This window comes from Leucobacter sp. G161 (assembly GCF_001482305.1).
Classification (GTDB): Bacteria; Actinomycetota; Actinomycetes; order Actinomycetales; family Microbacteriaceae; genus Leucobacter.
Map to the genome: position 1 here is coordinate 1 of NZ_LOHP01000057.1, position 57671 is coordinate 57671.

Here is a 57671-nt window from a genome sequence, read left to right on the forward strand (position 1 = left end):
GGTCGCACCCGGCCAGCAGGTCGGCGCGAACGAGGTGCTCGCTGAAGTGATTCCAGTTGCGGGCGCGGGTGACGGCTCAGAGGATGGCGAACTACAATCGGCGGCAACAGCCACGGAAGGTGCGAAACGATGAGCGGACGTAGATTCGAGCAGCGCGGGCGATACTTCGACGAGCTGGAGGAGGGCGACGTCTACGTGCACGCCCCCGCCCGCACCGTCACCGAGGCGGACAATGTGCTGTTCACCACGATGACGATGAACCCGCAGTCGCTGCACCTCGACGCCGAATGGTCAGCTGGCACCGAGTTCGGCGAGCGGCTCGTGAACAGCATGTTCACGCTGTCCACGCTCGTCGGCCTGTCAGTCGCGCAGCTCACACAGGGCACGATCGTCGCAAACCTCGGGATGACCGACATCCGTTTCCCGTCGCCGATGCGCGCGGGAGACACCATGACCGCCGAGACACTCATTTTCGGCAAGCGGCTCTCGCAGTCGCGCCCCGGTCAGGGCGTTGTCGAGTTCGAGCACACCGCGCGCGACCAGCACGGCAACGTTGTCGCGGTCGCGCGCCGCTCGACCCTCATGCTCTGCCGCCCCGAGGGCGTCCCCGCGCTCGGGGAGCCGGAAGCCACCTCTGGCGGCGACGCATGATCGCCGGACCAGCGCTGCTGTTCTGCCCGGGCGACCGCCCCGACCGCTACGCGAAGGCAGCGGACCGAGCCGACACCGTGATCATCGACCTCGAAGACGCTGTCGCACCAGCAGATAAGCAGGCTGCGCGAGACGCCCTCATCGCGCATCCGCTCGACCCTGCACGGGTGATCGTGCGCGTGAACCCGGCAGGCTCCGAGTTTCACGCCGCAGACCTGCAGGCCCTCACGCAAACCGCCTACCGCAGGATCATGCTGCCGAAGGCCGAAACCCCCGGCAACCTCGACGGCCTCGAAGGCTACGAGGTGATCGCGCTCTGCGAGACACCCATCGGAGTTCGAGACGTCGACGCGCTCGCCGCAGACCCGCGGGTCGCGGCGCTCACCTGGGGAGCCGAGGATCTCGTCGCGGCGATCGGCGGCTTCAAGAGTCGCACCGCCGATGGGCGCTTTGGTGAGCTCGCGCAGTATGCCCGCTCACGGGTGCTGCTCGCCGCGGCGGCCGCGGGGAAGCCAGCGTACGACACCGTACACACCGACCTGCAGGATGACGAGGGTCTGCGCGAGGAGGCCACCGAGGCGGCGGCGTCGGGGTTCCGTGGGGCGATGTGCCTGCACCCGAGGCAGGTGCCGATCCTCCGTGAAGCGTACCGGCCCAGCGACGCCGCGACCCAGTGGGCCGCTGGCGTGCTCGAGACCGCACGCTCGGCACCCGGTGGCGTCTTTGCTTACAATGGGCAGATGATCGACGAACCGCTGCTGCGTCAGGCCCGCCGCATTGCCGAGGCCGCCGCGGCCTCGGACACCCAGGCGCCGGGAGCGGCGGACTGACAGGTGAGCCGCCAGCGTGACGCCGGGCAGCCGCGCACCCCAGTGGTGCCGCGGCGCTCAGCGTCGCTGCTGCTCGTGCGCGACGATCCGCTGCGTGTGCTCATGCTGCGCCGCGGCAGCTCACGCGGAGCATTCCCCTCGGCGCTCGTATTTCCCGGTGGGGTGCTCGAACCCAGTGACGGGCCGCTCGCGCGCGACAACGGATCGGCTCTCGAAGACGAGGCCGCGGCGCTGCGGGTGACCGCGATCCGCGAGACCTGGGAAGAGGTGGGCGTGCTGCTCGCCCGCGGCCCTGGCGAGCGCCTGCTCGGGGGAGCGGAGGTGCCGACGCCCGCCGCCGCGGGCGCCGCTGGTCTCGCCGGCATTCTTGGGGCGACGGCAGCTCGGCTCGCGGTCGAGGATGTTGTGCCGTTCGGGCGGTGGATCACACCCGAGGGCGGGAGACGACGCTTTGACACTGACTTCTTCCTGGCGCGCGCCCCCGACGAGCAGGAGCCGACGGCAGACGGGGTCGAAGCGGTCGCCGTCCGCTGGGTGCAGCCCGGTGAAGCGACGCGTCTGCCCGGCGAACTGCTGCTGCTGCCGACGCTCATGAATCTCAAGCGGCTGGGCGAGCACGCCTCGGTCGACGAGGTGCTCGCTGCGGCCCCGCACTACCCGCGAATTCCGGTCACCTCAACCGTTGGTTTTGGTGCTGATGGGTCGCCGGTGGTGCGGATCCCGGCAGAGGCCGGCTACGGCGTCACCGAGTTCCACCCGAAAGACCCGGGGCACTACGACCTCGAACGCTAGCGTCAGCGTCGAGGCTCAGGCACGCCCAGCCCGAATCGCTCAGGCGCCATGCCCTCAGCGAAGTCAGGAGTGATCGGCAGCAAAAAAGCCATGACCTCGCTGAGGTCATGGCTTGTGAATGCTCCTCATTGTTGGGGTCTGCACCTGCAATTGTGAAGACCCCTCACGTCAATCAGGGCCTGTCAGTAGCTACCGACAAAGGGACCCGGAACACCCACTTCATCTCTGGCCCGGAGCTTCGATAGTCCAAACACCGCTGCTGTGTCGGGCTGGACCAAAGCGGCCTCGGTGCGCAACCGCAGTACTGCTCTACGCCCAGGTACGCAATGACGTCATGGTCGTGCATTACTCTGGCGTACCGCCACACCGGCCAATCGATGCCGGAGCCTGCGCTGCGAACAGGCTGCTGAGCGCCATCTCTGCGAGGATGCTCCGCACGCGGGTGGGCGAGGCGAGCGAGCCGCTGTACGGGGTTGAGTTCAGGAGACCGAATACCGCGTGAAGGCGCACGGTGAGATCGGCGCGACTTGCCTCCGGCATGAGGCGTTCGGTGATGGCAACCCAGCCGTTCACGTAGCGCCGCTGCAGGCTGCGCACCTGCCGCCGCGGCTCCTCGGGAAGATTGCCGAGCTCGCGCTCCTGCGCAAGAATCACGTCGCGCTCGTTTGTCGCGAAGTCGAGGTGGAAATGCACGAGCCTGTGCAGCGTCTCCTCGTCCCCGAGATTCTCGGCGATGATCGCCTCGTAGCCGGCAAGCAGCCGTTCACTCGCGCCAACGAGCAGCTGCGTGAGAATGTCCTCTTTGCTTGAGAAGTGCCGGTAGAGGGCGGGGCCGCTCACGCCGACGGCGGATCCGAGGAGGTCGATCGAGACGCCGCTGAAGCCACGCTCGGCGATGAGGGTCGCGGCGGCCTCAAGATACCGCTCGCGTCGCTGCGCCTTTGCGAGCTCCCGGGGCGATGCTGACATGCATCTCATCGTAGCCCAGCGGCGTGCTTTCGGGGCAGGGCCGCGGGCATCCAGTTATCGGGTGATAACAGCACTCAGGACGGTTGCGCTCATGAAGACACGACGAGCAGCTCGCCGACCTCGCAGTCGAGCGCCCGGCAGATCGCAGTGAGAGTCGAGAAGCGGATCGCGCGTGCGCGGTCATTCTTGAGAACCGACAGATTGACAATGCTCACCCCAACACGCTCGCTGAGTTCGGTGAGCGTCATGCCGCGCTCGGCGAGCAACTCATCGAGCCGGCAGTGGATCGCGTGCCCCTCCTCGGGATCTGCCGGGCTCATACCAGCCCCTCGGTCTCCCGCTGAATGCGCGCGCCAACGGTGTAAGCGGTGGCGATAATGCCGAAGACAAAGATCGCGACGAAGAAGTAGACGGGGTTCGCCGAGACGCCGAAGCTGAAGTAGTCGCCCTCCGAGAGATCGAGGAGCGCCTCCGTCGTTCCCATCTGGCCGAGGATCGGCGGGAGCATCACGCCGAAGATGGCCGCGAACCCCGTGGTGACGACGAGGGCAGTATTGCCGCGACCGAAGAAGACGCCGCGCAGCGCCCGCTTGCCGAGGATAAGGAGGCAGACGATGACCGTGGTGATGGCGACGAAGCTCGTTGCCTGCTCGGCAATGAGGAATCCGGTCGCTGGCGCCACAAGCCCTGGCACGTCGACGGTTGCTGCGGTCACCACCGCGGAGACCTCAGCGCCGCCGGGGCCGAGTGGGAGCTTGGCTGGGAGCTCGAAAAATGTCGGGTTGATTGTGTGCTGGCCGGGGCCCAGAGTGCGAACTGTGCTCGTCACGAAGTCGATTGCGCTTGCGATGATGATGGCCGCGCCGAGCAGCATGAGGATCACGAGGGCGACGCGGTCGGCCTTGGCCGGGCGGTAGTTGGAGGGGGTACTCATACGCGCGGGTCCTTCTGGGGTTGGGGCTGGGGCTGGGGGCTGGGCCTGGGTCGGGGCCTGAGGTCGATGGAGAGTTCTGTCGCGATGCGAGAGTTCACCTCTCGAGGAGTTTATCGATTGTCGATATTAACGCTTATCGATAAGTGTGCGACGTGTGATCCGAGTTGTCAAACCAGGGTTTCGTGAAATCGGTAGCGCTCCGCGACCGCCGATCCCGCGCGTCACGCCTCTGGCGAACACGGCCCCACATGTGTCCCGGGGCGCGTAGCCTGGGTCTATCGGCGGATCCACACTCCGTGCGAACCGTCAAGGAGGGTATAGATGTTTGAGAGATTCACTGACCGCGCTCGTCGCGTGATCGTGCTCGCCCAGGAAGAGGCGAAGCTGCTCAACCACAACTACATTGGTACTGAGCACATCCTGCTCGGCCTCATTCACGAGGGCGAGGGTGTCGCGGCGAAAGCTCTTGAGCAGCTCGACATCTCACTCGACGCTGTGCGCGCACAGGTCACCGAAATCATCGGGACCGGTCAGCAGCCACCGTCGGGCCACATTCCGTTCACGCCGCGTGCGAAGAAGATGCTTGAGCTGAGCCTGCGCGAGTCGCTGCAGCTCGGGCACAACTACATCGGCACCGAGCACATTCTCCTCGGCCTCATCCGTGAGGGCGAGGGCGTTGCCGCTCAGGTGCTCGTGAAGCTCGGCGCCGACCTCAACCGCGTGCGCCAGGCCGTGATCCAGCTCCTCTCCGGCTACCAGGCCGGCAAGGAGAGCGCGACCGTCGGTGCCCCCGAGGCAGGCGAAGCGCCCAAGGGTTCGCAGGTGCTCGACCAGTTCGGTCGCAACCTCACCCAGGCCGCTCGCGAGGGCAAGCTCGATCCCGTGATCGGGCGTGAGAAAGAGGTCGAGCGGGTCATGCAGATCCTCTCGCGCCGCTCGAAGAACAACCCCGTGCTCATCGGCGAACCCGGCGTCGGCAAGACCGCCGTCGTCGAGGGCCTCGCGCAGGCAATCATCAAGGGCGAGGTGCCCGAGACGTTGAAGGACAAGCAGGTCTACGTGCTTGACCTCTCGTCGATGATCGCCGGCAGCCGCTACCGCGGTGACTTCGAGGAACGCCTGAAGAAGGTCACCAAGGAGATCCGCAATCGCGGTGACATCATCATCTTCATCGACGAGATCCACACGCTCGTCGGCGCAGGTGCTGCCGAGGGCGCGATCGATGCCGCGAACATCCTCAAGCCGATGCTCTCGCGCGGCGAACTGCAGACCATCGGTGCGACCACGCTCGACGAGTTCCGCAAGCACTTCGAGAAGGACGCGGCGCTTGAGCGTCGCTTCCCGTCGATCATGGTGAACGAGCCGTCGCTGCCGCACTCGATCAACATCTTGAAGGGCCTCCGCGACCGCTACGAGGCACACCACAAGGTGTCGATCACCGACGGTGCGATCGTCGCCGCCGTGAACCTCGCGGATCGCTACGTGCAGGATCGCTTCCTCCCGGACAAGGCCATCGACCTCATCGACGAAGCCGGCGCACGCCTGCGGCTGTCGATCCTCTCGAGCCCGCCCGAGCTGCGCGAATTCGACGAGAAGATCGCCGTTGTCCGCGCCGACAAGGAGCAGGCAATCGAGGCGCAGGACTTCGAGAAGGCCGCGAACAAGCGCGACGAGGAAAAGAAGCTCATCGCTGAACGCCTCCGCCTTGAAAAGCAGTGGCGCGCAGGCGACGTCGCGACGAACGCCGAGGTCGATGAGGGACTCATCGCCGAGGTGCTCGCGCAGGCGACCGGCATCCCCGTCTTCAAGCTCACCGAGGAAGAGACCAGCCGTCTCCGCTTCATGGAAGATGCCCTGCACCAGCGGGTCATCGGCCAGAACGAGGCGATCTCGGCGCTCGCGAAGACGATCCGCCGCCAGCGTGCTGGCCTGAAGGATCCGAAGCGCCCCTCGGGCTCGTTCATCTTCGCCGGCCCCACGGGCGTCGGTAAGACCGAGCTCGCGAAGGCCCTCGCGGAGTTCCTGTTCGACGACGAAGACGCGCTCATCTCGCTCGACATGTCCGAGTACGGCGAGAAGCACACCGTGTCCCGCCTGTTCGGTGCCCCTCCCGGGTTCGTCGGCTTCGAAGAGGGCGGCCAGCTCACCGAGAAGGTGCGCCGCAAGCCGTTCTCCGTCGTGCTCTTCGACGAGATCGAGAAGGCGCACCCCGACATCTTCAACTCGCTGTTGCAGGTGCTCGAAGAGGGTCGTCTCACCGACGGCCAGGGCCGCGTTGTCGACTTCAAGAACACCGTCATCATCATGACCACGAACCTCGGTTCCTCGGCAATTGCCGGCGGCCCGGTCGGGTTCCAGCTCGAGGGCGACTCGCAGGTCGGCTACGAGACGATGAAGGGCAAGGTCAACGAGGAGCTCAAGAAGCACTTCAAGCCCGAGTTCCTGAACCGTGTCGATGACACGATCGTCTTCCCGCAGCTCTCGAAGCCCGAGCTGCTGCAGATTGTTGACCTGTTCGTGAAGCAGCTCAAGGACCGTCTCCTTGACCGCGACATGTACATCGAGGTTTCGCAGTCGGCGCGTGAGCGTCTCTCCGAGATCGGGTACGACCCGACGCTCGGTGCGCGTCCGCTGCGCCGTGCGATCCAGCGCGAGATCGAGGACAGGCTCTCCGAGCAGATCCTCGGTGCGGAGCTGCTCGCAGGCGACACCGTGATGGTGGATCTCGAAGAGGGCAAGTTCACCTTCGAGACGAAGCGCGACACTGAGAAGTCGCACGGCGAGGCCTCGGCTGCCGCCGCTGCAGCTGCCGCCTCGACCGGGATCACCCCGGGCCAGGGCGAGTAACGTACGCGAACTGAAGGGGCTCGGCATTGCGCCGGGCCCCTTTTCTGTACCCACTGTGTGTGGGTGCGCCAGAGTCTCGGATAATGCGCCGGGGTCTCGCGCCTCGCGCCTCGTGCCGTGCCCCGCGCCCGAAGATACGTAATCGACGCATCGTATGCCGAAAACTCCCACAAACGGCATACGAACGGGCAAAGACAGACCTACCGCAGTAGGGCGCCCTCGTGTGCGAGCAGGTGCTCTTTGAGCCCTCGACCGAACAGGTACTTTCCCAGGCTGCCGTCCGCCCGAATAACCCGGTGGCAGGGAACGATGAGCGCGATCAGGTTCACCGCGCACACCGAAGCCGCTGCCCGCACCGCAGATGGCCGGTCCGCGAGACTGGCAAGCTCCGAGTAGGTGACTGTTCGTCCGGCTGGTACGCCGCGGAGCGCATCCCACACCTCCCGCCGAAACGGGGTCTCTCGCTGCGAGACTGTCAGCGCATCCACCGCGGTCACATCGCCGCCAGCGTAGGCCCTGAGTGCGGTCGGGATAGCTCCGTCCGTGGTTTCCGAGCCCGCTATGCCTCGAGCCGCGTGCCTCTGGTCGCTCGCCTGCAGTCGGCGCCAGAGCAAGTCGCCTGCAACGCCGTTGACCTGGCGAGGCTGGCTCTCTCGCGGTGAGATGGGGCTTGTGAACCCTGCGGCGCGAATGACGTTATCTTCCGAACTCCAGATAGTGAGAAACGGATGGCCGACGATGTCGACGGTGACGTGTGCGAGGGGCTCGCTCATGCTGACTCCTTTGTCCCCGCGTCGGCGAGGAAATCGGCCCAGAGAAACTGGGTGGCGTAGCCGCGGTAGGGACGCCACGGCTCGGCAATATGATCCGCCTCCCTGGGGCTGTCCACACCGAGGGAACGGCGGAGAATAAGGTCGCCGGAAGGATACGCGTCGGGATCTCCCAGCGCTCGCATGGCGATGAGTTCCACGGTCCACGGCCCGATGCCGCGCAGGTCGAGCAGCTCCGCTCTGGCACGCTCGCGGTCGGCCCCGGGGCTGAGGTCGAGCCCCTCAGCGAGCGCAGCGGCCAGGAGGGTGAGCGTCGCAGCGCGCGCCCCCGTGATCCGAAGGGTCGCCCGGAGCGACTCTGGGGTTTCAGCAGCGATGCGTGCTGCGGAGATGCGGCCGGCAAAGCGTTGGTTTGCGCCACTGTCTGGGGGTGCATCCGCAAACGCGGCAACGAGCCTGCCTTGCAGGGTTCGCGCCCCGGCGAGCGTGACCTGCTGACCGAGGACTGTGGCGAGGGCGAACTCGTGTGGATCTCGTGCGCCGGGCAGCCTGAGGCCCGGCCGCGCAGCGACAAGCGGGGCGAGCAGCGGGTGCGGTGATAGCGCTGCGGCAATCTGGTGTGGATCTGCGTCGAGATCGAGCATGCGCCGGACCACCTGGATCGCGGGCATCGTATCGGCGAGGCTGGGGAGGGTGAGCACTACGGGCACGCCGAGTGTCGGGCTGAGCTGCTCGGAGACGTCGGGCACTTCGGCCCAAGCGATCTTCACGCTGGCGGTGCCGCCCGGCACGTCGAGCGCGTGGGCGGTGGTGAACGCGACTGCATCAATCTCATCGCGGCCGGGAATCGCGTGCGCCGAGAGGAACGCCCGTGTCGCGACCCCGTCGAACGGGGCACGCGTTTGCAGCCGCAGGGCGATCCGGGGAAGATCCGCAGCTACCGGCCCGCCGTCTGTTGCTGGATCCGATGCTCCTTCGCGGCGCCCCAGCGCAGAGGGGGCGACTCCGAACTCCTCGCGCATCGTCTCGCCGAACTGGCGAATACTTCCGAAGCCTGACGCGAACGCGACGTCCGTGAGCGGGAGCGTGGTCTGCTCGATCAGCGTGCGGGCAGCGTGGGCGCGTCTGGTGCGTGCAAGCTGTAGTGGGGTCGCCCCAATCTCGTCGAGCAGGATGCGCCTGAGATGGCGCTCGCTCACCGCGAGGTCGCGGGCCAGCCCGGCGACGCCCAGCTCGTCAACAGCCCCGTCCCGAATCCGGCGCACCGCGCGGGCAACGAGATCGCCGCGGTGATCCCAATCCCTGCTGCCCGGCAGAGCGTCCGGTCGACAACGCTTACATGCCCGGAACCCTGCGGCGACGCAGGCCGCTGCCGTCGGAAAGAACCGACAGTTTTCAGGCTTCGGTTTCCGCGCCGGGCAGGACGGTCGACAGTAGATACCCGTGCTCGTAACTCCGAGATAGAACCTGCCGTCCCACCGCTCGTCGCGCCCCGATGCGGCGCGGTAACAGGCGTCGAAGCTGAGGGGGAGTGGGAGCGAGGTGGAGGGCACGGCATCATTCTGCCCGGAGAGCCCCTGTCTCCGCACGCGAGAATCGGCCATCACGGTGAGGCGCTGCGTGAGCACTAGACTTTGGACATGAGTGTGAGCGATACCAGCGCCATCAACGTACGCCCCGCGACCACGCACGACGTTGCGAAGATCGTGGATCTGATGGAACCGCTCGTCGCCAGGCGAATCCTGCTCGGCAAGGACATGGTCGAGCTCTATGGCGCGGGTCCCGGATTCGTAGTTGCCGAGGACGCCGAAGGGCGTGTGATTGGCTACGGTGCGCTGCACGTGATGTGGGAGCACCTGGGCGAAGTACGCACTCTGGGTGTCTCCGAGGAATACCTCGGCCGCGGCGTGGGACGCGCGGTGCTGCTGGCGCTCGAGGAACGTGCACGCGGGCTCGGCCTGCAGCAGCTCTTCTGCTTGACCTTCGAAACGGAGTTCTTCGGCCGTAACGGCTTCTCCGAGGTCGGCGAAGATGCGGAGCTCGTTGCCGCCGATGTCTACGCAGAGCTGCTCCGCTCACACGACGAAGGCATCGCAGAATTTCTCGACCTTGCACGGGTGAAACCGAATACCCTCGGCAACACCCGCATGTTGAAGCACCTGTAGCCGAACCTCGGGGTACGCTGGGCCCATGGCCAGGCGTCCTCCTCAAGATCCGTCGGATCCGCACGGAACAGGCTCGGCTCTGCGCGATCCCGTGGGGCCGAAGGACCGAAGCGTGTACGTGCGGCGAAGAATCGCCGTGCTGCTGGGGCTTGTGGCAGTGATCATCGCGATTGTGCTCATCGTCGTACGACCCGGATCGAACGACGGCGGGACGAACGCGCAGCCAGCTGAGGTGCCGAGCGACGTTGTCGAAACGCCGACAGCTGAGCCGGCCGCTGGTGAGCCGGTCGCGTGCGCGCAGTCTGCGCTCGAGGTCGTTCCGATGACCGATCAGGGCGCGTACGGTGCGGACGAGCTTCCGCAGCTGTCGCTCCAGATCACGAACTCCGGGAAGGACGCGTGCATTGCCGAGCTCGGTACCGCCGGGATGCAGTTCGTGGTCGCGAGTGGCAGCGATGAAGTCTGGCGTTCGACTGACTGCCAGACCGGGGCAGAGAGCCTGCCGGTGAAGCTCGAGGCGGGTGAAGCACTCGAGACCGAAGCAATCCAGTGGGATCGCACACGTTCGAGCACCGAGACCTGTGACATCAGCCGGGACGCCGTCGGTGCAGACGGCGCTTCCTATCACCTGAGTGCGGCTGCCGGCGGGGCCGACAGCACAGAGACCGCGCAGTTCCTCCTGTACTAGCCGACACCGAGGCTTCTCAACGTTCTTGGAGACGCTCGATGCGTAGACTGGCTGCATGACGCAGTTGCCCCCGGAACACGACCCGAGCGAGACGCCGAGCGGCGTCGCGCCCGATTCCAACGCTGGGCAGCAGGCGCCGCAGCAGGACGCACCGTACGTGCCCCCGCAGTACGCGCCGCCCGCACAGGGTTGGGCACAGCCGGGCCAACCCCACCCGGGCCAGCCCCAGCCGGGCCAGCCTCAGCCAGGAGGCCAGCCTCAGCCGGGAGGCCAGCCCCAGCAACCCGGCGGGTACGCGCAGCCCGGATACGACCAGTACGGCTATCCCGCACCGCAGCAATACCCACCGGCAGCTCCGCCGATGAACGTCTTTGCGATTATCGGATTTGTTGGCGTGTTCTTCGCCGGGATCATCGGTGTCGTGTTTGGGCACATCGCCCTGAGCCAGATCAAGCGCTCGAGTGAGGGCGGTCGCGGGTTTGCGCTTGCGGCCGTGATTATCGGATACGTGCGCGTTGCGTTCACGCTGCTCGGCACGATCGCGTTTTTCGCATTCTTCGGGATCTTTGGCGCGTTCTCATCGACAGTGACGGACTCCGGGGACTTTGGGACGGATCGTTACGGCAACAGCGAGCATTCCGAGCGCGATCGAGGTCACGGCGAGGAGTTCTCGGAGCAGTGGAATGAGCGCTTCTCGGAGATGCCCTGGATCGGCACGGCACACGAGGACCTCTGCACCGCGATGTTCGCGCCGGAGGTGTCCATCTTTGAGGACTCCGCCGTGTACTACGAGGGACTGCTCGCAGTCAGCACTGATCCTGAACTCACCGCGCTCGCCGAGAAGATGCTGGCGTTCTCGCTTGCCGAGGGTGCGGAAAGTGCTGAGGACGCGCAGGCCCGCGCAAATGCTGAAGTGGAGTGGGCTGAGGCCAGCTCGGACATGGCGATTGTCTGCATGGGCGACTCCTCGCAGAACTAGCTGAGCAGGTTGTGCCGGTGCTCCCAGAGCGCGGCAACAGGAACAGGCTCGCCGAGAACTCGTGTCGCGGCGCGATGCCCTGATGAGAGCCCCGCCGTCCCGGTCGCCGGATCTTCCTCCCATGTGGCCTCACCCGCAAGATGCAGGGTTGCCGCGGGGCCGTTCGCTGCGACACCGAGCGTCGCCCCAATGCCGCCGAGTGGGGTGGCGTGCGTTTCGTGAGCCTCGGGCCGGGAGCCCACGGTCATGTACGCGTACGATCCGTGCGAGTACTCGTCGTCCTGCCAGCGCGTGATGCTCACGTGTCGTGGCTCGGGAAGGTTGGGGCCGTACAGCTCCCGCAGCCCAGCCATCACTGAGGCAGTGATCTCTGCGTCGCTCCATGTGCGTGTCTCGATGGCGCAGTCTCCCGCGGCGAACGTCAACAGCGTCGGCTCCCCGTGTAGTCGGGTGAGGTCGTACCAGGAGTGCCACCAGCGTGCCCCGTCGCCCTGCCTGCGGATCGCGTAGACATCGTGATCCCAGAACTGCTCATCGAAGTGCAGAAAGACCTTCTCAAACGCATTCATGGTGAGGCCCGCGAGTGCGCCGCTGACGGGCTCAGGAAGTGGTGGATCGAGAACGAACGACGCCGAGTGGAGCACGCCGACCGGCACCGTCACAATCGCCCGATCCGCACGGAATACCCCGGCTGACGTGGTGACCTCCACGCCGGCGCCCCCGCCCGCGGTCTCCCACCCAATGCGACGCACGACGTGCGAGAGACGGATGTCGAGGCCGCGTGCCAAGCCCGTTGCGAGGGCGTCGTAACCGTCGGGGAACACGACCTCGTCGCCATCGACGGAGTCATCGTCGAGCCCGTGCGCGTCGAGCAGTGTGGCATCGGCGCCGTACTGCTCCTCAGAGCGATGGCGGAGGTACTCGGTGACGCGCGCGGCACGTTCACTGTCCCATCCCTGCTCTGCCGCCTGCGCTGTCACGGCGGACGTGGCAGCAGCCCCATATGAGTGGCCTGCGGGCAGTCCGGCAATGACGGTGGCCAGTCGCCGATCCACCGCGTGAACATCGGCGATGAACGCAGCTCGCTCCGCCTCGGTGAGGAGGTCGGCATCGGGTCCGTAGTACGCGATCGGGCGCCCGCCAGCCTGGTACCCGCCGACGGTGAACTCAACCATGCGCATACCGAACGCGGTCGCCACGTCGTGCACCGCGCTGTCGGTGATGCCGTGGATCCACGAGCCGCCGAGGTCGGTGACGCGCTCGTCCGTTCGCTCGGTGTGCAGTCGGCCGCCGATCCGGTCGCGCGCCTCGAGCACCGCGATGCGGTGACCTGCGCGTGCGAGGAGTCGTGCGGCTGTGAGCCCAGAAATGCCGGCGCCAACGATGAGCGTGTCGAAGTGCTCCATCCGCGTTAGAGCCCTGCTACCGAGCGGCCGGCGGCGCGGCCCGAGAACAGGCAACCGCCAAGGAATGTGCCCTCGAGCGCGTTGTAACCGTGCACGCCGCCACCGCCGAAGCCGGCGACCTCGCCGACGGCGTACAGGCCGGGAACGGGGGAGCCGTCAGGCCCGAGCGCGCGCGAGGACAGATCGGTCTGCACACCGCCAAGCGTCTTGCGAGTGAGTACATGGAGCTTGATGCCGACGAGCGGGCCCGCGGATGGATCGAGGAGCTTGTGGGGCTTCGTGGTGCGGGTGAGCCGGTCGCCGAGATAGCGGCGCGAATTGTGGACACTCATCGCCTGCGCGTCCTTCGAGAACGAGTTCTCGAATTCCGCATCCCTCGCTCGCACGACCTCGGCAACCGCGGCCGGGTCGAGGAGAGGTTCGTCGGTGAGGTCGTTCATCTTCGCGACGAGTTCCGCGACGGAATCCGCGGTCACGAAGTCGACGCCGCGATCGATGAACGCCTGCACGGGGCCCGGGGCTCCCTTGCCGAGGCGGGTCTTCATGAGGAGCTTCTTGTCGCGGTGGGTGAGGTCGGGGTTCTGCTCGGACCCGGAGAGCGCAAATTCTTTCGCGGCGATCCGACTGGAAACAATGAACCAGGAGTGGTCGTGCGCTTCAAGCCCGGGGAGGGTGCGCAGCAGCTTCAGCGTGCCGAGCGTATCGTGACCGGGCAGCCCAGGCGCGGGCAGCCTGCGCCCGAGCGCATCGAGCCAGAGTGGTGAGGGTCCGGGGAGCACCCGGATCGCGTGGCCGGGCCAGACCGGGTACCAGTTCTTGATGCCCTCCGTGTAGTGCCACATGCGATCCTGGTTGACGAGCCGCGCGCCTGCGTCCGCGGTGATGTCGATCATTCGGCCGTCGACGTATGCGGGGACGCCCGTGACCATCTCGCGCGGTGCGGATCCGAGACGTTCCGGCCAGTGCTGTCGTACGAGGTCGTGGTTGCCGCCGATGCCGCCGCTCGCGACGATGACCGCGTTCGCCCGCAGCTCGAAGTCGCCCGTCGCCTCGCGGTTCGATGAGGCGCCTCGGTCACCGGTTGCGGGGGCGAGCAGTGTGCCGCGCACCCCAACAACCGCGCCGTTCTCGGTGATGAGTTCGTCGACGCGGTGTCGGTGTTTGATCATGGTCAGGCCGGATTCGACAGCCTCGTGCGCAGCCGCAATGAACGGTGCGACGACGCCGGTGCCGGTGCCCCACGCGACGTGGAAGCGCGGCACGGAATTGCCGTGGCCGGTCGCGGTGAGATCCCCGCGCTCCGCCCAGCCCACCATCGGCGTGAGCTCGATCCCGAGCTCACGGAGCCACTCGCGCTTGCCGCCGGCGGCCCACTCGACGTACGCCCTGCCCCAGCGAGAAGCCCAACCATCGTCCGGTTGATCGCCGTCGAAGCGGTCCCACTGGGCGCTGCCCTGCCAATCCTGCCATGCGAGTTCAAACGAGTCCTTGACCCCGAGCCTGCGTTGCTCGGGGGAGTCGACGAGGAAGAGCCCGCCGAACGACCACCAGGCCTGGCCGCCGAGATCCTGCGGCCCCTCCTGGTCGAGGATGATGGTGCGCAGCCCTGCGCGATAGGCCTCACGAGCCGCAACGAGCCCGGAGAGCCCAGCCCCTACGACAATGACATCAGCGTCCATGCCGCCATGCTACGCGCCGGTGCTGCCTTCTGCGAATGCATTCACGCGCTCCTGGCCGGTGAGCGCCTGAATCGCGACCATCATGCGTTCGGTCGTCTCGCGGCGGGCGCGCCCGGCAGGCAGCGCCGAGAGATCGCCGAGTTCCAGGGGCGCGCCGAAGTGGATCTGGATCCGCTGCCGCTTGCCCGTGGCAGGGTCGCGGAGTCGACGATTCGTGCCGAGGATCCCGACGGGAACGACCGTGGCACCGGTCTCGAGGGCGAGCCATGCGGCTCCGCTCTTGCCGCGGTAGAGTTTCCCGTCGCGCGAGCGGCTTCCCTCGGGGAACACGACGAAGACGCTGCCGTGCGCGAGGACCTCCCGGCCGGCGTCGAGCGCAGCTTGTGCCGCGCTCGACGCGCCGCGGTGCACGGGGACTGCGCCGATGCCCGTGAAAAACCAGCGGCCGATCGCGCCGGAAAACAGTGACGCCTTCGCAAGGAACTGCACCTTGCGCGGCGTGAACGACGGAATGAGTACCGTGTCGAGCATCGAGAAGTGGTTGCTGACGAGCAGCACGGCCCCACTCATCGGGAACGACTCGCGGCCGGTGATCTGCGGGCGGTACAGCAGCCAGAGCACGGGGGTGAGGATCGCCCGCCCGATGGAGAACACGACGCCGGGGCGGGCCGGCTTTGCAGCTGAAGTCACTGCAAAAGCTTAGCCTCAACCGAGGCAACCCAGGGTGCAGCGCCAGGTTAGACCGGCGTGCTCGCGGAGATGTCGTGCGGGTACAGCGGAGCTCGCGACTGGAAGTCGAGAATCGCTGGGTTGACGATAACGCCGTCTCGGATCTCAATCGCGTGCGCGATCGTCGCATCGCGATCCCACGCCTCGGGTCCCGCCATCACGGCGTCGAGGAACGGCAGCAGCGCGGCGCTGTTCTCCCAGCTCGCCGAGTTCCAGAGGTACGACGGGCTGTGATCCACCGCGTAGTAGGTCACCCCGTGGCCGAGCTCGAACGTGGGCTCCGCAAACGATGTCGGGCGGGCCCAGGCGAAGCCCATGCCCTCGTCGCACGACACGTCGACGATGAGACTGCCCTGCCTGAACTCACGCAGATCCTCCTCACAGAGGTAGGTCACCGGTGCGTTTGGATCCTGCAGCACACAGTTCACGACGATATCGCCCTCGCTGAGGAAGGACGCGAGTGGGACCGTGCCCGTCTCGCGGGTGACCTCCCGAATCAGCGGGCCCTCTGAATAGTCGACGTGCACCATCTCGACCGAGTGGATCGGCGACGCGACCGCGGCAACCTCGCGGCTCGTCAACACCCGGACGTCGGAAATGCCGTGGGCGGAGAGCGCGGTCACCGCGCCGCGGGCAGTCGCCCCGAACCCGATCACGGTGGCGCTCAGCCGTCGCCCATAGTTGCCGGTCACCCCCTGGAGCTGCAGCGCGTGGAAGACGGAACAGTAGCCCGCGAGCTCGTTGTTCGTGTGGAACACGTGCAGGTTGAACGATCCGTCCTCGTGCCAGTGATTCATCTGCTCGAACGCGATGAGCGTGAGCCGCTTGTCGATGGCGAGCTGCGTGAGCGCCGCGTCTTGGACGCAGTGCGGCCAGCCCCAGAGCGTCTGGCCGGCGCGCATGGCGCGGAGATCCGCGTGCTGCGGCTTCGGGATCAGCACGACGTCTGGTTCCGAGAGCGTCTGCTCCCGGCTCGCGACCCGCGAGAACTGCGCGCCGAGATCATCGTCGCTGACGCCGAAGCGGAGCCCATACCCGCTCTCGACGGTGATCCGGGCGCGGAGCTCCGGCGGGATCCGCTCGAAGTGATCCGGGTGAATGGGCACACGGTGCTCGTCCGGCTTGAGCGAGCTGCCGATCAAGCCGAGCGTTGCCCCGCTAGCGAGGGGTGGAAGTGGGGACTGAGCGTACTGCGCGTGCATTGCGTCCGTTCGCGGAAAGCCACGGTGGCCACCTTTCCCTCACGATAGCTCGGGGAGATGTGACGCGTTCAGGGAAGGGGCGTCAGTCTGTGTAGCCGGGAGCGGCGGGGAGCCCGAAGAACTCCTCAAGTGTTGTGACCGCTGTCGCGCGCATCTCCAACGCGAGGTCTGTACCCACGAATCGGAAGTGCCAAGGCTCGGGCATGAAGCCCGTCACTGCTTCCTTTCCCTCGGGATACCTGATGATGTAGCCATACTCGGCGGCATGCTCTGCCAGCCAGGCCCCCGCGGCCGTGTCACCGAAGCAGCCATCGAGGTAGCATGCGCCATGGTCATCAAGATCGATGACGAGCCCCGTCTGGTGCTCGGAGTGGCCGGGCCGCGCGGAGTACCGATCTGCAGCCTCGGCGCCGTCGCGCTCGACGTAGCCCGCGTACAGCGCTACCTGAGTTGCGTAGTCACGGTAGGCACTGATGATCCACACATCGTGCCCCGCAGCGGCCGCTGCGCCGATGAGATCCTCCGCGGCTCGGGCAGCAGGCTCCCGGAGTGGCTGCGCGAACTCGTTTCCGACTTCCTCTGGCACCACCAGATCCGTCGGGGCGAAATCGACGGGATCCAGGGGGCGCTGCTTGTTGCTCACGACCCACAGCGACGCCGGATCGTCGATTGAGAGCGCCGCCTTGTCGAATGATGGCTGCGGCGCTGGCTCGCTTGGGGGAGGAGGAGCCGGAGAAGGAGATTCCGAAGCAGTGGGCTGCGCTGCGGGCGGTTCCGCGGCGCAAGCGGTGAGCACCAGGAGCGCCGCCAACCCCGCAACGATCACGGACGGGCGACGAAGGGTCGTGCGGGAACCGAGAAGGTGCATGCCCCCAAGCCTAACGAGGCTTAAGCTGAAGTGGTGACTGACACCGAGCCCACCGGGTCCGCGAAACGCCGACCGAGTACAACCACCGTCATCGCAGTGATCGTGGCGACGGTGCTCGTCATCGCTGCTGCGGTCGCGGCCGCGGTGCTTTTCTTTGGGGGCGACCCCACACCACCGGCGAAGCCGGAGCCCGCAGCGACCGCGCCAGCGCAGACCCCCGAGGAGCCAGCTGAACCCGCTGGGCCCGAGGCGATCCGCGTGATCGCGATGGGCGACATGCTCCCGCACGACTCGGTGAACGAGAACGCGAAGCAGGCCGACGGAAGCTACGACTACGCGCCGTTCTTTGCGGGTCTGCGCAGCCAACTCGACGCGGCAGATGTGACGTTCTGCAACCAGGAGGTCCCGAGCGCCGGCGTGGAGTTCGGGATCAGCGGCTATCCGACGTTCAACGCGCCGACAGAGTTCGCTCGCGATCTGCGCGGGGCCGCCGGGTGTGACCTCGTGAACCTCGCGACGAACCACAACGCAGACAAGGGGGTCGCGGGCATCGCGGCTACGCGGGCCGCATGGGACGGGCTCGGCCCCGCTGTGGTCAACGGCGCGAGCCGCAACGCTGACGAGCAGAGCGCCCTCACCGTCTTTGAACACGACGGGGTGCAGATTGCCCTTGTCTCGTTCGCCGAGTTCTCGAATGCGCCCATCGACAAGACCTCGATGAACTTCATGGACGACGATGCGCTCGTGCAGCGACTCGTGACCCAGGCGCGGGAACAGGCCGACATCGTGCTCGTCTCCGCGCACTGGGGGACCGAAGACTCCCACGAGGTAAACGACGCCCAGCGTGCATTCGCGGCGAAGGTGAGCGCGCTCGGCGCAGACGTCATCATCGGGACCGGCCCACACGTGCTGCAGAGCGTCGAATGGCTTGACTGTGCAGACGGCAAGCAAACGCTCGTGTGGTACTCGATCGGCAACATGCTCAGCACCCAGCTCGAACTCGACCAGCGCACCGGGGTCGTCGCGGGCTTCGACATCGTGAAAGACGACGCGGGGAAGTTCTCCATCGCGAACCCCACCGCCATGCCGACCTATATGCACTACGAGTGGACGGCCGAGCAGGAGGCAGCGGGCGACCTGTTGGCCCGGACCAACCTTTCACTCACGCCACTGGCTGATGCTGCGCCGCTCTTCGCTGGAACCCGCTTCGACACGAGCGCAGCCGAGCAGTTCGCAGCAACCAAGCAGATTCTGGGCGAAGCTGTCGCTGTCCGCGAACGCTGAGACAGGTTCGGCCGGAATGCCACGCAGAGCGCCACAAGTTTGACAGAATAAGGGCATGTCGATCGGAACCGCAGAACTTCCAGACTCCGACGGTCCGGAGGATCGTCCCGCGCCTGCCGGAAACCCGGGCTGGCTGAACGAGGAAGAACTTCTCTTCGTGCGCGGGCGGATCCCCGTACTCTACGTTGAGGCGGTGCCGGTGCGACTCGACGGTCTCGGCAAGGTGATCGAAGTCGGACTGCTGCTGCGCAGCACGCCGGAGGGGCATCTCACCCGGGCGTTCGTATCGGGCAGGGTGCGCTTTGGCGAACCACTTCGAGAAGCGCTCTACCGCCACCTCGAGAACGATCTCGGCCCAATGGCGTTTCCGCAAATGCCGACTACGCTCATGCCAGCGATGGTCGCCGAGTACTTCCCGATGCCGGGTATCTCACAGTACGTCGACGAACGTCAGCACGCGGTGTCGCTCGTGTACGTCGTGCCCGTGACAGGAAGCTGCGACCCGCGACAGGATACCCTCGAGGTCAACTGGATGACGCCGGAGGACGCGCTCGCCGCAGACACGATCGGTGAGCTTCCTGACGGCCGCGGCCTGCTCCTGCGGCAGGTGCTTAGCACCGTCGGCTGCTGAGCCGCCCCGCTGTGGCTGGGCTACGTTAGGCGTCGCTCCCACGCGATGAGGTGTGCGCGAGAGAAGCCGCGGGCACACTTCGCACACGACGCCTCCCTGACGGGCTTGCGGAACCGGAAGTGTTCGTGTCCTCCGGGGCACCTGCCGATCCACGGAGCACGCTCATGCGCAATCTCTCCCTCGTGCGTGCGTCCACCGACGTATCCCAAATCGCGGGCGACCTGCTGCCACTGAGGGCCGTGGGCAGCTGCGGAGCCCGCGAGCGCGTGGGCGACCTCATGCAACAACACCTGGTGGATCTCGTCGTCCTCGAATTTCTCGGCAAGATACTTCGAGACGGTGATCCGGCGCTCCGTGTAATTGCACAAGCCCGCCCGGCGCTTCGCATTGTCGAAGCCAAAGCTCCAAGTTCCCTCGCCGAAGCGCGGGTCGAGGTGGTGCCGGATCAGGGCCTCAGCCCAGCCCCGCACCCGGTGCAGCTCGCTCATGGTTAGGCCCCGAAGATGCCTGGGCTGGGAGCGGGCGAATCCACCGCCGTCGCATCCGTGACTGGCTTGGTGGTGCCGATGAGTTCGGAGAGTTCACGGTCAGCGAGGAGTCTCGCGGGGTGCGGTCCGCCGGCGAGCAGCCGGGGGAGCCAATCGAGCTCGCTGTTGGGTGAACCCTTGGTGCCGTTGGACGCGACAATGACAACGTTGCCGTATCTGCGGCCCTTGAGCACCTGCGGCTCGGCGATCGCCACAACCTCGCTAAACAGAGACTGCAACGTCGCGAGTTGGCCCCGCACGAACGGGAGCCCGGTGCCGTCCGCAGCGTTGATCACGACGAGACCATCGGGAGCGAGGAACGGGCGCACGAGCTCGTAAAACTCCACGCTCGATACATGGGCGGGCGTCTGGGAACCGGCGAAAATGTCGACGACCACGAGATCCATTGCGCCGCGCATACCGTCGGGGAGCTTGCCGAGAACCTCTCGTGCATCGCCATGGCGTACACGGATGCTCGCGCGTTTCGGCAGCGGAGCGGCTTCCCGGACGAGATCAACGAGGACACTTTCGAGCTCAATGACCTGCTGCCGGCTTCCTGGACGGGTCGCCTCGACATACCGGGGGAGGGAGAACGCACCGCCGCCGAGGTGGAGCGCGGAGATAGGCTCTCCGGCTGGGCGAAAGAGGTCGATAACGTGCCCAATGCGGCGCATGTACTCGAAGAACAGATCCGAGGGATCCCGAAGATTCACATGGGACTGCGGAGTCCCGTCGATCACAAGCTCAATTGCGCCGTCGACCCAGCGGTCCGCCTCGATCGAGGCAGTGCGCCCTGAGGCAAGTGTGACGGGACCCGGGAGGCTCACACCAGCCCGAGCTCGGTGAGCTTCGCGCGCATGTCAGCGTCGCTGGGCTCGACCTGGTGGGTGCCATCCGGGTACGTGATGACCGGGATGTTCTTTCGGCCGCTGATGTCTGCGGCGACCTCTGCGGCCTCGGGCGTCTCGATGAGGTCGATCCACTCATAGGCCACCTCGGCCTCGCCGAAGACACGCTTCGCGCGGCGGCAGTCGCCGCACCAATCGGCGCCGAAGATGCGGATGCTGGGGGTCTCAGTCTGCTGCGTCTCGCTCATGCGGCCAATCTTACGGACTTCGGCCGGTTAACGGGCTGGGTGGCCGCGCCCTGTGGAAATCTTTGCTCCCCGACGCTGCCAGAGACGCTGCGCAATCACAGCCGCGGCGATGCCCAGCAGCGCGCCAGCAAGAGTGTCACTGAGCCAGTGGACGCCGAGTGCGGTGCGGCTCCACATCATCGCGAGCGTCCAACAGACGGCTGCGATCCACATCCAGGTCACCGATGACCTGTTGACGAAGGTTGCCCCGCGACGGTAGACGGACGATACCGCGTAGGCGACGGAAACTGCGAGCGCCGCGGCGCCCATGGAATGACCTGAGGGAAAGGAATAGCCGTCCCACGAGTAGAGCGCGTCAAGCGGCCGCGGGCGCACGACGAGGTACTTGGTGACCTCCGAGAGCGTGACGCCGAGCACGAGGGCGGTTGCCAGGGCTGCAGCCTCCCGCACGAAATGCCGGGTCAGGAGGAGCGCGCAGGCGACGACTCCGCACGCCGCGACACCCACGCTCGAGCCAATCTCAGCGAGAAACGCGGCGACCGTGAATGCGATGGATCCGGGGGTGAGTCGTGCTGCTGGCCGCCAGGCTTCGTCGAAGGGGAGGGGGCCGCTCTGCACGAAGTGGATGTAGGCCCCAAGCCCGCCGACCGCAACGATCGCAACGATCGCCCAGGCAATTCCTGAGGCTCCGGGCTTCGACATCATGCACTCACAGTAACGGCCGAGCCTGCCCCGTGCCTGGTAGCGAGCTTTGCCCCAGCTGGCAGTCAGGTCGCAGTTTCGGCTACGGTGTGAGTGTTGATTCACATTGGTGCTTGGCGACCCTTGTCAGGGCGTAACGATGGTGTTACAGTAGAAAGCTGCACTATGGACACGAGTCTGCCTTCATATAGCGGAAGGCCCCGGGAGTTGGCGCGCAGGCGCAAATGAACTCCCGTGTGACCGCAGAGCAATTCTTCGCAAGACCAAGTCAACCGGCCCGACGGGGCCCACGGAGGTACTTCCTTGGCTGCTGCGCCCAACGCATCGTCCACTAATAACCCGAAGAACGGTCGCAATCACTCGCGGCTCTCATTCGCTAAGATTTCCGACACGCTGTCGGTGCCAAATCTGCTGGCACTTCAGCTCGAGAGCTTTGATTGGCTCGTCGGTAACGACGCGTGGGTAACCCGCGTCAAAGAGGCACAGGCTCAGGGGCGCGATGACATCGCGCTGAAGAGTGGCCTCGAGGAGATCTTCGAGGAGATGTCCCCGATCGAGGACAACGCTGGCACCATGCAGCTCTCCTTCGAGAACCCCATCCTCGATGACCAGAAGTTCTCGATCGACGAGTGCAAGGAGCGCGGGAAGACCTACTCGGCTCCCCTCTACGTTGAGGCAGCGTTCTACAACACCGAGACGCAGGTACTCAAGAGCCAGACGGTCTACATGGGCGACTTCCCGCTCATGACCGACAAGGGCACGTTCATCATTAACGGCACCGAGCGCGTCATCGTGTCGCAGCTCGTCCGTAGCCCCGGTGTCTACTTCGAGCGTCAGCAGGAGAAGACCTCGGATAAGGACGTGTTCTCGGCACGCGTGATCCCGAGCCGTGGTGCATGGCTCGAGTTCGAGATCGACAAGCGTGATCAGGTCGGCGTTCGCATCGACCGCAAGCGTAAGCAGTCGGTCACCGTGTTCCTGAAGGCACTCGGTATGACCACCGCTGAGATCCTCGAGGAGTTCGCCGGCTACGAGTCGATCGCGCTCACCCTCGAGAAGGACGGCGTTGTCGAGAAGGAGGGCGTGAACCTCCAGGAGGAAGCGCTCAAGGACATCTACCGCAAGCAGCGCCCGGGCGAGCAGGTTGCGATTGAGGCTGCGCGTGCGCTCCTCGACAACAGCTACTTCAACTCGAAGCGCTACGACCTTGCGAAGGTTGGCCGTTACAAGATCAACCGCAAGCTCGGCCTCGAAGCTCCGATCACCGACTCGGTGCTCTCGCTTGAGGACATCGTCGCGACGATCAAGTACCTCGTAGGCCTCCACGCAGGCACCGAGACGCTTCCCGGCACCCGCGAGGGCAAGGCATTCGACAACCGCCTCGACACCGACGACATCGATCACTTCGGTAACCGTCGTATCCGTGCGGTTGGCGAGCTCATCCAGAACCAGGTGCGCACCGGTCTCAGCCGCATGGAGCGCGTCGTTCGCGAGCGCATGACCACGCAGGACATTGAAGCGATCACCCCGAACACCCTGATCAACACGCGCCCCGTGCTCGCAGCGATCAAGGAGTTCTTCGGCACCTCGCAGCTGTCGCAGTTCATGGCTCAGAACAACCCGCGCGCAGGCCTGACGAACAAGCGTCGTCTGTCTGCGCTCGGCCCCGGCGGTCTGTCACGTGACCGCGCAGGCGTCGAGGTGCGAGACGTTCACCCCTCGCACTACGGACGTATGTGCCCCATTGAGACGCCGGAAGGCCCGAACATTGGCCTGATCGGTGCACTCGCAACGTTCGCACGGATCAACGCGTTCGGCTTCATCGAGACCCCGTACCGCCGCATCGTCGACGGCACCGTCACCGACCAGGTCGATTACCTCACCGCGCACGAAGAGGACGAGTTCCTCATCGCACAGGCTGGTGCTCCGGTGAACCAGGACGGCAAGTTCGCCGACGAGCAGGTTCTCGCGCGCCCCCGTGGCTCCGAGGTGCAGCTCGTTGATGCAGACACCGTGCAGTACATGGACGTCTCCGCTCGCCAGATGGTGTCGGTTGCGACCTCGCTCATTCCGTTCCTCGAGCATGACGATGCGAACCGCGCGCTCATGGGCGCGAACATGCAGCGTCAGGCCGTGCCGCTCGTTCGTTCCGAGTCGCCGCTCGTCGGCACCGGCATGGAGGGCTACGCAGCCATCGACGCAGGCGACGTCATCGTTGCCGAGCAGGCTGGCGTTGTCACCGACGTTTCCGCTGACTTCGTGAGCATCACGCTCGACGAGGGCGGCACGAAGAAGTACTACATGCGCAAGTTCGATCGCTCGAACCAGGGCACGAACTACAACCACCGCGTCATCGTCAAGGCTGGCGAGCGGATCGAGGCCGGCGAGGTCATCGCTGACGGCCCCGCAACCGAGAACGGTGAGCTCGCGCTCGGCAAGAACCTCCTCGTAGCGTTCATGCCGTGGGAGGGTCACAACTTCGAGGACGCGATCATCCTCAGCCAGAACCTCGTGAAGGACGACACGCTGTCGTCGATCCACATCGAGGAGTACGACGTCGACGCGCGCGACACCAAGCTCGGCAAGGAAGAGATCACCCGTGATCTCCCCAACGCGAGCATGGAGGCGCTGAAGGATCTCGACGAGCGCGGCATCATCCGCATTGGCGCTGAGGTCAACCCCGGCGACATCCTCGTCGGCAAGGTCACGCCGAAGGGCGAGACCGAGCTTTCGGCAGAGGAGCGTCTGCTCCGCGCGATCTTCAATGAGAAGAGCCGCGAGGTTCGCGATACCTCGCTGAAGGTTCCGCACGGCGTTGCCGGCACCGTCACCTCTGTGAAGGTGTTCGACGCCGAGAACGACAACGATGATGACCTCGGCTCTGGTGTCAACCAGCGCGTGGTCGTGTACATCGCGCAGAAGCGTAAGATCACCGAGGGCGACAAGCTTGCTGGCCGTCACGGCAACAAGGGCGTTATTTCGAAGATCCTCCCCATCGAGGACATGCCGTTCCTCGAAGACGGTACGCCCGTTGACGTCATCCTCAACCCGCTCGGTATCCCCGGCCGCATGAACTTCGGCCAGGTGCTCGAGGTTCACCTCGGCTGGATCGCCAAGCAGGGCTGGAAGGTCGACGGCAACCCTGAGTGGGCTGCGAAGCTCGCGAAGTCGGCTCTCGAAGCCGCCCCCGATACCAAGGTCGCAACCCCGGTATTCGATGGCGCCTCTGAGATCGAGATCGCTGGTCTCCTCGACTCGACCACGCCGAACCGTGATGGTGAGCGCCTCATCGACTCGACCGGAAAGACCCGTCTGTTCGACGGTCGTTCAGGCGAGCCGTACCCGTACCCGATCGCTGTCGGCTACATGTACATCCTGAAGCTGCACCACCTCGTGGATGACAAGATTCACGCGCGTTCGACCGGACCGTACTCGATGATCACCCAGCAGCCGCTCGGTGGTAAGGCGCAGTTCGGTGGACAGCGCTTCGGTGAGATGGAAGTGTGGGCCCTCGAGGCCTACGGCGCCGCATACGCGCTCCAGGAGCTGCTCACGGTCAAGTCCGATGACATCCTCGGCCGCGTCAAGGTCTACGAGGCGATCGTCCGCGGAGAGAACATTCCGGAGCCGGGCGTGCCCGAGTCGTTCCGCGTTCTCATGAAGGAAATGCAGTCGCTCTGCTTGAACGTTGAGGTGCTCGGAGCAGACGGTAACGCCGTCAGCCTGCGCGACAACGACGACGAGGCACACCGCACCGCGGAAGAGCTCGGCATTAACCTTTCCACGCGCTTCGAGGCAGCTTCGGCTGACGAGATCTAAGTTGGCTGCGCCCCGCCTGCGGGCGGGGCACCAGCCGCTTCAGAATTTTTACGTTTTCATCCAAGGAGAACATTTTGCTCGAGGGTACGAGTTTCAATGAGCTGCAGATCCGTCTGGCGACCGCCGACGATATCCGTGGCTGGTCATTCGGCGAGGTCAAGAAGCCGGAGACCATCAACTACCGCACGCTGAAGCCGGAGAAGGACGGTCTGTTCGGTGAGCAGATCTTCGGTCCTTCCCGCGACTGGGAGTGCGCCTGTGGCAAGTACAAGCGTGTCCGTTACAAGGGCATCGTCTGTGAGCGTTGTGGCGTAGAGGTCACCAAGTCGAGCGTTCGTCGTGAGCGCATGGGCCACATCGAGCTCGCTGCTCCCGTGACCCACATCTGGTACTTCAAGGGTGTCCCGTCACGCCTCGGCTACCTGCTCGACATGGCGCCGAAGGACCTTGAGAAGGTCATCTACTTCGCTGCGTACATGATCATCGACATCGATGATGAGGGCCGTCACGAAGACATGGCTGAGCTTGAGGCAGAGCTTCGGCTCGAGTTGAAGGCACTCAGCGACCAGCGTGACATCGCAGTCGCTCAGCGCCAGAAGCAGGCCGAGACCGATCTCGCTGCGCTCGAGGCTGAGGGGGCGAAGGCCGATCAGCGCCGTCGTGCGGAGGCTTCGGCTGAGAAGGACATGACGCTCATCCGTCGCGGCTTCGACGACGACATTGCTCGTCTCGAGCGTGTCTGGGACGATTTTCGCAGCCTGAAGGTGGGCGACCTCAAGCCTGAGGACGCAGTCTTCGCAGACCTCATGGACCGCTACGGCGATTACTTCGAGGCCTACATGGGTGCTGAGGCAATCAAGAAGCGCCTTGAGGCATTCGACCTCGTCCAGGAAGCGGAGACGCTGCACCTGCAGATCGCTGAGGGCAAGGGCCAGAAGAAGATCCGCGCGATCAAGCGCCTGAAGGTCGTCAGCGCCTTCCTGCAGACCGGCGCAAGCCCGGCCGCAATGGTGCTCGACGTCGTTCCGGTGATCCCGCCCGAGCTGCGCCCAATGGTGCAGCTTGACGGTGGCCGCTTCGCGACCTCGGATCTCAACGATCTGTACCGCCGCGTCATCAACCGCAACAACCGTCTGCGCCGCCTGCTCGATCTCGGAGCACCCGAGATCATCGTGAACAACGAGAAGCGCATGCTGCAGGAAGCTGTCGACGCACTCTTCGACAACGGCCGCCGCGGCCGCCCCGTTACGGGCACCGGTAACCGTGCGCTGAAGTCGCTCGCTGACATGCTCAAGGGCAAGCAGGGTCGATTCCGTCAGAACCTGCTCGGTAAGCGCGTTGACTACTCGGGCCGTTCGGTGATCGTCGTTGGACCGCAGCTCAAGCTGCACCAGTGTGGTCTGCCGAAGCAGATGGCGCTCGAGCTGTTCAAGCCGTTCGTCATCAAGCGCCTGATGGATCTCTCGCACGCACAGAACGTGAAGGCCGCCAAGCGCATGGTCGAGCGTTCACGCAGCGAGGTCTGGGACGTGCTCGAGGAGATCATCCGCGAGCGCCCCGTGATGCTCAACCGCGCACCGACGCTTCACCGCCTCGGCATCCAGGCGTTCGAGCCGCAGCTCGTCGAGGGCAAGGCTATCCAGCTGCACCCTCTCGTCTGTGCTGCGTTCAACGCCGACTTTGATGGTGACCAGATGGCAGTTCACCTGCCGCTGTCGGTCGAGGCGCAGGCTGAGGCACGCGTGCTCATGCTCGCATCGAACAACATCCTGAAGCCGTCTGACGGTCGCCCGGTGACCCTGCCTTCGCAGGATATGATCATCGGCCTGCCCCACCTCACCACCGTGAAGAAGGGTGCAGTCGGCGAGGGCCGCGCATTCGGATCGATCGCCGAGGCTATCCTCGCGATGGACGAGAACACGCTCGACCTTGGCGCGATGGCGAAGATCCGTCTCACCGGGTACACCGACGCTTCGGGCGTCACCTCGGAGAAGCCCGTCATCGTCGAGACCACGCTGGGGCGTGCGCTCTTCAACGAGGCGCTTCCCGCGGACTACGTGTACTTCGAGCAGATTGCTGACAAGGGCACGCTTTCGAGCCTTGTCAACGATCTCGCTGAGCGCTACCCGAAGGTGGAGGTCGCTGCAACGCTCGACCGCATCAAGGATGCCGGTTTCCACTGGGCAACTCGCTCGGGTGTGACCGTCGCGCTCTCCGATATCGTGACCCCGTCGAACAAGGCTGAGATCCTTGAGACGCACGAGCAGGAAGCTGCGGCAGTGCAGAAGCGTTTCGATCGCGGTCTCATCACCGAAAACGAGCGTCACGCAGATCTCGTGAAGATCTGGACCCAGGCAACCGACGAGGTCGCAGAAGCTATGCGCGACGCGTTCCCCGAGGACAACAGCATCTTCCGGATGGTGTCGTCTGGTGCACGTGGTAACTGGCTGCAGATCCGTAACATCGCCGGTATGCGTGGCCTCGTGTCCGACCCGAAGGGTGAGATTATTCCTCGCCCGATCATTAACTCGTACCGTGAGGGCCTGTCGGTTGCGGAGTACTTCATCGCGACCCACGGTGCGCGTAAGGGTCTTGCTGATACCGCGCTGCGTACCGCTGACTCGGGTTACCTGACCCGTCGTCTGGTGGACGTCTCGCAGGATGTCATCATCCGCGAGGAAGACTGCGGCACCCGTCGTGGTCTCGAGCTGCCGATCGCTACCGAGGTTGACGGCGTCATCGTCCCTGACGAGAACGTCGAGAACTCGGTCTACGCTCGTACGCTCTCCGCTGACGCGGTTGACGCTGACGGCAACGTCGTTGCAGCTGCCGGCTCTGACGTCGGTGACGTCGCGATCGAGCTGCTCGTTGGCGCTCGCATCACTGACATCAAGGTGCGCTCGGTGCTCACCTGTGAGTCGGCAGTCGGCGTGTGCGCGACCTGCTACGGCCGTTCGCTCGCGACCGGTCAGCGCGTCGACATCGGTGAGGCCGTTGGCATCATCGCGGCACAGTCGATTGGTGAGCCGGGAACCCAGCTCACCATGCGTACCTTCCACACGGGTGGATCGGCTTCGGCGGACGACATCACGCAGGGTCTGCCCCGCGTGCAGGAGCTCTTCGAGGCACGTACCCCCAAGGGTGCATCGCCGATCGCAGAGGCTGCAGGCCGTATCACGATCGAGGACACCGAGAAGAGCCGTCGCGTGCTCCTGACGCCGGATGACGGCTCTGAGGAGAAGCAGTACCCGGTTCTGAAGCGTTCGACGCTCCTCGTTGAGGACGGCGACCACGTTGAGCTCGGCCACCCCTTCATCCAGGGAACGCTTGACCCGAAGGACATCCTTCAGGTTGGCGCGACCGAGGAGGGCAAGCACATTCCGGGCGAGCGCGCAGTGCAGAAGTACCTCGTTGAGGGCGTGCAGGGCGTGTACCGTTCACAGGGCGTGCCGATCCACGATAAGCACATTGAGGTCATCGTTCGTCAGATGCTCCGCAAGGTGACCGTTGTGGATCACGGCGAGACCGAGCTGCTTCCGGGCGAGCTCGTTGACCGTTCGCGCTACCAGCGGATCAACCGCGAGGCGCTCGTCGACGGCAAGCGTGCCGCGACGGCCCGCCCCGAGGTCATGGGTATCACCAAGGCGTCGCTCGCGACCGAGTCGTGGCTGTCGGCGGCCTCCTTCCAGGAGACCACCCGCGTGCTCACGCAGGCCGCGATGGAGGGATCGCGCGATCCGCTCGTCGGCCTCAAGGAGAACGTCATCATCGGTAAGCTCATCCCGGCCGGTACCGGCCTGGGTGTCTACACCGATGTTGATGTCGCTGCGACTGAGGAAGCTCGCGCCGAGCGTTACCCGAACCGCATGTATGCGGGTGAGGGCACGTTCGACGAGAACGATTTCTCGTTCGTCGACTTCGACACCTTCACCTCTGACGAGTTCAACCCCGGCAACTACAGCTAAGGGTTTCGGCCGCCCGCGTCGCGGGTAGCCGGGTCAGTCAAACAGCGGGCGTCCACCTTCGGGTGGGCGCCCGCTGTGTGCGTTATATGAGCATCGCGCCGCGGCTCAACGCGGGCCCAGGGCTGTGGTCTCGTGCAGCCCGCAGAATGGTTTCGTGCGCGTGTTCCGCGCGGGAGGGCCCATTTCTGGCGCATAGCTTGTATCGTGGCGACAGAACGCAAGGCACTCGAGAGGTGAACCAATGAGCGATGAGCGCGAAACTCCCGTCGATCCCGGCGCGCCGGTCGAGGAACAAACGGCGACTGACACCGCAGTCCAAGAGGCAGTCGTTCGCGCGACCTCGAATGCCGATGACGCCGCGAACGACGTGATTGTCGTCGAGGCAGACGGCACCGTGGTCGACTCAGCGGTAGGGGAGAAGCCAGCTGTCGTCGCGGGCGCGACCGCGCTCTCTGAACAGGCGCACCGCGAGCAGTCCTCGAGCGTAGACACGCAGCTCGACCTTGACGTTCCCGGGCCGCGAATCGCCGTCGTCGAAGAACTACCGTCCGCCGCTGCGGAGCCGGTTGTGGCTCCCGCTGTGCAGTTCGCCGACCCTGCGCGTGACGGAGAGATCCGGATCAGCGCCGACCATCCGATGGCGGCCCTGTACATGCAGTCGCCGATGCCGCCGGATCTGAAGGGTAACCGCGCGGGAGGCGTGCTCATCGCGCTGCTCGCTACGCTCGCGTTCGCGCTGCTGTACGCGGGGCTGATTGCCGCTCGGATCGCCCAGGATTTCCCACCATCGACCTTCCTCACTGAGGGACTGCTCCCGTGGATTACCTCCTGGGGCTTCATCGCGGGTGTTGTCGGGTTCTTTGTCGGGCTGTCCATCCTCGTCTTGATCTTTGGTCGGGCTGGCTGGTGGGCCTACGTGATCTTTAGCCTGTTCGTTGGCGTTGTCGTCTGGGTGGCAACGTCTGCGACGTTCGCCCTGACCGGTGGACCGCTCGTGCCAGCCGAAGGCGTAAACGGCTTCCTCGCGACGGCACGGCAGTTCGCGTTCACGCTGCCGACGCTCGGGGCAGCGATCCTCGCCCGCGAGGTTGCGGTGTGGTTCGGAGCGTGGATCGGTGCCCGCGGGCGTCGCATGACCGCAAGAAACGCTGCGGCCCTCGAAGAGTACGAGGCCGCCCTCGCCGAGGTGCGGGCGAAGTAGACATGGCCGAGGGCGCGAAGCGTGGCGTGACCCGAGGGTACGTCCTCGGGCTTCTCGGAGCAACGCTGGTGGTGACAGCAGCACTTGTTGTCGCCGCTTGGGGGCTCCTCGGCATGGCGCTGGGTCGCGAGCCCATCGAAACCTCCGATGTTCCGCTGTGGTTTGGGGTGCTGAGTATCGGGCTCGGGCTCGGGCTGCTGGGCGTGCTGTTGTGGCGGCAGGCGCTCTCGCTGCTCCGGGGAAACAAACGACCGGTCTGGGGGATTGTGCTCGGCGCGACCTTCAGTATCTATCTGCTGTGGGGGCTTGCCGGGATCCTCGCTGATCTGACCACTGAGGAAACATGGTTTAGCCCGTTTGCGCTCATCCTCATGCCGGTGTGGGCCCTCGCTGTAGTGCTGTTCTGGGGAGTGCTTGCCCGCCGCATCTACACCGACAGGCCGACGCCGCAGTGGCCGTGGGAGCGTCGTGAGGGCCAGGAGTGAACCTGGTGGGTCGGATCGACGGGCGCGTCAACAGAGCTGTTGACGCCTGGCTTGAATGGGTACCGAAGTGGGAACCCGCCGCGTACCGCGCCCGCACCCGGCTGTGCCGTCGATGCACTGGCTCGCCGGTGCTTGTCGCCTCTGGTATTCCAGAGGGGACCCCGCACCAGGTAAAGCACGCGCTCGTGTCGCGCGTGCAGCGCATTGTCGACCGACTCGTCGAGGAGTATACGGAGGAACATCTCCCGATGCTCCACTCGGAACTCAGCGGAGCCGACATGTGGCGCGTTGGGGGCTACGACCCCGCGGCAGGACTTGACCCGGAGTATGACGGCTTGGATCCGGACCCTGAGCCGGCGGAAGCCGGGCAACCGTTCCTCTTCACCCTTGCGGGGTTGGCCGCCGACGTGCAGCCTGAGCCGCCACTCCCGCGGCCCCCGTTGAGCCAGCAAGAAAAAGACCAGTTGCGTCGTGAAATCGAGCTTGCCGACCTCCGCGCGGCCGACGTCGGTAACGAAGTGTGCTTTGCGCTGCTGGGGCATCGACCGCGCATCGTCTCCGCGATTGACCGCTTCGTGGAGCCGCAGGTGCGTGCGATGCTCGATGAGCTCTCGCGCCACCTCGAACCACCCGCCTAACTGTGAGCCCAGACCCTTGCGCGTATGCGCCACACCGCGTAAGGTTATTCCTTGGTGCACTCCACCTGTCTCGCGCGTGCGCGAACGCAGTGGGAGAGCATCGAGGGTCACTCGCTCCCAGAGCAGAAACCCCCACGGCATAGCTGCACTCGGAATCTCGGCTCCGGCCCGGAATTCAGCAGCTCCGCGCGTGCGCAAGCTCGCGCAAATGCTCGACCAGATGAAGCATTCCTGTCACCGTGCAGGACCTACTAGGAGAATCAGTGCCTACTATTCAGCAGCTGGTTCGCAAGGGGCGGTCGCCGAAGGTCTCCAAGACCAAGGCTCCCGCACTGAAGGCGAACCCCCAGCAGCGCGGTGTGTGTACTCGTGTGTACACCACCACCCCGAAGAAGCCGAACTCGGCGATGCGTAAGGTCGCTCGTGTGAAGCTCTCGAACGGTACCGAGGTCACGGCCTACATCCCCGGTGAGGGCCACAACCTGCAGGAGCACTCGATGGTGCTCGTGCGCGGTGGTCGTGTGAAGGACCTCCCCGGTGTTCGTTACAAGATCGTGCGCGGCGCGCTCGACACGCAGGCGGTCAAGGATCGCAAGCAAGCTCGTAGCCGCTACGGTGCAAAGAAGGTGAAGTAATGCCTCGTAAAGGACCTGCTCCAAAGCGGCCCGTCGTCGCTGATCCCGTATACGGCTCACCCGTAGTGAGCCAGCTCGTCAACAAGATCCTTGTAGACGGCAAGAAGGGCCTCGCTGAGCGCATTGTTTACAATGCACTCGAGGTCGTTGCTGAGAAGAGCGGCCAGGATGCCGTGGTCGTACTCAAGAAGGCACTCGACAACGTGCGCCCCACCCTTGAGGTACGCTCGCGTCGTGTTGGTGGCTCGACCTACCAGGTGCCCGTTGAGGTTAAGCCGCACCGTGCGAACACTCTCGCACTGCGCTGGCTCACCAGCTACGCGAAGGCTCGTCGAGAGAACTCGATGACCGACCGTCTCACCAACGAGATCCTCGACGCATCGAACGGCCTTGGCGCCGCGGTGAAGCGTCGCGAGGACACGCACAAGATGGCAGAGTCGAACCGCGCGTTCGCTCACTACCGCTGGTAGTCATCTGAGTGAGAGGTGGATCTCACGATCCACCTCTCACTTGCGGGCTCAGCCCGCGCCCCACACTCTTAAATCCCCACCCCGGAGGAGAACCCCGTGGCACAAGACGTGCTCACCGACCTGAGCAAGGTCCGCAATATCGGCATCATGGCCCACATCGATGCCGGCAAGACCACCACCACCGAGCGCATCCTGTTTTACACGGGTGTGAACCACAAGCTGGGCGAGACCCACGACGGTGGCGCAACGACTGACTGGATGGAGCAGGAGAAGGAGCGCGGCATCACGATCACGTCGGCCGCCGTGACCTGCTTCTGGAACAACAACCAGATCAACATTATTGACACCCCCGGCCACGTTGACTTCACCGTCGAGGTGGAGCGCTCGCTCCGCGTGCTCGACGGCGCTGTCGCAGTGTTCGACGGCAAGGAGGGCGTCGAGCCCCAGTCGGAGACCGTCTGGCGTCAGGCTGACAAGTACGGCGTTCCGCGCGTCTGCTTCGTCAACAAGATGGACAAGATGGGTGCTGACTTCTACTTCACCGTAGACACCATCATCAACCGTCTGGGTGCAAAGCCGCTCGTCATGCAGCTGCCGATCGGTGCAGAGGCTGACTTCATCGGCGTCGTCGACCTGCTGTCGATGAAGGCATTCGTCTGGGAGGGCGACTCGAAGGGTGACGTCACCCTCGGTGCGAACTACGAGACCCAGGAGATCCCCGCGGACCTCGTCGAGAAGGCGAAGGAGTACCGCGCGAAGCTCGTCGAGACCGTCGCCGAGACTGACGACGCGCTGCTCGAGAAGTTCTTCGGTGGCGAAGAGCTCTCCATCGAGGAGATCAAGGGCGGCATCCGCAAGCTCGTCGTGAACAACGAGATCTACCCCGTCTACTGTGGCTCGGCCTTCAAGAACCGCGGCATCCAGCCGATGCTCGACGCGGTTGTTGACTTCCTGCCGAACCCGCTCGGCGTTGGTGCTATCGAGGCACACGACCCGCGCGACGAGTCGATCGTCATCGAGCGTCTCCCGCAGGCTGACCAGCCGTTCTCGGCACTCGCGTTCAAGGTTGCAGTGCACCCGTTCTTCGGTCGCCTCACCTACATTCGCGTGTACTCGGGTCGCATCGACTCCGGTGCCCAGGTCATCAACTCGACCAAGGGCAAGAAGGAGCGCATCGGAAAGATCTTCCAGATGCACGCCAACAAGGAGAACCCGGTTGACGACCTCATGGCCGGCAACATCTACGCGGTTATCGGTCTGAAGGACACCACCACCGGTGACACCCTCTCGGATCCGAACGAGCAGGTTGTGCTCGAGTCGATGACCTTCCCCGAGCCCGTGATCGAAGTGGCCATCGAGCCGAAGACCAAGGGTGACCAGGAGAAGCTCGGCACGGCTATCCAGAAGCTCGCGGAAGAGGATCCCACCTTCCGCGTCAGCCAGAACGAAGAGACCGGCCAGACCGTTATTGCGGGTATGGGCGAGCTCCACCTCGACATCCTTGTCGATCGCATGAAGCGTGAGTTCAAGGTTGAGGCAAACGTTGGCAAGCCGCAGGTTGCGTACCGCGAGACGATCCGCAAGACCGTTGCAAAGTACGACTACACCCACAAGAAGCAGACCGGTGGATCCGGTCAGTTCGCAAAGGTGCAGATCGCGATTGCTCCGCTCGAGGTTGAGGGCGACAAGATCTACGAGTTCGAGGACAAGGTGACCGGTGGTCGCGTTCCTCGCGAGTACATCCCCTCGGTCAACGCCGGTATCCAGGACGCCATGCAGTACGGCATCCTCGCAGGATTCCCCGTTGTCGGCGTCAAGGCGCAGCTCCTCGACGGCCAGTACCACGATGTTGACTCGTCTGAAATGGCGTTCAAGATCGCGGGCTCGATGGCATTCAAGGAAGCAGCTCGCCAGGCGCAGCCGGTTATCCTTGAGCCGATGATGGCCGTTGAGGTTCGTACTCCTGAGGAGTACATGGGCGACGTGATCGGCGACCTCAACTCCCGCCGTGGCCAGATCCAGTCAATGGAAGACGCGAGTGGCGTAAAGGTCATCCGCGCGCTGGTTCCGCTTTCAGAGATGTTCGGGTACATTGGTGATCTCCGGTCGAAGACCAGCGGTCGCGCAGTGTTCTCGATGACCTTCGACTCCTATGCTGAGGTGCCGAAGGCCGTGGCCGATGAGATCGTTCAGAAGGCTAAGGGCGAGTAACTTCGCCTCTTGATCTGTGGCGAGGCTCGCTTCGCCACAGATCACCCGGCTCAGGTCGCGTAGATAGACCAGAGCTTGTAACATTAAGTACACACCCTGTGCTCGTACCCTCTCGAAACCGTCAAGAGGATTGCGGCACATGACTGTCCTGAGGAGGACCATAGTGGCGAAGGCCAAGTTCGAGCGGACCAAGCCGCACGTAAACATCGGAACGATCGGTCACGTTGACCACGGTAAGACGACTCTTACCGCAGCAATCTCGAAGACTCTTGCAGACCATTTCCCGTCGGCAACGAACGTCCAGCGCGATTACGACCAGATCGACTCCGCACCCGAGGAGCGCCAGCGCGGCATTACCATCAACATCTCGCACGTTGAGTACGAGACCGAAAAGCGCCACTACGCGCACGTTGATGCACCAGGCCACGCTGACTACATCAAGAACATGATCACCGGTGCTGCTCAGATGGACGGCGCAATCCTCGTGGTTGCTGCTACTGACGGCATGATGGCGCAGACCAAGGAGCACATCCTCCTTGCGAAGCAGGTCGGCGTTCCCTACCTCCTCGTTGCACTCAACAAGTGCGACCAGGTCGACGACGAGGAAATCCTCGAGCTCGTCGAGATGGAGGTCCGCGAGGAGCTCTCGAAGCAGGGTTACCCCGGAGACGACGTTCCCGTCGTCCGCGTTTCGGGCTACCAGGCACTCCAGGGCGACGAGAAGTGGGCGAAGTCCATCCTCGAGCTCATGGAAGCTGTCGACAACAGCGTTCCGGACCCCGTCCGTGACCGTGACAAGCCCTTCCTCATGCCTGTCGAGGACGTCTTCACCATCACCGGCCGTGGCACCGTTGTTACGGGCCGCGCCGAGCGTGGAACCCTGAAGATCAACTCTGAGGTCGAGATCGTTGGTCTCCGCCCCACGCAGAAGACCACCGTTACCGGTATCGAGATGTTCCACAAGCAGCTCGACGAAGCATGGGCTGGCGAGAACTGTGGCCTCCTGCTCCGTGGCACGAAGCGTGAAGATGTTGAGCGTGGCCAGGTTGTCGTAGCCCCCGGCTCGATCACCCCGCACACCAACTTCGAGGGCACCGCCTACATCCTGAAGAAGGAAGAGGGCGGCCGTCACAACCCGTTCGAGACGAACTACCGTCCTCAGTTCTACTTCCGTACGACTGACGTGACCGGCGTTATCACGCTGCCCGAGGACAAGCCGATGGTTATGCCCGGCGACACCACCGACATGGTTGTTGAGCTGATCCAGCCCATCGCTATGGAGGATGGCCTCGGCTTCGCAATCCGTGAGGGTGGCCGCACCGTCGGCGCCGGCACGGTGACCAAGGTTATTTCCTAAGTCGCAGCCGTGTAGTCTCTGACTACCTGAAGAACCCCGGGGGGAAACCCCCGGGGTTCTTTGTGTCTTCCGGGGCGCGGGGACAGGGAGAGTGCCCAGCGCGCGCTATCCTTGAATCTATTCCTAACGATCGGGTTACGCCGTTCGTTTCCGGGGCGAGTGCCCACAGACACACGGGAGGGCGCGTGCGGAAGCCAGCGAGTGGCCGGTTTGCACACTTCGTCGAGACGTACGGTGGGTTATACCTGCTCGACGTGATGGCGTGGGCGGTCGGCATCATCATCGCGCTGGTGCTGCGCTTTGACTTCGCGTTCTCGCGGATTCACTGGGGGTGGACCCTCGCAGTGATCGGCGTCGCCGCGGCACTGCAGTTGCTTGGTGGTTGGGCGTTCTGGGTGTACCGCAGCCGGTACCAGATCGGCAGCTTCGACGAGGTGCGTGCCGTGGTCTTCAACGTCACGGCAGTGACGGCTCTCACCTGGGTGTTCGCATTCCTCGTAGGCTACGGCAACGGAATTCCTCGGAGCACGCTCGTGATCGCCGCACCGATTACGTTCTCGCTCATGGGGGTCGCGCGCTATATCCTGCGGATCCTCGCTGAGCGCAGCCTGAAGCCCGCGAGGGCCGAGCGGGTGTTGCTGTACGGCTCCGGGTATCTCGGGGTGCAGACCGCCAAGCGGCTCCTGACCGATGCGAAGTCCGAGTATCTTCCCGTTGGCTTCCTCGACGATGACCCAGCAAAGCGCCACCAAGAGGTTCGCGGAGTAAAGGTGCTCGGCGGGATCAGCGACCTCGATACGGTTGTGCGTGCGACGGGCGCGACGGCTATTTTGGTGTGCATCGGCGACGCCGACGCTGCGATGCTGCGCCGCCTTGACGCAGACGCGGATCGGCTCGGCGTGAATGTCATGGTGTTGCCTCCGCTGAATCAGCTGCTCGACAACTCTGCGGCGATTTCGAACGTGCGTGAGCTGGCGATCGAAGACATTATCGGGCGGCACCCGGTGCGGCTGAACACCGAGTCCATCGCCGACTACCTGCAGGGAAAACGTGTCCTGGTGACGGGTGCCGGCGGCTCGATCGGCTCCGAGCTCTGCCGTCAGCTCATCAACTTTGCGCCGAGCGAACTCATCATGCTCGACCGCGATGAGACCGCCCTCCAGGAAGTGCAGATTTCGATCGCGGGCCACGGACTGCTCGACACCAACGATGTGGTCCTCGCAGACATCCGCGATGAGGTGACCCTGCGCGAGATCTTTGAGGAGCGCAGGCCGGAAGTCGTGTTCCACGCCGCTGCGCTGAAGCACCTGCCGATGCTCGAGCAGTACCCGGATGAAGCCTGGAAGACCAACGTGGTCGGCACGCTCAACGTCTTGAACGCGGCGCGCTCGGTGAACGTCGGAACCTTCGTGAACGTGTCGACCGACAAGGCCGCGAACCCAACCAGCGTGCTTGGTCACTCGAAGCGTGTCGCCGAGAAGCTCACTGGCTGGATGGCCGGGCAGACAGGCGGCAGGTACCTTTCGGTGCGGTTTGGCAACGTCATCGGAAGCCGCGGCTCGATGCTGCCGACGTTCCGGTACCTCATCGAAAAGGGTGGCCCGATCACGGTGACCCACCCGGAGGCCACGAGGTTCTTTATGACAATTCCCGAGGCCTCCCAGCTTGTCATCCAGGCTGGCGGTATCGGGCGTCCGGGCGAGGTGCTCATCCTCGACATGGGGGAGCCCGTGCGCATCCTCGACGTCGCGAAGCGCATGATCGCCCAGTCAGGCAAGGACATCGAGATCGTGTTCACCGGACTGCGGCACGGCGAGAAGCTGCACGAGGTGCTCACCGGCGACGGGGAAGGCAACGAACGTCCCTTCCACCCGAAGATCTCGCATGCCCATATCGGCGTGATCAGTCCGGACATTCTTGACCACGATGGGTGGGTGGCCAGGCTCGACCTCACCCGTGAAGCCGAGGGGCGGATTCATTGAGCATCACCGTGTTCGCAGCGATCGCGGGCGTCGCAACCCTGGTTTTGAGTCTCATACTGCCTGTCGTGGTGCGCCCGCTCCTCGTCAAACTCGGGGTGATGGACGTGCCGAACGAGCGCTCCTCGCACGAGCGTCCGATCCTTCGCGGGCTCGGGCTCGCTGTCCTCGTAGCGATGACGGCTGTGGGGGGAGTGGCAACCGCTACGTCCGCAGTCGCGGATCCTGAGGCCCCGGCCTGGAAGTTCATGCTCATTGTGACACTCGGCTCGCTCTGCGCCCGGCTGCTCGGCTTCAGTGAGGATCTCCGAGGGATCAGCGTGCCCGTGCGCTCGGCGATCCTCCTTCTCATCGCTGTCTCGACGACGGTTGTCTTGCTCTGGCTCGCGCGCACGCTGCCGCTGCCGGAGAACGCGGGGCTCGACGTCGGAACCCTGCCGCTGTGGTTCGTCCTGGTGCTCGGCGTCTACGGCGTCCTCTTCATTTCGAGCTACATCAACGTGGCGAACTTTATGGATGGTCTCAACGGCATCAGTGGGCTCCACGGACTCATTGCCGGGCTCGCCTTCGCGGCGGCGGGAGCCCTGAGCGGCCACGGCTGGCTGCTGGTCATGGGAGTGATCCTTGCTGCGGGCTTCGCCGGCTTTCTACCGTGGAACGTGTCACAACCGGGGGCATTTCTCGGAGATGTTGGTAGCTATCTGCTCGGCGGTGCGGTCGCGATCACCAGTTTCGCGGCCTTCGTCGCCGGTGTCCCGATCCTCGCAACGATCGGCCCGATGGTGATCTACTTCGGCGACGTCGGCACGACGCTCGTGAAGCGGATGCGGAAGGGCCACAAGTGGGACGAGCCCCATAAGGAGCACGCGTACCAGCGGCTGCAGCAGCTCGGGATGCCGCACGTCGCGGCGTCGGCGATCAACGCGGGGTTCACGCTCGCCGCTTCGCTGCTGGGGCTCGCATCGTTCTTTGTCGCCCCAATCTGGTGGTTGCTTCTGCTGGTCGGTGGTCTCGCCCTTGTCGTGCTGTACCAGGTGACACCGCGCCTGCTCGCGAAGAAGTTCGCGGCATAACCCAGCGGCCTCATAGGATGAACCCTGTGAGTGCAACTAGCCGTACCGTTTCTCAGCGCCTTGACGCGCTTCCGTTTACCCGGAAGCACCTGCGTGTGCTTTCAGGTTCCGGCCTCGGCTGGGCGCTGGATGCGATGGATGTTGGGCTGATTTCGTTCATCATCGCGGCGCTCACGCAGCACTGGGGGCTGACGAAGGGCGAGGGCGGGCTCATCGCCTCGGTTGGGTTCCTCGGGATGGCGATCGGCGCGAGCCTGGGCGGTCTCCTCGCGGATCGGATCGGCCGCCGCCAGGTATTCGCAATCACGCTCCTCGTCTACGGCCTCGCAACGGGCGCGAGCGCGCTGGTGGGCGGCCTGGGCCTGCTGCTCATCTTCCGGTTTATCGTTGGCCTGGGTCTTGGCGCAGAGCTGCCCGTCGCCTCAACGTACGTCTCGGAGTTTGCGCCGGCCCGTATCCGGGGCCGCATCATCGTGATCCTCGAAGCCTTCTGGGCGGTGGGCTGGACAGCCTCAGCGATCATCGGGTACTTCGTCGTTCCCGCGTCTGAGAACGGCTGGCGCTGGGCGTTTGTGATTGGCGCGGTGCCCGCGATCTACGCGCTCGTGGTTCGCCTCGGGCTGCCGGAGTCACCGCGGTGGCTGGCGTCCCGGGGGCGCACCGCCGAGGCAGAGCAGATCGTTGCAGAGTTCGAGGAATCGGCCGGCCTCACCGGCGGCACTCCCGCCGCCGCGAACGTCCCACCCGCCGAGCACGGATCGGGTACCGGTGCACCCGATACTGCTGTTGCGGCGCCGGTGAAGAACCGCCTGGCGGCAATTTGGGCGCCCGAGTACCGCACCCGCACAGCCGCGATCTGGGCGGTGTGGTTCTGCGTGAACTTCGCATACTACGGGGCGTTTATCTGGATCCCGAGCATCCTCGTCGACGCGGGCTTTGGGCTCGTGCGCTCCTTCGGGTTCACACTGCTCATTACGCTCGCGCAGCTCCCCGGCTACGCGGTCGCAGCGTGGCTCATCGAGAAGTGGGGGAGGCGGCTCACGCTGTCCGTGTTCCTCGTCGGCTCCGCAGCGTCCGCTGTCGCATTTGGCACGGCCGAGGTCGAGGGTGCGATCATCGGTGCCGGAATGGCGCTGTCGTTCTTCAATCTCGGCGCTTGGGGCGCGCTCTACGCGGTGACGCCAGAGATCTATCCGACGTCGCTCCGCGGCACCGGAGCCGGCTGGGCGGCAGGGTTCGGGCGGGTCGCCTCGATCATCGCGCCGCTGCTCGTTCCGGTGATGCTTGTCGCCGGTGGCGCTGGACTCACCTTCACCGTGTTCGCGGTGTTCTTCATCATTGCTGCCGTGGCTGCTTGGGGGCTCGTCGAGTACCGCGGGAAGGCGCTCGAGGAAGGCTAACCGGGTATCCGGCGGCGCCCATCCCGGCGCCGCTCATGCAGCGGGGAGCCGCCTCGCGGTTGTGGAATCCCGTCAGTGATCGAGCGGTGCTTCGCGCTTGACTGCCTCGAGCGTCACGACGCGGGTGTCCGCGTCGATGGCGGCGTCACGAACGTAACCAGCGTGGATCCGCACCTCCGCGAAGCCCGCGGCTTCGAGCAGCAGCCACATCTCGTTGACGCCCCACAGTCGCAGCGCGAACTGCTCGAGCTCGGTGGTGTCGAGCACCCCGTCGCGCCAGCGCTCGTAGCGGAGTTGCGCGACCGTGGTCTGTGCGACGACATCGACAGACTCGGACACGGCGGTGAGCGTGAGGAGATCGTCTCCGTCCTGCCACGACTTCGCCCACGGGGCAGTTTCCGCGAGCGCGTGCAGCGAGTCAAGATCGAGGATGAGGCGCCCGCCGGGGCGCAGGGCGCGGAAGAAACCGGCCACGATCTCGCGGGTCGCGGCGGGGTCCAGCACGAGCTGGATCGACCCGGCAGGGATCACGACCGCGGCATACTCGGACTCGGCATCGACGGTATCGAAGCGGCCGACCGAGAGCGCAGCCGCGAGTCCGCGGGATTCGCACTCGGCGCGGCAGCGATCCAGCATGTCTTCCGAGGGGTCGGTGCCGACCATCTCCCGTCCGGCCGCGAGGAGCGGGATGAGCACGCGGCCGTTCCCCGCCGCCGGCTCGAGGATCGGCCCCGCCGTACCGCGGAGCAGTTCGGAGTAGAGCTCGACGTCGCCGAAGGATCGCCCGATGGGCTTGTCCGCCTGATAGACGCGTGCGGCGAGGCTTCGGTAGCGGTTCACCAGTGAAGTGTCGGTCATAGATTCAGGCTAGCAATGGCACAGGCACTTCGGCTCATGCCGCGGCGAGCCGAGCCGCGAGTGGCTCCCGCGTGCGTGCGGCGACGGGGAGTGCGGTTGCGGCGAGTGTGAGTGCAAGGCCCACACCCGCAAGCGCCAGCGCATATCCCGCGTTCACGATGGGGATCGCTGGTACGAAGCGGCCAACGGCCGCGGCGCTCACGAGCGCCGTAGCCACGAGCACCGCAGCGGCGAGTAGCGTCGCGGTGACCACGTGGATGACCGCCTGCCAGACGGCGGTCGCGAGCACGGTCCCCGATGAGGCGCCGGTCGCCAGCAGCAACGCCTGCTCAGCGCCCTGGGTGCGGTTGCTCATGAAGATGACCACCGCGGCCCCCACCGCTGCGAGCAGCACGGGCCCGCCGATCATGATCATGACCTGAGCAATACCCAGGGTCACGCCGCGTTCCCCGCCCGCTCGCATCGACGCGTCGAGCGTTGCCGACATCGTGAAGAGGCCCCCGAGGATCGCGGTGCCGGTGAACAGCGGAGTGATGGACGCGGTCGAGCGGCTGAGGTGGTATCTCGCCTGGTGGCGCGCGAGGTGCCACGACGCCGAGGCCCGCGCCGGGATGAGGCTCGTCCAGCCGCGGAGCACGAGCGGGAACAGCAGCGGCCCTGCGGTCACTACGAGCACAGTGAGGACAACCGGGAAGAGGGGAACCCAGCTGAGCAGGTTCGTGGTGTCGCGTGCCTGGAACAGGACCGTGCAGTACCACCAGGTCCCTGCGAGGGCCGCTGCGAGCGCGATCCACCGCCACCATCGCATCCGCTTCGCGTGGGTTTCTGGCTCGCGCAGCGCCGCGAGGGGCGGTGTTCGGCCCGCGGCCCGAGCCGCCCTGAGCCCGCCGAGCATGACCAGCCCCATTGCGGCCGGGATCGTGATGGCGGCGGTGAGCGGGCCGGTGACGACGGGGATGCTCTCGTATCCGCCCGTTCCGTCTTCGAACGCGGCCCGTACAACGGGGCCCGCCAGCGCGGCTGCCGCACCGAAGCCGAGTACACCACCAGCGAGGCCCGCGGCAGCGAGCTGCGTTCCAACGACGAGCGCGGTCTGCCCCGGTGCGACGCCCGCGAGCTGCCAGCGGGCGTAGGTTGGCCTGCCAAGATCGACTGCGAGCCGGGCAACCGCCGCGGTCACCGCGATTGCGGCCGGTGCGCTGAACATGAGGATCGCGGCGGTCCCGCCCGAGAACCCCTCGAGGTATTCGGGGCCGGCGTGTAGGCCGGTTTCCAGCAGGCTGATCGCAACACCGCACGCGAGCGCGGCAACGGTGGCGACCATCACTACACCCACCCAGGTCGTCCAGCCGGCCCGAAGCTCCGCGGCCGCGAGCCGAATCATGCGCGCGCGCCGTTCTCGAGCACCGCGAGAAGTTCGCCCGCGCCCGCGCCCCGCAATTCCATGACGACTGCGCCGTCACGGAGCACGATTGTCCGGTCGGCCCGTGCAGCCGCCGCGAGATCGTGAGTGACCAATACGACGCTGGTGTTTCCGGCAGCGTAGCCGCGCAGCACGTCCAAGACCTGTCCACCCGTGACCGTGTCGAGCGCTCCCGTTGGCTCGTCGGCGAAGACGAGCTGCGGGGCCGCCGCGAGCACCCTGGCGATTGCGACCCGCTGCTGCTCGCCGCCGGACAGCGCGCCCGGGCGCTTCCGCGCGTGCCCCAGCAGGCCGACCTGTGACAGCGCAGCGGTGACATCGGGGGCCCGACGTCTGGCAAGCCGTGCCGGCAGCGCCACGTTCTCGCCGACGCTGAGCGACGGGATGAGGTTGTAGTTTTGAAAGACGAAACCGATCCGGTCGCGCCGCAGCCGGGCCAGCTTGGCTGCTGACAGAGCGTCGGTGCGGATCCCGTCGAAATAGACCTCGCCACTGTCCGGAGTCTCGAGGCCCGCGAGGCAGTACAGCAGCGTTGATTTGCCCGATCCCGATGGGCCGACGATGCTCACCATCTCACCGGGAGCGACCCGCACGTCGATGCCGCGGAGTACGGGGATTGCCGTGCCCCGATTCACCGCGAAACTCTTCGACACCGCAACGCCCTGGAGCAGCGGGGAGGCATGCTGGAGCGGCGCGTCCGGCGCGGAGGTGGGCTGCTGGGGGATTGGCCGCCCCTCACTGAAGAGTGCTGACGGCAACGGGTATGGGACGTGCGTTGAGGAGTTCACTCAGCCAGTACAGCTCCTCGCCGGTGAATGCGCAGTCGCCGAGGGGCGAGGCAAGGGGTATCCCTGGCGCTACCTTTGTGCGTAGGCAACGCGTACCCGGCGTCCCGCCGCGTACGCTGGAGATATGACTACGCGGACGGTATGGCACGCACTCATGCTGCCGCCGTGGCGCTTCCTGCTCTCGCGCTGGCCGTGGGTTGCGCTCGTGTTTGTGTTCACCAGCGCCATCATCTGGGCGGTGCTGCTCGCACTCATCGTGGTGACGCTCCTGCTGCTCCCGATTTGGGCGATCCTGCTCGCGGCGCTGGATCGTCGCAGGCTCCAGCTGCTCGGGCTCCCGAGGCAGGCGAGCGGTCACGTGCAGGTGCCCCGGGAGGAGCGGCGCCACTGGCTGAACATCCGGTTGACCGAGCCAGCGACCTGGCGCGAGGTGCTCTCCTTGCTGACTGGACTCGTCTTTGGGGTCGTGTCACTTACCGTGCTCTTCTTCGAGGTGCTGACACTGGCGGTGCTCATCGCGGCACCGATCGTGGTCGCCCGCTCGGGCACGGCGCTCACCCTCTTCGGCGATGTGACGCTCGCGCCCGACGGCGGGCAGTGGTGGCGGATGGCGTTGCTCGCGCTGCTCGCCCTTGCCCTATTCGCCTACCTCAACGGCCTCATCGCTGCGCTTCACGGCGGGTGTATCCGATGGCTCACAGCCCCGCGAGCGGCGGAGATCGACGAGCGCGTCGCCTCCCTCACACGGTCGCGTGCGACGATCGTCGACGCGCACGATCGGGAACGTCGGCGGATCGAGCGCGACCTGCACGACGGCGTGCAGCAAGAGCTCGTGGCGATAGCCGCGCGCCTGGGGCTACTCGAACTCGAACTCGCGAGTGGTGAGATTCCCGCAGCCCGCGCGGCGCTCGGGGCGGCACAGACGCAGACCGAGCGGGCGCTTGTCGCACTGCGCGACACCGTCCGGGGGATCCACCCCGCCGTGCTGTCTGACCGTGGACTCGCGGCGGCGCTCGAAGAGCTGGCCGGCCGCAGCGTGCTGCCGGTCCGCGTCGAGGATCATGGCTTTCCGCGACTCCCGCCAGCGGCCGAGACGGCCGCCTACTACTTCGTTGCAGAGGCAGTCACGAACGCGACCAAACACACGGCGGCCCCGCGCGTGGTCGTCTCGCTTGCCGCCGATGCACACCGCGCGACGGTTGTTGCGCGCGACAACGGGCACGGCGGCGTGGATCTTGCGGGCGGTACCGGGCTGCGAGGCCTGAGTGAGCGGGCCGAAGCGCTGGGCGGACAGTTGGCGGTGCACAGCCCCGTCGGCGGACCAACGGTGCTCACCCTTGAGTTCCCGTTGCCCACGGTGAGTGCACATGGGGAGGTGGGAGATGCGGATCCTGCTCGCTGACGACGCCGCCCTGCTCCGGGAGGCACTGGGAGCGCTGCTCGAACGGCTCGGCCACGAGATCGTCGCGACCGCCCACGATGCCCCTGACCTCATCGCGCGGTATCGCTCACTGGAGACAGCCCCAGACCTGGTCATCACGGATGTTCGAATGCCGCCGACCCGCACCGATGACGGGCTGCGCGCGGCGCTGGACATTCGGGCGATGTCTCCAGGGCAACCGATCCTCGCGCTCTCGCAGTACGTCGCCGACCGCTACGCTCGGGATCTCCTCACGCTGCCCGAGGGAGCAGTCGGCTATCTGCTCAAAGAACGAGTGAATCGCGTCGCAGATTTCCGGCAGGCCCTCGAGACCGTTGCCGACGGCGGCACGGTCATCGATGCCGAGGTAACGAGGCACCTCCTCCGGCAGGAACGGCCCGGGCCGCTTGAATCGCTGACCGCGCGGGAGCGCGAGGTGCTTGCGCTCATGGCCGAGGGGGCCGCTAACCGCGAGATTGCCACGAAGCTCTTCATCAGTGATGCCGCCGTGCGTAAGCACATCGGGAACATCTTCGCGGGTCTCGGGCTGCAGCCCGCGGACGAGAACCGGCGGGTGCGCGCGATCCTCACGTTCCTGCACGCGCGGTAGGGCGCGTTGCGCTGTATGGCGCAGCAGCGTCCTGAGGATCTCTCTAGAAGACTGAACGGCCGAAGATTTCGTGTTGTCGAAGCCCTTACAAATACCACCGGTGTGTCATTATTGTGCCTCAGTTTGTGGTTATCGTATGTCTCGGTAAACGTTCGGTGGACCACGAAAGATGAGACTTGTGAACAGAGCTGCGCAATCGAGAAGACGCACACGGAGAGGCAGCGGGAGGCTCATATCGGCGGGTGCGACAATCGCCGCCCTGATCGTGGCCGCAATTCCGACGGCAACGCAGGCCGCTGAGGTCAGTGCGATTACAGAGGTGGTGGTGAACCCGGAGAGCCCGGGTGCCCCAATCAGTCTGTGGGGCGGCGTCGAGCTCCAAGCCAAATGGGAGGCCCCAGCTGGTGCAGAAACAGGCGACACGTTTCGCCTCGGGTTTCCCGAAGTGATTACGGGCCTGCCCGCCTCATTCCCACTCAACGATGACGATGATGTGCTCATCGCCACGTGCGAGGTCGGGGAACGCGCGATCGTGTGCACCTTCACCGACTACGTCAAGTGGCACGAGAACGTGACTGGTTCTCTGAACTTCAGCGCGATCGCCACCACCGAAAGCACCGAAGAGATCTGGACATGGACAACCGGGACTTCGCATAAGATCACCACCGTGACTGGCGGTGTCGGCCCGAACGTGCCGGTGCCGCCCAGCAGCAGCGCCAAATACTCCTGGCAAGATACAACCGGCGTCATCGTGTGGCAGCTGAACCTACTCGGCAAGGATCTCCTCACGCCCCAGGGCAACGAGGTGGTGCTCATTGACACATACGATCCGCGCCTCGAACTCGACGAGGCCTCATTCCTCGTGCAGTCGGCGAGTGAAGCAGAGTATGTCAGCGATGATTGGTCGCCGCTCAAGGCTGGACAGTACACCGTGAGTTTTGCTGACAACACCTTCACTCTGACCTTCATTGAGCCTGAGAAGGACCGGTTTTACCGGGTGGCTTACCTCACGCCGGTACCCGTCGGTGCCGCGGTGGGGGACACGTTCAAGAACTCCGTGGTCGCGAACGGGCAGGATTTCATTGACGCCACGTACATACAGCAGGGCGCAGGCGGCAGCGGGAGCGGGGACGAACGGAACGGCGCAGTGCGCTGGCGCAAGGTCGACGGATCGCAGGCGCTGCTGGCTGGTTCTGCCTGGCAGCTCACTGGCCCCGGGGGCGTGATCATCAACGTGGGCGACAACGGCGACAACGACGACGATCCAATGCTCGGAGCGGTCAGCGTTTCCGGGCTGGCGTGGGGAGACTATGTGCTCACCGAGACGCAAGCTCCGGCTGGCCACGAGAAAACTAGTGAAACCTTTACGTTCGAGGTTGGGCCAGGGGCGTTGGAGATCGCGCTCGGTGACATCGTCAACACCCGACAGCTCGGCGAGATCGGGTGGTCAAAGGTGGGGCCGGACGGTGCGCTGCTCGCAGGGTCCGAATGGACGATCACGCCCGATGGTGGGCTGCCGGTGACGGTTATTGACAACGGTGCGAACGACAGTGACCCAGCGCAGGGGCGCGTGAGCGTGACCGGTCTGAGCTGGGGAGACTACGTGCTGACCGAGGTGCGGGCGCCCGACGGATTCGTCCGCTCTGAGGAGCCTATTCCGGTGACGATTTCGGCCGAGCAGCTGCGGGTCGACATCGGGGACCTGGTCAATGCGCCGGAGCCGGAGCCGGAGCCTGAGCCGGAGCCTGAGCCGGAGCCTGAGCCTGAGCCTGAGCCTGAGCCAGAACCGGAGGGCGGCCCAGATGAGCCGATTGCCCCGACGAAACCCGACAGCGGCGACACCGCCACGCCACTCGCGACGAGCGGTGCGCGCGACGCGCAGGGGCTCGCCCTCGCGGGCGGTGCCGTGCTTCTCCTGGGAGTAGCGTTGCTGCTCGGGCGACGACGCGTGAGGTAGCTCCAGCGCCGGTGTGACGTCTACAGTCGGTCGTGTACGAATCGGCCGTCGACGACGGTGGCGGCGACCCCGAGGGTGGCGAGCTCGTCCGGGCTCGCCGCCACCGGATCAGCGTCCCAGATGGTGAGATCTGCCAGGGCGCCCGGGGCGATGAAGCCGCGATCGGTATAGCCGCGTGCCTCTGCCGGCCACCGCGTGTACGCCAAGAGTGCTTCCTCGCCGGTGAGCTGCTGTTCAGGCTCAAACACCGGGGCGCCGACAACGCCGGGAGTGCTGCGGCCACGGGCCCACGCCATGCCGATGCGCGGATCGTAGTGGGCGACCGGCCAGTCGGAGCCGAGGGTCACCCTGGTGCCGCTGGCGAGCACGTCGCGCACACGGTACCCCGTCGCGGCGCGGTCCCCGAGCCGCTGGGCCCAGTTATCGCTCTCGTCTCCGGCCCGCCACTGCATGTGCAGCGGTTGCATCGACGCGGTCACGCCGGAGCCCCGGAGCGCCTCGAGATCGGCATCCGAGAGGACCTCGAGGTGTTCGATTGAGTGCGCGGGAAGCGCGTCGCGCCCGGGGAGCTCAGCGTATGCCGCGAGCACCTGATTCACCGCGAAGTCGCCGACGGCGTGCGTCGCAATGAGCATTCCGGCGTCGTGGTAGGCGCGCACCACCTCGCGGTAGCGGTTCCAGTCCGGCCAGAAGGCGCTCCGTCCGTCGCCGCACGAATCGGGCTGGTGGAGCCAGGCGGTGCCCGTGTCGATGACGCCGTCACTGAAGAGCTTGATGGCTCCGGTCTGCCAGAGGGCGCCCGCGCGGTCCTTCTGCGCGATGACGCGGGCGACTGCCGTGTCGTCGTCGCTCACCGCATGCCAGTGATGGACGACGAGCCGGTGGTCGAGCTCCCCGCGCGCTTCGAGCTCCTCGATGAGGTCAACGGTGTGCTGTTTGCCGTCCATGATCGCCCCGCCGGTGAGCCCGACTGCTGCGAGCGTGCGGAACATGTCACGGAGCGCATCGCGCTCGTCGTCGTGAGAGCGTGCCGGTACGCGGTCGAACACGAGTTGATACGCGGACGGCTCGCGGAGTTCCCCGGTCATCTCGCCGGCAGCGTCGGTGACAACCTCCGAGAGGTCATCGAAGACGGGAGGAGCGGTAACGCCCGCGGCGGCGAGCGCTGCGGCGTTGGCGAGCCCGGAGTGGAGGTCGTAAAACATGGCGGCGAAGGGTCTGCCGCCCGCGGCCTCGTCAAAGAGGCTGCCGAGCACGCCGGTCTCTTCGAACGGCTCGAATTCGAGATTCCAAGCGAGTACCCATGCGTCCGCTGGGAGCGTTGCGGCGTAGTCGGCGACCGCCTGCTGGAGCTCGTCGATGCTGCCGAGGCCACCCAGATCTACCCCGCGGGTGACTTCGACGGCCCAGTGCGGGTGGGTATGCGAGTCGAACAGGCCGGGGGTGATCGTTCGACCCGCTGCGTTGCGCACGGGCAGGCCCGCGGCGGCGGCGAGCGCAGAGATTTCGATGTCGCTGCCGAGCGCGGTGACGCGGCCGCGTTCGACGAGCAGCGCGGTCGCACCCTCGTGGAGTTCGGTGTTGGTGATGAGGCGTGCGCCGGTGAGTGCGAAGCCAGGCTCGGGGGTGTTGGTCATCGGGTGGCCCTCTCTGCTGCGGGTGGCTGGTGGATTGCTGCTGCGGCGCGTTGCCCGCTGAGCACTGCGCCCTCGATCATGCCGGGGAAGGCCGCGTCGACGTCGCCACCGACGATCCACAGCTGCGGGTGCCCGGTTGTGAGCTCGGGAAGCGCCGCGTACTGTCCCGGCCGAGGCACGAACCAGGTGCCGCGGGCGTGCGGATCCGCGTTCCAGTCGTGGCTGAGGCGGGCGCGGATTGTGGCCCCAGGGAAATAGTGCTCGCGGATCGTCTGTTCGAGTGCCTCCGTCAGGAGCGGAAGCTCTGCCGACGGAGTGAGGCCGACGCAGAGCGTGCCGCCGTCTGCGAGGATCGCCTCAGAACGGAAGTAGCCGTAGGGGCCGTGAGAGGCGAACACTCGGAAGTGTGCGGGGATGCCGTCGATGACGAGCCAGTCCTTGTGTGATGCCCCGGCGTGCCCGTCCGCGAGGAGTGGGGCGAAGCTGCCGAGGAGCTTGTCGTCGAATTCGATGTCTGCGAGGCAGTTGAGGGGAGCTGCGACGATGACCCGTGCTGCCGAGTACACGCCACCGTCAGCGGTCTCCACACGAAATTCGCCGCGGTCATGGCGAACCGCCGTGACGCGCGTGCCGAGCGCGACGGTCGCGGTCACGCGAGCGCTGAGCGCGTCAACGAGCGCCTGCGTGGTTCCAGAAACCTGCGTGTGGTAGTGCTCGGGGTCGGCAATGTCCGCAACGTCGAGGAGTAGGTGACCAGCGTCGACAGCGTCGAGCGGGGCGCCGGCAAGGTAGCGCTGCATAGCTCGTTGCCAGTCCTCGATGAGTGGCGACGGAGCCCGGTCGGTGGCGGCTGCTGCCTGGAATACAGCCTCCGCGGTGAGCGGTTCCGTTGCCGCTTCGGTGATCGCCGCGAAGCTGTCGAGCGCCGCTGTGAGCTCGCCGAGCTGCGTGGTCGTGAGCTCGCGCTGCACCGCTGGCCCGGTGCGGAAGTGGGTCAGCCAGTGAACAACATCGGGGGACTCGACCGTGGAGATGCCGAGCTCAGATAGCAGCGCGAAGGTCTGCGCGAACGAGGGGAGAAGCCACGTGCCACCCATGTCGACGGCGCGGTCTGCGGCATCCCAGTGCTGTCCGTAGGTGCGACCGCCGAGACGATCCGCTGATTCGAGCAGCGTGACCCGGAGGTCGCTGTCGCGCAGTCCGTCTGCGGCGCTGAGCCCAGCGAGCCCGCCGCCGATGATGATGACGTCGGCCGATGTGTCAGGGGCCGGGGTGGTGCGCACGGAAGACTCCCTCGTCTTGGAAATGGTGGGTGCCCTGCAATGGGTATCTACGAGTTGAAGATATAGTGCGTGCGCGTGGCCTGTCAACACTCATGACACGGTCCACGCGTCTGGGTCAGCGACGTGCAGCGTCAGACAAACTGCGCACGGTGTCGCGCAGACGCTCGACTGGCTGCCCCTCGGAGGCGTCACGGTCGCGGAGCAGGCGTCCCAGGGTGTGCGCCCCCGCCAGCTCGATGGCTGCCGGGTCAAACAGCGCATGCCAGCTCATATGCTCAAAGATGAGCGAGAAGATGACCTGTTCGATGTCGAGCAGCAGCTGCATCGCCCGTTCGCCCGACACCCCAGCGGCCTGCGCGCCGTGCAGGAACGCCTCGTAGATCTGCAGCGTGAGCGGGTCGGTGATCTTGTGAAGAAAGAACACCGAATTCGCCTGCCCCAGGGGGTTGAACGCGCGGTAGTAGGTGGTTGCGAACTCGACCGTCGCCTCCTCCCACGGGAGGCGCTCGAACACGGCAGGGTCAACGGCCGAGAGGAGCGACCCGCGTGCCGCGTTCACCGCGTCGCCAATCGTGCTCATGTGGTGGTAGAGCGTCTGCGAACGCACATCGAGCTCGGCCGCGATCCGCGAGACTGTCAAACCGTTCGCGCCATGCGCGCGCAGGGCGGCGACGGTGGCCTCGCCAATGCGCGTGCGGTTGAGTACCTCGGTGCCCCGCTTTGGGCGACCTGCTGTGCGTCGTGCTTCACTCACGCGGCGAGTTTACCTCCCCGTGTGTTTGGCATCCGCCACATGACGCTCACGCCATCGGCAACGCCCGACAGCGCGTGCTGATGCTCGAATCCGAGTCGGCGGTAGAGTTGCGCGCTCCGCTCGGTCGTGGCCTCAAGAGAAGCGATGCAGCCGCTCTCGTCGACCGTTTCGAGGCGGTGCTCGATGAGTCGAGTCCCGACTCCGCGACCTCGCGCCTCCCCGCATGTGCCGACATCGACGAGGTGCCAGTGCGGCTCACCGGGGTGTTTGCCCGCCCCAGCGGCCTCGTACGCATCGAGCACGCGCAGGCCTCGGCGCCCAACGCCGCGTAGCACGCCCGGCGTTGCCGGCAGGCCAGCGAACCAACGTGACACGTGGCCCGGAGGCTCCCAGAGCGCGACTCCGAGCAGCTTGCCGGAGCGCGGATCGACCGCGGTGTCGACCGTGTCGATGCCGGTGAGCCGCATACTCCACACGAAGTAGTCGGCGATCTTCCGCTGCCGATGCAGCGTGCCGAGCGGCAGCATCTGCGTGATGATGGGCTCGTCAGTGAACGCTTCTGCCAGCACTGCCGCTGCTTCGCGCACGCGCTTGGGCTCGAGGGTCTGTATTTGCACTGTTTCTCCTAACCGAACCCGCCATTGGGTCGGAACGACATCCGCGACCATGCTACTGGTGTGCCGCTGGAGGAACGCGGGAAGGCTCGCCAGCGGGCGCAATTACTAGCCCTCGGTGGGTCGCACGAGGGAGCGCATCGGCGACAGCGTGATGCTCGCGTCGGCCCGACCACAGGCGAGCTCGATGTATGTCGCGGCGTTCCCGAGTGACGTCGCCATCGCGGTGCGGCGTTGCGGGTCTGGGGCGGCTCGAAGTGCGGTGAGATGCTCGGCCGCCTGCGGGAGGAGTGTCCTCACGTCTTTTGGGCCGGGCTGGTCGCTCAGCTGCAGCCACTGGGCGATTGCGGACTCCACTGCCTCCGGGATGTCATCGGCGCTCGGGGTAGCGGTTCGGGCCACCATGAGGTCGTTCCAACTCGACTCGAACCCGGTGCACAGTGCGGCAACGTCCTTCGGGCCGTAGAACACTCGGCCGGCGAAACCTGCGATGACCATGATGGCTGCCGCCACGATGGCCCCAGAGACGACGACGGCTTGGAGCCGAAACCCCGTACTGGGAGCGATAGGCGTCGGGTGCTCCGCTGGGCTCATGTCTGTACCTTAGTTGCACGGCTCACAAGACGAAAGTGGGCCCGGGGGAACAACACCCGAAGGTGGCATTCGCCCGAACCCACTCGGCAGAGGATCGCGCGGTGCAGCTACATGACGCTGTGCCTACGCGATGCCGTGCCTACTCGGTGACGCGGCGGCGGCTGCGGACGACGAGGTATGCGCCGGCGCCGAGGATTGCCGTGGCCGCGATCGCAATTCCGGCAATGCTGCCACCGGTGGCCGCGAGGTCTGGCTGCTCGCTCGCTGCGGGATCCTTCGCTGCGGGATCCTTCTCTGCGTCCGGCTTCTCCTCGCCAGGCTTCTCCTCGCCAGGCTTTTCTTCGCCCGGGTTCTCGCCGCCGGTTGACGGCGCCGCGGTGACTGAGACCGGCTGGCTCAACTCGGTGCCATCCGCGCGGACCGCGACGACCGTGTGCTCGCCGGCCGGCGTGGTCGCTGGGATGGTGAGCTCGTGGGAGAACGCGCCGGCCTCGTCAGCGTTCGTCGTTCCAAGCGCCTGCGGTGCAGAGCGGAGCTCGAACGCGAGCTCCTCGTGCGCGGCGAAACCGGTTCCCGTGGCGGTCAGCGGCTTTCCTGCCTCAACGGTGGTGCCGGAGAGCGCAAACTCTGCTGGGGCGGCCGGTACATCTGCCTGGCTGACGCGAACCTGGTCGATCACCCAGAATGCAGCGTTGGTGGCGGCGTATTCGAAGTGGAGGCTTGCAGTCTGCGGCAGCTCGCCGTTCTCACCACGCGGCAGGTCGAGAGTGAAGCGCTCAACGCGGTTCACCGGGTTTAGGCGGCTGCCCTCGGGCTGGTACGTCACCAGCTCGTGCGGTGCGATACCCGACGCTTCGTCAAACGCGACCCACACAATGGCCTTCTGGGGATCGTCAACGGCGTAATCCGAGACAAAGGAGATGTCGAGCTTCTCGCTGCCGTTCAGCTCATAGGCCGGGCTCTTGAGCGTTGAATCGAAGGTGTTGCCACCCTTCGGGCTCACGTCTGCCCACTCATCTGAATCGGCAACGGCGAACACGTTGCGCGAGTGGACATTGTTCTCGCGGTACTGGCCGAGCTCGACGTTTGAGAAGAAATCGTCGGTCATGAACGTCCAGCCGCTGAACTCCGGTGCGCCGCCCGAGGGCATCTTCGAGTTATCAATCGACCAGCCTTCGGGGGCGGTGTTCGTCCACCCGAGCAGGTTCTCCGGGCCCTGTTCCTGCACGGCAGGCTGAAGCAGCGGGCGGAGCGAATCGAAGTCGTCCGGCTGAATGTCGTGAATGACGGAGCCGTCGAGCTCCCAAGCCGGATCGTTGGCGATCCCGATGTGCGAGAGCACCGACGGGGCGATATCTGAGATCTTGACGTCGTGGCGCTCGGTTCCCGGCGCGAAGTGGCTGCCCTGTGCTGCGACGAACGTCTTGCGCTCGAGCTTGGTCGAGTCGCCGTGGCCACCGGTGGGCTTGTGGCCGTGATCAGAGGTGATCACAATCATCCAGTCCTCGGAGTGGTAGCTGGCGCGGGACTTGATGGTCTCGACCATCTGCGCGATCTGGCCATCAGCCTTGAGGAGCGCCTCACGGTACGCCTGCGATGTCGCGCCGGAGCCGTGTCCTGCGCCGTCAACCTCGTCGAGGTGTACGAAGAGGTCATCGGTCGCGGGGGCCGCGAGCGTCTCGACGGCGGCCTGGGTGGTGAGGGTGTCGTTCGCGAACTGTGCGCGGCTATCAACGGCTGCACCGAAAATAGTTGTCGAGATGGGGCCCCAGGTGCCGACGACATTCGTGCTGCGATCCGGGAGGTTCTGCTCGACGCGAGTGAGGTAATCGGGGAACTTGTCGTACTGAGGGTTCGTGAAGTTGTTGTTCACGACATTGTGCTTTGTCGGCCAGGTGCCCGTCGCGATTGTCGACCAGCCGGGGCCGGAGACGGTAGGCGCCATCGGGTTGCCTGGCAGGTTGCTCGTGCCGGTGAGGCCGCCGTTGCGAATAGCGGTGACCGTCGGGGTGGACTCGGGCGACATGATGTCAAAGGATGCGCCGTCGATGCCGACCACGAGGGTCTTCGGGGTTTTCGCGCCCTCGGCAGCGGGAGTGTCAGCCTGCGCGGGGCTTGCGACTGCGCCGCCGACGCCGGTCGCGCCGAGCAGCAGGGCAGCAGCGGCAACCGCCATTGAATGTTTCTTCACGTGTGTCTCCAAAGAAGTGGGTGAGGCCGCGAGACCGGGGCCCGATGACTGAGTGTTCCGTGAGAAAGAAGTCAATACAAGATGAAAACCCGGCGGTCCAGGAACCTTCAAGGACTGGCCAAGTGGTGTTTCCACGCAGGACAGCCAGCGGTAACTTTGGGGTCGGCGCGGACCGGGGCGAGGGTGGTCGGTGGCATCTGCCACGCGGCCGGAACGGGGGTTGCGTGATACCCTTAGGGGGTATACAGTTGCACTGTTGGTGATACCCGGAGGGGGTATCCGGAAGGTGAGGAGAAACATCATGGCTACGACCGAATTTCAGGTAACCGGGATGACCTGCTCGCACTGCGAAATGTCGATTCGCGAAGAAGTGAGCCAGATCGACGGTGTCGCAGACATCGCCGTGAGCGCCGCAACGGGCAAGCTCGAGGTGAGCACGACCGGTGACGTCACCGACGCAGCCGTCATCGCAGCCGTCGCCGAGGCCGGATATGAGGCGGTGCGCGCCTCGTGAGCACCGCAGCCCGCCTGACGCTGTACGGCGCCGGACTCGTGGTGGCCTTTGGCGCCGCGTTCGGTCTCGCGAGCGTCATCGTGCCAGAGAGCTTTGTCGCTGACTGGATCGCCTCGGGTGAGCAGTCTGAACACGCGCCCACGGCCGCTGAGCAGACACCGGAATCTGCTGCGCACTAGCCCCAACGGGCATGCGTCGCTGAACTGAAGAATAGGAAGAAGAGATGAGTACATCTGCGCTCCCGAGTGCACACACCGGTGTCGAACTAGAAATTGGCGGCATGACCTGCGCTTCGTGCGCGAACCGCATCGAGAAGAAACTCAACAAGCTCGACGGCGTCGTCGCGACAGTCAACTACGCGACCGAGAAGGCAAAGGTCACCGTGCCCGAGGGCTACGATCCCGCGCTGCTCATCGCCGAGGTCGAGAAGACGGGCTACTCAGCGGCAATGCCCGCGCCGAAGAACGCCAAGGCAGACACTTCGGGCGGCGAGGGCCAGGAAGAGGACGCAGAACTCACCTCGCTCAGGCACCGACTCATCGGTTCAGTGATCCTGACTGTTCCCGTCATCGCGATGGCGATGATCCCCGCGCTGCAGTTCACGTACTGGCAGTGGGCCTCGCTCGCGCTTGCCGCACCCGTGATCGTGTGGGCGGCGTGGCCGTTCCACAAGGCGGCCTGGACGAACCTCAAGCACGGTGCGGCAACCATGGACACGCTCATCTCGATGGGCACCTCCGCCGCGTTCCTCTGGTCGCTCTACGCGCTGTTCCTCGGAACCGCAGGCGTGCCCGGCATGACGCACCCCTTCGAGTTCACGCTCGCTCCGTCTGACGGTGCCGCGAACATCTACCTCGAGGTGGGCGCGGGAGTGACGATGTTCATTCTCGCCGGTCGCTACTTCGAGAAGCGCTCGCAGAAGCAGGCCGGTGCCGCGCTGCGCGCACTGCTTGAGCTCGGCGCGAAGGAAGTCGCGGTGCTCCGCGGGGGAGTCGAGACCAAGATCCCCGTTGAGGATCTGCAGGTCGGCGACGAGTTCGTCGTGCGCCCCGGCGAGAAGATCGCGACCGATGGCGTCGTCGTCTCAGGCACCAGCGCGGTCGACGCCTCCATGCTCACGGGCGAGGCTGTCCCCGTCGAGGTCGCAGCGGGCGACACCGTCACCGGCGCGACCACGAACGTCGGCGGACGCCTCGTCGTGCGCGCCAGCCGCATCGGCTCTGACACGCAGCTCGCGCAGATGGCGAAGCTCGTCGAAGACGCGCAGACCGGCAAGGCCGAGGTCCAGCGCCTCGCTGACCGAATCTCCGGTATCTTCGTGCCGATCGTCATCATGGTCGCGGCCGTCACGCTCGGCGGCTGGCTCGGAGCCGGCTTCCCCGTCTCCGCGGCCTTCACCGCGGCCGTCGCCGTGCTCGTGATCGCGTGCCCGTGCGCCCTGGGTCTCGCGACCCCGACCGCGCTGCTCGTCGGCACCGGCCGTGGCGCCCAGATGGGCGTGCTCATCAAGGGCCCCGAGGTGCTCGAATCGACCCGCAAGGTCGACACCGTCGTGCTCGACAAGACCGGCACCGTCACCACCGGCAAGATGACCCTCGTTGACGTCGTCACCGAGCCCGGTGCGGACCGCGCCGAGCTGCTTCGCCTCGCCGGCGCACTCGAGGACGCCTCCGAACACCCGATCGCACAGGCGATCGCAAAGGGTGCCACGCAGGAGGTCGGAACGCTGCCGCAGGTCGAGGGATTTGCGAACATCGAGGGCAAGGGTGTGCAGGGCGTCGTCGACGGCCACGCCGTGCTCGTCGGCCGCGAGTCGCTGCTCGCCGAATGGTCGCTGGCGTTGAGCCCCGCGCTCGCCGCAACCAAGGCGCGCGCCGAGGGCGAAGGCAAGACCGTCGTCGCTGTCGGCTGGGACGGGCAAGCCCGCGGCATCATGATCGTCGCAGACACGGTGAAGCCATCGAGCATGCAGGCCATCAAGGAGCTCAAGGCGCTCGGGCTGCAGCCGATCCTGCTCACCGGCGACAATGAGGCGGTCGCGCGCCA

At 65.6% G+C, this 57671-nt stretch carries 50 protein-coding genes (1 of these 50 running past the window's edge); 27 read left to right on the forward strand and 23 right to left on the reverse strand.

Going from position 1 to position 57671, the window contains the following annotated elements:
- The first annotated feature begins 129 nt into the window (after positions 1-129).
- From AUL38_RS06650 to AUL38_RS06660, 3 genes are read left to right on the forward strand one after another with little or no spacing between them, the layout of a single operon-like run.
- Entirely contained in the window at positions 130-651 is a 522-nt protein-coding gene (locus AUL38_RS06650; protein ID WP_059060353.1) for a MaoC family dehydratase, read from the forward strand.
- Entirely contained in the window at positions 648-1481 is an 834-nt protein-coding gene (locus AUL38_RS06655; protein ID WP_059060355.1) for a CoA ester lyase, read from the forward strand. Before AUL38_RS06650 ends, AUL38_RS06655 begins: the two co-directional genes overlap by 4 nt.
- A 3-nt stretch (positions 1482-1484) precedes the next feature.
- Positions 1485-2273, forward strand: a complete 789-nt coding sequence (locus tag AUL38_RS06660; protein ID WP_059060357.1) for an NUDIX domain-containing protein — start codon at positions 1485-1487, stop codon at positions 2271-2273.
- Positions 2274-2618: 345 nt separating this feature from the next.
- Here AUL38_RS06660 and AUL38_RS06665 read toward each other — a convergent pair whose 3' ends face one another.
- From AUL38_RS06665 to AUL38_RS06675, 3 genes are all read right to left on the reverse strand, one after another.
- A complete protein-coding gene (locus tag AUL38_RS06665) occupies positions 2619-3242 on the reverse strand; it encodes a TetR/AcrR family transcriptional regulator (protein WP_083506668.1) in 624 nt (207 codons plus the stop codon).
- Positions 3243-3331: 89 nt separating this feature from the next.
- Positions 3332-3562 carry a helix-turn-helix transcriptional regulator gene (locus AUL38_RS06670; RefSeq protein WP_059060362.1) on the reverse strand — a complete coding sequence of 77 codons (231 nt, stop codon included), beginning with the start codon at positions 3560-3562 and terminating at the stop codon, positions 3332-3334.
- Positions 3559-4176 (reverse strand): hypothetical protein, encoded by a 618-nt coding sequence (locus AUL38_RS06675; protein WP_059060364.1) that lies wholly within the window; start codon positions 4174-4176, stop codon positions 3559-3561. Before AUL38_RS06675 ends, AUL38_RS06670 begins: the two co-directional genes overlap by 4 nt.
- Before the next feature lie 321 nt (positions 4177-4497).
- Here AUL38_RS06675 and AUL38_RS06680 point away from each other — a divergent pair, with 321 nt between their 5' ends.
- Positions 4498-7023 (forward strand): ATP-dependent Clp protease ATP-binding subunit, encoded by a 2526-nt coding sequence (locus AUL38_RS06680; RefSeq protein WP_059060366.1) that lies wholly within the window; start codon positions 4498-4500, stop codon positions 7021-7023.
- A gap of 200 nt (positions 7024-7223) precedes the next feature.
- Here the strand turns inward: AUL38_RS06680 and AUL38_RS06685 are convergent, their stop codons facing one another.
- Together AUL38_RS06685 and AUL38_RS06690 are read right to left on the reverse strand one after the other, a co-directional pair.
- On the reverse strand, positions 7224-7796 hold the full coding sequence (locus AUL38_RS06685; RefSeq protein ID WP_059060369.1) for a methylated-DNA--[protein]-cysteine S-methyltransferase: 573 nt from the start codon (positions 7794-7796) through the stop codon (positions 7224-7226).
- Positions 7793-9346 carry a DNA-3-methyladenine glycosylase 2 family protein gene (locus AUL38_RS06690; RefSeq protein WP_059060459.1) on the reverse strand — a complete coding sequence of 518 codons (1554 nt, stop codon included), beginning with the start codon at positions 9344-9346 and terminating at the stop codon, positions 7793-7795. The genes AUL38_RS06685 and AUL38_RS06690 overlap by 4 nt, the downstream gene beginning before the upstream one ends.
- Positions 9347-9433: 87 nt before the next feature.
- On the opposite strand from AUL38_RS06690, the gene AUL38_RS06695 reads away from it, so the two are divergent.
- The 3 genes from AUL38_RS06695 to AUL38_RS06705 are packed head-to-tail and all read left to right on the forward strand — an operon-like array spanning position 9434 to position 11625.
- A complete protein-coding gene (locus tag AUL38_RS06695; protein ID WP_059060371.1) occupies positions 9434-9958 on the forward strand; it encodes an amino-acid N-acetyltransferase in 525 nt (174 codons plus the stop codon).
- A gap of 25 nt (positions 9959-9983) precedes the next feature.
- Positions 9984-10646, forward strand: a complete 663-nt coding sequence (locus AUL38_RS06700) for a hypothetical protein (protein WP_059060373.1) — start codon at positions 9984-9986, stop codon at positions 10644-10646.
- Between the two features lie 55 nt (positions 10647-10701).
- The gene (locus AUL38_RS06705) at positions 10702-11625 is read left to right on the forward strand and encodes a DUF4190 domain-containing protein (RefSeq protein WP_153006494.1); all 924 of its coding nucleotides are present in this window, start codon (positions 10702-10704) and stop codon (positions 11623-11625) included.
- Here AUL38_RS06705 and AUL38_RS06710 read toward each other — a convergent pair.
- From AUL38_RS06710 to AUL38_RS06730, 5 genes are all read right to left on the reverse strand, one after another.
- Complete coding sequence (locus AUL38_RS06710) at positions 11622-13031, reverse strand: NAD(P)/FAD-dependent oxidoreductase (protein ID WP_059060377.1); 1410 nt, start codon at positions 13029-13031, stop codon at positions 11622-11624. The genes AUL38_RS06705 and AUL38_RS06710 overlap by 4 nt on opposite strands.
- A 5-nt stretch (positions 13032-13036) precedes the next feature.
- Positions 13037-14710 carry an FAD-binding dehydrogenase gene (locus AUL38_RS06715; RefSeq protein WP_059060380.1) on the reverse strand — a complete coding sequence of 558 codons (1674 nt, stop codon included), beginning with the start codon at positions 14708-14710 and terminating at the stop codon, positions 13037-13039.
- Positions 14711-14719: 9 nt separating this feature from the next.
- A complete protein-coding gene (locus AUL38_RS06720; RefSeq protein ID WP_235590638.1) occupies positions 14720-15400 on the reverse strand; it encodes a 1-acyl-sn-glycerol-3-phosphate acyltransferase in 681 nt (226 codons plus the stop codon).
- A gap of 47 nt (positions 15401-15447) precedes the next feature.
- Positions 15448-16641: a N(5)-(carboxyethyl)ornithine synthase gene (locus AUL38_RS06725; RefSeq protein ID WP_059060381.1), complete on the reverse strand. Its 1194-nt coding sequence runs from the start codon at positions 16639-16641 to the stop codon at positions 15448-15450.
- A gap of 82 nt (positions 16642-16723) precedes the next feature.
- Positions 16724-17509 (reverse strand): M15 family metallopeptidase, encoded by a 786-nt coding sequence (locus AUL38_RS06730; RefSeq protein WP_059060383.1) that lies wholly within the window; start codon positions 17507-17509, stop codon positions 16724-16726.
- Positions 17510-17542: 33 nt separating this feature from the next.
- Between AUL38_RS06730 and AUL38_RS06735 the strand changes: the two genes are divergently transcribed.
- Both AUL38_RS06735 and AUL38_RS06740 read left to right on the forward strand, forming a co-directional pair.
- Positions 17543-18793, forward strand: a complete 1251-nt coding sequence (locus tag AUL38_RS06735) for a CapA family protein (RefSeq protein ID WP_059060464.1) — start codon at positions 17543-17545, stop codon at positions 18791-18793.
- Between the two features lie 55 nt (positions 18794-18848).
- Positions 18849-19424 carry a DUF4916 domain-containing protein gene (locus AUL38_RS06740; protein WP_059060386.1) on the forward strand — a complete coding sequence of 192 codons (576 nt, stop codon included), beginning with the start codon at positions 18849-18851 and terminating at the stop codon, positions 19422-19424.
- Positions 19425-19444: 20 nt separating this feature from the next.
- Here AUL38_RS06740 and AUL38_RS06745 read toward each other — a convergent pair whose 3' ends face one another.
- From AUL38_RS06745 to AUL38_RS06760, 4 genes are read right to left on the reverse strand one after another with little or no spacing between them, the layout of a single operon-like run.
- The gene (locus tag AUL38_RS06745; RefSeq protein WP_059060388.1) at positions 19445-19912 is read right to left on the reverse strand and encodes a SprT-like domain-containing protein; all 468 of its coding nucleotides are present in this window, start codon (positions 19910-19912) and stop codon (positions 19445-19447) included.
- A 2-nt stretch (positions 19913-19914) separates the two neighbouring features.
- Complete coding sequence (locus AUL38_RS06750) at positions 19915-20778, reverse strand: spermidine synthase (RefSeq protein WP_059060389.1); 864 nt, start codon at positions 20776-20778, stop codon at positions 19915-19917.
- Complete coding sequence (locus AUL38_RS06755) at positions 20775-21047, reverse strand: glutaredoxin domain-containing protein (RefSeq protein WP_059060391.1); 273 nt, start codon at positions 21045-21047, stop codon at positions 20775-20777. The genes AUL38_RS06750 and AUL38_RS06755 overlap by 4 nt, the downstream gene beginning before the upstream one ends.
- A gap of 27 nt (positions 21048-21074) precedes the next feature.
- On the reverse strand, positions 21075-21752 hold the full coding sequence (locus tag AUL38_RS06760; RefSeq protein WP_059060393.1) for a phosphatase PAP2 family protein: 678 nt from the start codon (positions 21750-21752) through the stop codon (positions 21075-21077).
- Between the two features lie 300 nt (positions 21753-22052).
- Here AUL38_RS06760 and AUL38_RS06765 point away from each other — a divergent pair, with 300 nt between their 5' ends.
- The 12 genes from AUL38_RS06765 (at position 22053) to AUL38_RS06820 (ending at position 40982) form a co-directional block, all read left to right on the forward strand.
- Positions 22053-25568 carry a DNA-directed RNA polymerase subunit beta gene (locus AUL38_RS06765; RefSeq protein WP_059060395.1) on the forward strand — a complete coding sequence of 1172 codons (3516 nt, stop codon included), beginning with the start codon at positions 22053-22055 and terminating at the stop codon, positions 25566-25568.
- Positions 25569-25642: 74 nt separating this feature from the next.
- Positions 25643-29533: a DNA-directed RNA polymerase subunit beta' gene (gene rpoC, locus AUL38_RS06770; RefSeq protein WP_059060397.1), complete on the forward strand. Its 3891-nt coding sequence runs from the start codon at positions 25643-25645 to the stop codon at positions 29531-29533.
- 241 nt (positions 29534-29774) lie between these two features.
- Positions 29775-30734 (forward strand): hypothetical protein, encoded by a 960-nt coding sequence (locus AUL38_RS06775; RefSeq protein ID WP_083506669.1) that lies wholly within the window; start codon positions 29775-29777, stop codon positions 30732-30734.
- Positions 30735-30736: 2 nt separating this feature from the next.
- The gene (locus AUL38_RS06780; RefSeq protein WP_059060400.1) at positions 30737-31219 is read left to right on the forward strand and encodes a hypothetical protein; all 483 of its coding nucleotides are present in this window, start codon (positions 30737-30739) and stop codon (positions 31217-31219) included.
- Positions 31220-31224: 5 nt separating this feature from the next.
- Positions 31225-31857 (forward strand): spermidine/putrescine ABC transporter substrate-binding protein, encoded by a 633-nt coding sequence (locus AUL38_RS06785; RefSeq protein ID WP_369795296.1) that lies wholly within the window; start codon positions 31225-31227, stop codon positions 31855-31857.
- Between the two features lie 263 nt (positions 31858-32120).
- Positions 32121-32492: a 30S ribosomal protein S12 gene (gene rpsL, locus AUL38_RS06790; RefSeq protein WP_059060402.1), complete on the forward strand. Its 372-nt coding sequence runs from the start codon at positions 32121-32123 to the stop codon at positions 32490-32492.
- Positions 32492-32962 carry a 30S ribosomal protein S7 gene (gene rpsG / locus AUL38_RS06795; RefSeq protein WP_059060419.1) on the forward strand — a complete coding sequence of 157 codons (471 nt, stop codon included), beginning with the start codon at positions 32492-32494 and terminating at the stop codon, positions 32960-32962. Before rpsL ends, rpsG begins: the two co-directional genes overlap by 1 nt.
- 96 nt (positions 32963-33058) lie before the next feature.
- Entirely contained in the window at positions 33059-35173 is a 2115-nt protein-coding gene (gene fusA / locus AUL38_RS06800) for an elongation factor G (protein ID WP_059060421.1), read from the forward strand.
- Between the two features lie 163 nt (positions 35174-35336).
- Entirely contained in the window at positions 35337-36530 is a 1194-nt protein-coding gene (gene tuf / locus AUL38_RS06805) for an elongation factor Tu (protein ID WP_059060423.1), read from the forward strand.
- A gap of 185 nt (positions 36531-36715) precedes the next feature.
- Positions 36716-38512, forward strand: a complete 1797-nt coding sequence (locus AUL38_RS06810; protein ID WP_059060425.1) for a nucleoside-diphosphate sugar epimerase/dehydratase — start codon at positions 36716-36718, stop codon at positions 38510-38512.
- A complete protein-coding gene (locus AUL38_RS06815; protein ID WP_235590639.1) occupies positions 38509-39582 on the forward strand; it encodes a UDP-phosphate alpha-N-acetyl-D-fucosaminephosphotransferase in 1074 nt (357 codons plus the stop codon). The genes AUL38_RS06810 and AUL38_RS06815 overlap by 4 nt, the downstream gene beginning before the upstream one ends.
- Positions 39583-39599: 17 nt before the next feature.
- The gene (locus tag AUL38_RS06820; RefSeq protein WP_059060427.1) at positions 39600-40982 is read left to right on the forward strand and encodes an MFS transporter; all 1383 of its coding nucleotides are present in this window, start codon (positions 39600-39602) and stop codon (positions 40980-40982) included.
- A gap of 72 nt (positions 40983-41054) precedes the next feature.
- On the opposite strand, the gene AUL38_RS06825 is transcribed toward AUL38_RS06820, so the two are convergent.
- From AUL38_RS06825 to AUL38_RS06835, 3 genes are read right to left on the reverse strand one after another with little or no spacing between them, the layout of a single operon-like run.
- Positions 41055-41840: a class I SAM-dependent methyltransferase gene (locus AUL38_RS06825; RefSeq protein ID WP_059060429.1), complete on the reverse strand. Its 786-nt coding sequence runs from the start codon at positions 41838-41840 to the stop codon at positions 41055-41057.
- A gap of 34 nt (positions 41841-41874) precedes the next feature.
- Positions 41875-43224 (reverse strand): hypothetical protein, encoded by a 1350-nt coding sequence (locus tag AUL38_RS06830; protein WP_059060431.1) that lies wholly within the window; start codon positions 43222-43224, stop codon positions 41875-41877.
- Positions 43221-44051 carry an ABC transporter ATP-binding protein gene (locus tag AUL38_RS06835; RefSeq protein ID WP_201023703.1) on the reverse strand — a complete coding sequence of 277 codons (831 nt, stop codon included), beginning with the start codon at positions 44049-44051 and terminating at the stop codon, positions 43221-43223. The genes AUL38_RS06830 and AUL38_RS06835 overlap by 4 nt, the downstream gene beginning before the upstream one ends.
- A gap of 124 nt (positions 44052-44175) precedes the next feature.
- Here AUL38_RS06835 and AUL38_RS06840 point away from each other — a divergent pair, with 124 nt between their 5' ends.
- From AUL38_RS06840 to AUL38_RS06850, 3 genes are all read left to right on the forward strand, one after another.
- A complete protein-coding gene (locus tag AUL38_RS06840; RefSeq protein WP_083506670.1) occupies positions 44176-45453 on the forward strand; it encodes a histidine kinase in 1278 nt (425 codons plus the stop codon).
- The gene (locus tag AUL38_RS06845; RefSeq protein WP_059060435.1) at positions 45434-46081 is read left to right on the forward strand and encodes a response regulator transcription factor; all 648 of its coding nucleotides are present in this window, start codon (positions 45434-45436) and stop codon (positions 46079-46081) included. Before AUL38_RS06840 ends, AUL38_RS06845 begins: the two co-directional genes overlap by 20 nt.
- Positions 46082-46346: 265 nt before the next feature.
- A complete protein-coding gene (locus AUL38_RS06850; protein ID WP_059060437.1) occupies positions 46347-48038 on the forward strand; it encodes a SpaA isopeptide-forming pilin-related protein in 1692 nt (563 codons plus the stop codon).
- Positions 48039-48058: 20 nt separating this feature from the next.
- Here the strand turns inward: AUL38_RS06850 and AUL38_RS06855 are convergent, their stop codons facing one another.
- The 6 genes from AUL38_RS06855 to AUL38_RS06880 form a co-directional block, all read right to left on the reverse strand.
- A complete protein-coding gene (locus tag AUL38_RS06855; protein WP_059060439.1) occupies positions 48059-49675 on the reverse strand; it encodes an amidohydrolase in 1617 nt (538 codons plus the stop codon).
- Positions 49672-50958, reverse strand: a complete 1287-nt coding sequence (locus AUL38_RS06860) for an NAD(P)/FAD-dependent oxidoreductase (RefSeq protein ID WP_059060442.1) — start codon at positions 50956-50958, stop codon at positions 49672-49674. The genes AUL38_RS06855 and AUL38_RS06860 overlap by 4 nt, the downstream gene beginning before the upstream one ends.
- A gap of 115 nt (positions 50959-51073) precedes the next feature.
- Positions 51074-51712 carry a TetR/AcrR family transcriptional regulator gene (locus AUL38_RS06865; RefSeq protein WP_059060444.1) on the reverse strand — a complete coding sequence of 213 codons (639 nt, stop codon included), beginning with the start codon at positions 51710-51712 and terminating at the stop codon, positions 51074-51076.
- Positions 51709-52329 (reverse strand): GNAT family N-acetyltransferase, encoded by a 621-nt coding sequence (locus tag AUL38_RS06870; RefSeq protein ID WP_161937414.1) that lies wholly within the window; start codon positions 52327-52329, stop codon positions 51709-51711. The genes AUL38_RS06865 and AUL38_RS06870 overlap by 4 nt, the downstream gene beginning before the upstream one ends.
- Before the next feature lie 105 nt (positions 52330-52434).
- Complete coding sequence (locus tag AUL38_RS06875) at positions 52435-52920, reverse strand: hypothetical protein (RefSeq protein WP_059060447.1); 486 nt, start codon at positions 52918-52920, stop codon at positions 52435-52437.
- A gap of 139 nt (positions 52921-53059) precedes the next feature.
- Positions 53060-55111 carry an alkaline phosphatase family protein gene (locus AUL38_RS06880; RefSeq protein ID WP_235590640.1) on the reverse strand — a complete coding sequence of 684 codons (2052 nt, stop codon included), beginning with the start codon at positions 55109-55111 and terminating at the stop codon, positions 53060-53062.
- 301 nt (positions 55112-55412) lie between these two features.
- Between AUL38_RS06880 and AUL38_RS06885 the strand changes: the two genes are divergently transcribed.
- The 3 genes in view from AUL38_RS06885 to AUL38_RS06895 are tightly spaced (at most 44 nt apart) and all read left to right on the forward strand, a layout consistent with a single transcriptional unit that may run on beyond the window.
- The gene (locus tag AUL38_RS06885) at positions 55413-55625 is read left to right on the forward strand and encodes a heavy-metal-associated domain-containing protein (RefSeq protein WP_059060451.1); all 213 of its coding nucleotides are present in this window, start codon (positions 55413-55415) and stop codon (positions 55623-55625) included.
- The gene (locus AUL38_RS06890; protein WP_059060454.1) at positions 55622-55804 is read left to right on the forward strand and encodes a hypothetical protein; all 183 of its coding nucleotides are present in this window, start codon (positions 55622-55624) and stop codon (positions 55802-55804) included. Before AUL38_RS06885 ends, AUL38_RS06890 begins: the two co-directional genes overlap by 4 nt.
- A gap of 44 nt (positions 55805-55848) precedes the next feature.
- Positions 55849-57671 carry the 5' portion of a cation-translocating P-type ATPase gene (locus AUL38_RS06895; protein ID WP_059060456.1) on the forward strand. Its footprint extends 442 nt past the window's final position, so 1823 of the gene's 2265 nt are visible here — the first part of the coding sequence; the start codon lies at positions 55849-55851; its stop codon lies off the right edge, out of view.

Coding starts and splice junctions, on each gene's coding strand:
- AUL38_RS06650 (WP_059060353.1), top strand. CDS start 130: ATGAGCGGACGTAGATTCGAGCAGCGCGGGCGATACTTCGACGAGCTG.
- AUL38_RS06655 (WP_059060355.1), top strand. CDS start 648: ATGATCGCCGGACCAGCGCTGCTGTTCTGCCCGGGCGACCGCCCCGAC.
- AUL38_RS06665 (WP_083506668.1), bottom strand. CDS start 3,242: ATGTCAGCATCGCCCCGGGAGCTCGCAAAGGCGCAGCGACGCGAGCGG.
- AUL38_RS06670 (WP_059060362.1), bottom strand. CDS start 3,562: ATGAGCCCGGCAGATCCCGAGGAGGGGCACGCGATCCACTGCCGGCTC.
- AUL38_RS06675 (WP_059060364.1), bottom strand. CDS start 4,176: ATGAGTACCCCCTCCAACTACCGCCCGGCCAAGGCCGACCGCGTCGCC.
- AUL38_RS06680 (WP_059060366.1), top strand. CDS start 4,498: ATGTTTGAGAGATTCACTGACCGCGCTCGTCGCGTGATCGTGCTCGCC.
- AUL38_RS06685 (WP_059060369.1), bottom strand. CDS start 7,796: ATGAGCGAGCCCCTCGCACACGTCACCGTCGACATCGTCGGCCATCCG.
- AUL38_RS06695 (WP_059060371.1), top strand. CDS start 9,434: ATGAGTGTGAGCGATACCAGCGCCATCAACGTACGCCCCGCGACCACG.
- AUL38_RS06700 (WP_059060373.1), top strand. CDS start 9,984: ATGGCCAGGCGTCCTCCTCAAGATCCGTCGGATCCGCACGGAACAGGC.
- AUL38_RS06705 (WP_153006494.1), top strand. CDS start 10,702: ATGACGCAGTTGCCCCCGGAACACGACCCGAGCGAGACGCCGAGCGGC.
- AUL38_RS06710 (WP_059060377.1), bottom strand. CDS start 13,031: ATGGAGCACTTCGACACGCTCATCGTTGGCGCCGGCATTTCTGGGCTC.
- AUL38_RS06715 (WP_059060380.1), bottom strand. CDS start 14,710: ATGGACGCTGATGTCATTGTCGTAGGGGCTGGGCTCTCCGGGCTCGTT.
- AUL38_RS06725 (WP_059060381.1), bottom strand. CDS start 16,641: ATGCACGCGCAGTACGCTCAGTCCCCACTTCCACCCCTCGCTAGCGGG.
- AUL38_RS06730 (WP_059060383.1), bottom strand. CDS start 17,509: ATGCACCTTCTCGGTTCCCGCACGACCCTTCGTCGCCCGTCCGTGATC.
- AUL38_RS06740 (WP_059060386.1), top strand. CDS start 18,849: ATGTCGATCGGAACCGCAGAACTTCCAGACTCCGACGGTCCGGAGGAT.
- AUL38_RS06745 (WP_059060388.1), bottom strand. CDS start 19,912: ATGAGCGAGCTGCACCGGGTGCGGGGCTGGGCTGAGGCCCTGATCCGG.
- AUL38_RS06755 (WP_059060391.1), bottom strand. CDS start 21,047: ATGAGCGAGACGCAGCAGACTGAGACCCCCAGCATCCGCATCTTCGGC.
- AUL38_RS06760 (WP_059060393.1), bottom strand. CDS start 21,752: ATGATGTCGAAGCCCGGAGCCTCAGGAATTGCCTGGGCGATCGTTGCG.
- AUL38_RS06775 (WP_083506669.1), top strand. CDS start 29,775: ATGAGCGATGAGCGCGAAACTCCCGTCGATCCCGGCGCGCCGGTCGAG.
- AUL38_RS06780 (WP_059060400.1), top strand. CDS start 30,737: ATGGCCGAGGGCGCGAAGCGTGGCGTGACCCGAGGGTACGTCCTCGGG.
- rpsG (WP_059060419.1), top strand. CDS start 32,492: ATGCCTCGTAAAGGACCTGCTCCAAAGCGGCCCGTCGTCGCTGATCCC.
- AUL38_RS06820 (WP_059060427.1), top strand. CDS start 39,600: ATGAACCCTGTGAGTGCAACTAGCCGTACCGTTTCTCAGCGCCTTGAC.
- AUL38_RS06825 (WP_059060429.1), bottom strand. CDS start 41,840: ATGACCGACACTTCACTGGTGAACCGCTACCGAAGCCTCGCCGCACGC.
- AUL38_RS06830 (WP_059060431.1), bottom strand. CDS start 43,224: ATGATTCGGCTCGCGGCCGCGGAGCTTCGGGCCGGCTGGACGACCTGG.
- AUL38_RS06840 (WP_083506670.1), top strand. CDS start 44,176: ATGACTACGCGGACGGTATGGCACGCACTCATGCTGCCGCCGTGGCGC.
- AUL38_RS06845 (WP_059060435.1), top strand. CDS start 45,434: ATGCGGATCCTGCTCGCTGACGACGCCGCCCTGCTCCGGGAGGCACTG.
- AUL38_RS06855 (WP_059060439.1), bottom strand. CDS start 49,675: ATGACCAACACCCCCGAGCCTGGCTTCGCACTCACCGGCGCACGCCTC.
- AUL38_RS06875 (WP_059060447.1), bottom strand. CDS start 52,920: ATGAGCCCAGCGGAGCACCCGACGCCTATCGCTCCCAGTACGGGGTTT.
- AUL38_RS06885 (WP_059060451.1), top strand. CDS start 55,413: ATGGCTACGACCGAATTTCAGGTAACCGGGATGACCTGCTCGCACTGC.